At 46.2% G+C, this 49,502-nt stretch carries 50 protein-coding genes and 1 other annotated feature (1 of these 51 only partly in view); of the genes, 12 read left to right on the forward strand and 38 right to left on the reverse strand.

What is annotated here, in order from left to right; genetic code table 11:
- The 3 genes from INF29_RS00945 to INF29_RS00955 all read right to left on the reverse strand — a co-directional run.
- A protein-coding gene (locus tag INF29_RS00945; RefSeq protein ID WP_193484094.1) for an S-layer homology domain-containing protein crosses the window boundary here: on the reverse strand, positions 1–554 show its 5' end (the start). 1,096 nt of this gene lie to the left of the window's left edge; 554 of the gene's 1,650 nt are visible here — the first part of the coding sequence; the start codon lies at positions 552–554; the stop codon falls past the left edge of the window.
- 153 nt (positions 555–707) lie between these two features.
- Positions 708–3,899 carry a GLUG motif-containing protein gene (locus INF29_RS00950; RefSeq protein ID WP_193484095.1) on the reverse strand — a complete coding sequence of 1,064 codons (3,192 nt, stop codon included), beginning with the start codon at positions 3,897–3,899 and terminating at the stop codon, positions 708–710.
- Positions 3,886–6,372, reverse strand: a complete 2,487-nt coding sequence (locus tag INF29_RS00955) for an efflux RND transporter permease subunit (RefSeq protein WP_193484096.1) — start codon at positions 6,370–6,372, stop codon at positions 3,886–3,888. The genes INF29_RS00950 and INF29_RS00955 overlap by 14 nt, the downstream gene beginning before the upstream one ends.
- Before the next feature lie 269 nt (positions 6,373–6,641).
- On the opposite strand from INF29_RS00955, the gene INF29_RS00960 reads away from it, so the two are divergent.
- The 3 genes from INF29_RS00960 (at position 6,642) to INF29_RS00970 (ending at position 7,818) form a co-directional block, all read left to right on the forward strand.
- The gene (locus INF29_RS00960) at positions 6,642–6,959 is read left to right on the forward strand and encodes a DUF6442 family protein (protein WP_072851293.1); all 318 of its coding nucleotides are present in this window, start codon (positions 6,642–6,644) and stop codon (positions 6,957–6,959) included.
- Positions 6,956–7,267 (forward strand): DUF6442 family protein, encoded by a 312-nt coding sequence (locus tag INF29_RS00965; protein ID WP_193484097.1) that lies wholly within the window; start codon positions 6,956–6,958, stop codon positions 7,265–7,267. The genes INF29_RS00960 and INF29_RS00965 overlap by 4 nt, the downstream gene beginning before the upstream one ends.
- Before the next feature lie 323 nt (positions 7,268–7,590).
- The gene (locus tag INF29_RS00970; RefSeq protein ID WP_054330420.1) at positions 7,591–7,818 is read left to right on the forward strand and encodes a helix-turn-helix transcriptional regulator; all 228 of its coding nucleotides are present in this window, start codon (positions 7,591–7,593) and stop codon (positions 7,816–7,818) included.
- 108 nt (positions 7,819–7,926) lie between these two features.
- On the opposite strand, the gene INF29_RS00975 is transcribed toward INF29_RS00970, so the two are convergent.
- From INF29_RS00975 to INF29_RS01035, 13 genes are all read right to left on the reverse strand, one after another.
- Entirely contained in the window at positions 7,927–9,003 is a 1,077-nt protein-coding gene (locus tag INF29_RS00975) for a helix-turn-helix domain-containing protein (protein WP_193484098.1), read from the reverse strand.
- Positions 9,000–9,179 carry a hypothetical protein gene (locus INF29_RS00980; RefSeq protein ID WP_193484099.1) on the reverse strand — a complete coding sequence of 60 codons (180 nt, stop codon included), beginning with the start codon at positions 9,177–9,179 and terminating at the stop codon, positions 9,000–9,002. The genes INF29_RS00975 and INF29_RS00980 overlap by 4 nt, the downstream gene beginning before the upstream one ends.
- 178 nt (positions 9,180–9,357) lie before the next feature.
- Entirely contained in the window at positions 9,358–9,723 is a 366-nt protein-coding gene (gene rplL, locus INF29_RS00985; RefSeq protein WP_175055107.1) for a 50S ribosomal protein L7/L12, read from the reverse strand.
- A gap of 92 nt (positions 9,724–9,815) precedes the next feature.
- Positions 9,816–10,313 (reverse strand): 50S ribosomal protein L10, encoded by a 498-nt coding sequence (gene rplJ, locus INF29_RS00990; RefSeq protein ID WP_022254768.1) that lies wholly within the window; start codon positions 10,311–10,313, stop codon positions 9,816–9,818.
- A 22-nt stretch (positions 10,314–10,335) separates the two neighbouring features.
- Positions 10,336–10,464: a sequence feature (ribosomal protein L10 leader region), on the reverse strand.
- Positions 10,465–10,522: 58 nt separating this feature from the next.
- Positions 10,523–11,218 carry a 50S ribosomal protein L1 gene (gene rplA / locus INF29_RS00995; protein WP_072853381.1) on the reverse strand — a complete coding sequence of 232 codons (696 nt, stop codon included), beginning with the start codon at positions 11,216–11,218 and terminating at the stop codon, positions 10,523–10,525.
- A 74-nt stretch (positions 11,219–11,292) separates the two neighbouring features.
- On the reverse strand, positions 11,293–11,718 hold the full coding sequence (gene rplK / locus INF29_RS01000; RefSeq protein ID WP_072853383.1) for a 50S ribosomal protein L11: 426 nt from the start codon (positions 11,716–11,718) through the stop codon (positions 11,293–11,295).
- Between the two features lie 82 nt (positions 11,719–11,800).
- A complete protein-coding gene (nusG, locus tag INF29_RS01005) occupies positions 11,801–12,361 on the reverse strand; it encodes a transcription termination/antitermination protein NusG (RefSeq protein WP_082381268.1) in 561 nt (186 codons plus the stop codon).
- A 27-nt stretch (positions 12,362–12,388) separates the two neighbouring features.
- On the reverse strand, positions 12,389–12,643 hold the full coding sequence (gene secE / locus INF29_RS01010) for a preprotein translocase subunit SecE (protein ID WP_072853405.1): 255 nt from the start codon (positions 12,641–12,643) through the stop codon (positions 12,389–12,391).
- Between the two features lie 47 nt (positions 12,644–12,690).
- Positions 12,691–12,855 (reverse strand): 50S ribosomal protein L33, encoded by a 165-nt coding sequence (gene rpmG, locus INF29_RS01015; RefSeq protein ID WP_272872617.1) that lies wholly within the window; start codon positions 12,853–12,855, stop codon positions 12,691–12,693.
- Positions 12,856–12,997: 142 nt separating this feature from the next.
- The gene (locus tag INF29_RS01020; RefSeq protein WP_072853385.1) at positions 12,998–13,249 is read right to left on the reverse strand and encodes a TIGR03905 family TSCPD domain-containing protein; all 252 of its coding nucleotides are present in this window, start codon (positions 13,247–13,249) and stop codon (positions 12,998–13,000) included.
- 87 nt (positions 13,250–13,336) lie between these two features.
- On the reverse strand, positions 13,337–14,173 hold the full coding sequence (locus INF29_RS01025) for a metal ABC transporter permease (protein ID WP_193484100.1): 837 nt from the start codon (positions 14,171–14,173) through the stop codon (positions 13,337–13,339).
- On the reverse strand, positions 14,170–14,922 hold the full coding sequence (locus INF29_RS01030; protein WP_087989120.1) for a metal ABC transporter ATP-binding protein: 753 nt from the start codon (positions 14,920–14,922) through the stop codon (positions 14,170–14,172). Before INF29_RS01030 ends, INF29_RS01025 begins: the two co-directional genes overlap by 4 nt.
- Positions 14,923–14,943: 21 nt before the next feature.
- Positions 14,944–15,870: a metal ABC transporter substrate-binding protein gene (locus INF29_RS01035; RefSeq protein WP_193484101.1), complete on the reverse strand. Its 927-nt coding sequence runs from the start codon at positions 15,868–15,870 to the stop codon at positions 14,944–14,946.
- 128 nt (positions 15,871–15,998) lie between these two features.
- On the opposite strand from INF29_RS01035, the gene INF29_RS01040 reads away from it, so the two are divergent.
- Both INF29_RS01040 and INF29_RS01045 read left to right on the forward strand, forming a co-directional pair.
- Positions 15,999–16,538 carry a gamma carbonic anhydrase family protein gene (locus INF29_RS01040; protein ID WP_193484102.1) on the forward strand — a complete coding sequence of 180 codons (540 nt, stop codon included), beginning with the start codon at positions 15,999–16,001 and terminating at the stop codon, positions 16,536–16,538.
- Between the two features lie 195 nt (positions 16,539–16,733).
- Positions 16,734–16,904, forward strand: coding sequence for a DUF362 domain-containing protein (locus tag INF29_RS01045; protein ID WP_054330413.1), 171 nt, complete (start codon positions 16,734–16,736; stop codon positions 16,902–16,904).
- Between the two features lie 151 nt (positions 16,905–17,055).
- On the opposite strand, the gene INF29_RS01050 is transcribed toward INF29_RS01045, so the two are convergent.
- The 18 genes from INF29_RS01050 to INF29_RS01135 all read right to left on the reverse strand — a co-directional run bounded on the left by INF29_RS01050 (position 17,056) and on the right by INF29_RS01135 (position 39,804).
- On the reverse strand, positions 17,056–17,964 hold the full coding sequence (locus INF29_RS01050) for a hypothetical protein (protein ID WP_087989122.1): 909 nt from the start codon (positions 17,962–17,964) through the stop codon (positions 17,056–17,058).
- A gap of 225 nt (positions 17,965–18,189) precedes the next feature.
- Positions 18,190–18,903 (reverse strand): RsiV family protein, encoded by a 714-nt coding sequence (locus INF29_RS01055; RefSeq protein ID WP_193484103.1) that lies wholly within the window; start codon positions 18,901–18,903, stop codon positions 18,190–18,192.
- 73 nt (positions 18,904–18,976) lie between these two features.
- Positions 18,977–19,903, reverse strand: coding sequence for a DUF3298 domain-containing protein (locus INF29_RS01060; protein WP_193484104.1), 927 nt, complete (start codon positions 19,901–19,903; stop codon positions 18,977–18,979).
- Complete coding sequence (locus INF29_RS01065; RefSeq protein WP_193484105.1) at positions 19,900–20,397, reverse strand: RNA polymerase sigma factor; 498 nt, start codon at positions 20,395–20,397, stop codon at positions 19,900–19,902. Before INF29_RS01065 ends, INF29_RS01060 begins: the two co-directional genes overlap by 4 nt.
- A gap of 181 nt (positions 20,398–20,578) precedes the next feature.
- Complete coding sequence (gene gdhA, locus INF29_RS01070) at positions 20,579–21,928, reverse strand: NADP-specific glutamate dehydrogenase (protein ID WP_087989126.1); 1,350 nt, start codon at positions 21,926–21,928, stop codon at positions 20,579–20,581.
- Between the two features lie 438 nt (positions 21,929–22,366).
- Entirely contained in the window at positions 22,367–23,425 is a 1,059-nt protein-coding gene (gene mreB, locus INF29_RS01075) for a rod shape-determining protein MreB (protein WP_242949224.1), read from the reverse strand.
- Positions 23,426–23,529: 104 nt separating this feature from the next.
- The gene (locus tag INF29_RS01080; RefSeq protein ID WP_193484106.1) at positions 23,530–24,708 is read right to left on the reverse strand and encodes a S41 family peptidase; all 1,179 of its coding nucleotides are present in this window, start codon (positions 24,706–24,708) and stop codon (positions 23,530–23,532) included.
- A 133-nt stretch (positions 24,709–24,841) separates the two neighbouring features.
- Positions 24,842–25,744 carry a permease-like cell division protein FtsX gene (gene ftsX / locus INF29_RS01085; RefSeq protein ID WP_072850881.1) on the reverse strand — a complete coding sequence of 301 codons (903 nt, stop codon included), beginning with the start codon at positions 25,742–25,744 and terminating at the stop codon, positions 24,842–24,844.
- Positions 25,734–26,420, reverse strand: a complete 687-nt coding sequence (gene ftsE, locus INF29_RS01090; protein ID WP_072850879.1) for a cell division ATP-binding protein FtsE — start codon at positions 26,418–26,420, stop codon at positions 25,734–25,736. The genes ftsX and ftsE overlap by 11 nt, the downstream gene beginning before the upstream one ends.
- A gap of 375 nt (positions 26,421–26,795) precedes the next feature.
- Positions 26,796–27,887: a PucR family transcriptional regulator gene (locus tag INF29_RS01095; protein ID WP_022254748.1), complete on the reverse strand. Its 1,092-nt coding sequence runs from the start codon at positions 27,885–27,887 to the stop codon at positions 26,796–26,798.
- 295 nt (positions 27,888–28,182) lie between these two features.
- Positions 28,183–29,040, reverse strand: a complete 858-nt coding sequence (locus tag INF29_RS01100) for a YitT family protein (protein WP_193484107.1) — start codon at positions 29,038–29,040, stop codon at positions 28,183–28,185.
- A gap of 27 nt (positions 29,041–29,067) precedes the next feature.
- Positions 29,068–29,799: a WecB/TagA/CpsF family glycosyltransferase gene (locus INF29_RS01105; protein ID WP_087989130.1), complete on the reverse strand. Its 732-nt coding sequence runs from the start codon at positions 29,797–29,799 to the stop codon at positions 29,068–29,070.
- 17 nt (positions 29,800–29,816) lie between these two features.
- A complete protein-coding gene (gene csaB / locus INF29_RS01110; protein WP_193484108.1) occupies positions 29,817–32,048 on the reverse strand; it encodes a polysaccharide pyruvyl transferase CsaB in 2,232 nt (743 codons plus the stop codon).
- A gap of 14 nt (positions 32,049–32,062) precedes the next feature.
- Positions 32,063–32,539 carry a DUF4330 family protein gene (locus tag INF29_RS01115; RefSeq protein ID WP_022254744.1) on the reverse strand — a complete coding sequence of 159 codons (477 nt, stop codon included), beginning with the start codon at positions 32,537–32,539 and terminating at the stop codon, positions 32,063–32,065.
- A 1-nt stretch (position 32,540) separates the two neighbouring features.
- Positions 32,541–33,038 carry a DUF4330 domain-containing protein gene (locus tag INF29_RS01120; protein ID WP_193484109.1) on the reverse strand — a complete coding sequence of 166 codons (498 nt, stop codon included), beginning with the start codon at positions 33,036–33,038 and terminating at the stop codon, positions 32,541–32,543.
- Positions 33,038–34,150: a glycosyltransferase family 4 protein gene (locus INF29_RS01125; RefSeq protein ID WP_193484110.1), complete on the reverse strand. Its 1,113-nt coding sequence runs from the start codon at positions 34,148–34,150 to the stop codon at positions 33,038–33,040. The genes INF29_RS01120 and INF29_RS01125 overlap by 1 nt, the downstream gene beginning before the upstream one ends.
- Complete coding sequence (gene murJ / locus INF29_RS01130; RefSeq protein ID WP_193484111.1) at positions 34,132–37,281, reverse strand: murein biosynthesis integral membrane protein MurJ; 3,150 nt, start codon at positions 37,279–37,281, stop codon at positions 34,132–34,134. Before murJ ends, INF29_RS01125 begins: the two co-directional genes overlap by 19 nt.
- 171 nt (positions 37,282–37,452) lie before the next feature.
- Positions 37,453–39,804: a phosphodiester glycosidase family protein gene (locus tag INF29_RS01135; protein WP_193484112.1), complete on the reverse strand. Its 2,352-nt coding sequence runs from the start codon at positions 39,802–39,804 to the stop codon at positions 37,453–37,455.
- Between the two features lie 252 nt (positions 39,805–40,056).
- Here INF29_RS01135 and INF29_RS01140 point away from each other — a divergent pair, with 252 nt between their 5' ends.
- Both INF29_RS01140 and INF29_RS01145 read left to right on the forward strand, forming a co-directional pair.
- Positions 40,057–40,674 carry a LolA family protein gene (locus INF29_RS01140; protein WP_193484113.1) on the forward strand — a complete coding sequence of 206 codons (618 nt, stop codon included), beginning with the start codon at positions 40,057–40,059 and terminating at the stop codon, positions 40,672–40,674.
- A 104-nt stretch (positions 40,675–40,778) separates the two neighbouring features.
- Positions 40,779–41,156, forward strand: coding sequence for a type II toxin-antitoxin system PemK/MazF family toxin (locus INF29_RS01145; RefSeq protein WP_072850861.1), 378 nt, complete (start codon positions 40,779–40,781; stop codon positions 41,154–41,156).
- 51 nt (positions 41,157–41,207) lie between these two features.
- Here the strand turns inward: INF29_RS01145 and INF29_RS01150 are convergent, their stop codons facing one another.
- The 4 genes from INF29_RS01150 to INF29_RS01165 are packed head-to-tail and all read right to left on the reverse strand — an operon-like array spanning position 41,208 to position 44,645.
- Positions 41,208–41,381, reverse strand: coding sequence for a hypothetical protein (locus INF29_RS01150; protein ID WP_159432877.1), 174 nt, complete (start codon positions 41,379–41,381; stop codon positions 41,208–41,210).
- Positions 41,382–41,392: 11 nt separating this feature from the next.
- The gene (gene udk / locus INF29_RS01155; RefSeq protein WP_087989137.1) at positions 41,393–42,028 is read right to left on the reverse strand and encodes a uridine kinase; all 636 of its coding nucleotides are present in this window, start codon (positions 42,026–42,028) and stop codon (positions 41,393–41,395) included.
- Positions 42,029–42,048: 20 nt separating this feature from the next.
- A complete protein-coding gene (locus INF29_RS01160) occupies positions 42,049–43,398 on the reverse strand; it encodes an LCP family protein (RefSeq protein WP_193484114.1) in 1,350 nt (449 codons plus the stop codon).
- A gap of 8 nt (positions 43,399–43,406) precedes the next feature.
- Positions 43,407–44,645: an LCP family protein gene (locus INF29_RS01165; protein WP_193484115.1), complete on the reverse strand. Its 1,239-nt coding sequence runs from the start codon at positions 44,643–44,645 to the stop codon at positions 43,407–43,409.
- Between the two features lie 387 nt (positions 44,646–45,032).
- On the opposite strand from INF29_RS01165, the gene INF29_RS14995 reads away from it, so the two are divergent.
- The 5 genes from INF29_RS14995 (at position 45,033) to INF29_RS01190 (ending at position 49,341) form a co-directional block, all read left to right on the forward strand.
- Positions 45,033–46,916, forward strand: coding sequence for an LTA synthase family protein (locus tag INF29_RS14995; protein ID WP_193484116.1), 1,884 nt, complete (start codon positions 45,033–45,035; stop codon positions 46,914–46,916).
- 106 nt (positions 46,917–47,022) lie between these two features.
- Positions 47,023–48,273 carry a glycerate kinase type-2 family protein gene (locus INF29_RS01175; RefSeq protein ID WP_191343587.1) on the forward strand — a complete coding sequence of 417 codons (1,251 nt, stop codon included), beginning with the start codon at positions 47,023–47,025 and terminating at the stop codon, positions 48,271–48,273.
- A gap of 118 nt (positions 48,274–48,391) precedes the next feature.
- Positions 48,392–48,643 carry a spore coat associated protein CotJA gene (locus INF29_RS01180; protein WP_087989142.1) on the forward strand — a complete coding sequence of 84 codons (252 nt, stop codon included), beginning with the start codon at positions 48,392–48,394 and terminating at the stop codon, positions 48,641–48,643.
- Positions 48,628–48,912, forward strand: coding sequence for a spore coat protein CotJB (locus tag INF29_RS01185; protein ID WP_054330141.1), 285 nt, complete (start codon positions 48,628–48,630; stop codon positions 48,910–48,912). Before INF29_RS01180 ends, INF29_RS01185 begins: the two co-directional genes overlap by 16 nt.
- Positions 48,913–49,341: a manganese catalase family protein gene (locus INF29_RS01190; RefSeq protein WP_087989143.1), complete on the forward strand. Its 429-nt coding sequence runs from the start codon at positions 48,913–48,915 to the stop codon at positions 49,339–49,341.
- Positions 49,342–49,502: the final 161 nt, after the last annotated feature.

The following is a 49,502-nucleotide window of genomic DNA, read 5'->3' on the forward strand; positions in this document are numbered from 1 at the left end:
GTGGCTGTTCCGCTTGGCACAAACTGCCCATCGCCTTTGCCGCTGACAATGCCGAAATCGTAAGCCAGATTGATATATCCCTTGTTGCTTGTCACATCTGTGAATGGAGAAGCTGCCTCTGCCGCCGTTTCCACCAGATTGTCATAGCCCAATCCTTTTACCAGCATCACAGCCATTTCCTCTCTGGTAATATTGTCATTGGGGCGGAAATTCTGGGCGCTGTCATCCAAAGCTCCATGCTGTGCTGCCGTTTCCACACTCTTGAAATACCATTGGTTCACATCCTGATTATCCGCAAAAGAACCGCTCTGGGCATCCACCAGTTTCCAGCCAAACATCCGGCACATCATGGACACAAACTGCCCTCTTGTCACCGTTTGTCCCAGACCAAAAGTACCATCATCCATACCGCTGATGAAACCAATCTCGCTGGCTTTCACCACTTCGTTATACGCCCAATGGTCTGTGGGCACATCGGGAAACTGCGCACCAAAAGCCGTTGCCGACCAGAGGGTTCCCATTGCCGCCGCCAAAAAAATGACCTTTCCTTTCATACCCGTTCCTCCTTTGCATTCCAAAATCCTTTTGTGCAAAAAAAGCTGCATGGAACTGGCATTTTTCTGCCGTCCATACAGCTTTTTCTTTCTGTCTGTGTTGCCGCAAAACAGAGAAGTCCTTTGCTGCATTGCGTTCCTTACAGCTTTATTTTACTCCTCTTTTTTCCGTTTGTCTTTTACAAAATTCTTAATCCGTTCTCTTTTCCAGAAAATGACAACTCCAAGCACAAGAACTACACATCCGGCAATGGGTGGGACCACATGCCACAAAGGTGTCCGTTCCGCATAGAACGTAAACTGGGTACCATCTGCGTTAAAGCACAGATACTGTCCATCTTTCTGGGTATCCAAAGGCACAGCGCCGCCATCTTTCACCAGATACAGCTTCAGCAGTCCGCCGCCTTCCGGTATGCAGTACCGCATCAAATGCGTAATGCTGCCGTCTTCTGGCAATGTTACCTTCCAGCCTTCTACGAATTTACTGCTGTCCATACTGCCCACGTCTTCCGCAGTCACAGGTTCCATGGCAATTTCGTCGCCATCTTCAAAACTGCCTTGTGCCAGCAGAATGGAAAGCATTGCTTCGCCTCTGGTCTGTGGTGATGCGATGGAAGAACTGCGCTGGGTGTAAACGGCTTCGATAACTCTGTCAAATGTAACAGTTTCCGGCAATTCTTCCCAATTTCCGGAAGAACCTTCCAGTTTTGGCACTTCTGGAATAGGCTTGCTGTCTGTTTTTTCACCGTAGGTGTATGCTACATCATCCACCACGGCACCGTTTGCCATATAAGTCAGATAGAAAGAACGGAATCGTTCCGGCAGCCCTTCTATGGCAATGAAATCTTCGTACGCCATAGGTTCTGCTTCTCCGGCAAAACTGATGTCGTCCACACCGCCCCAGTCGCCGTCTACAAAGTAATTGCCTTTTACATTGCCTTCTGCTTTTCCGGCAATGGCACCGGCTGCTTCTTCCGCATCCGTCAGTTCCACCATGGCACGGCAGTCAAAGATGTCTGTACCATATCCGGCAATACCGCCGGTATAGCTGCCGCCGCTCAATGAAACTTTGGCATCACTGTTTCGTACCACAGAGTCAGAGCTGCCCACAATGCCGCCGATATAATCGCCGTCACTGCTGGTCACTTTGCCATAAGCCTCACATTTGTAAATGCTGCCCAGCTTCATATAACCAGCAATGCCGCCTACATAATCTTTTTTCCCGGTCACTGTTCCGTAGTTTACAGAACCCCGCAGGACAGCTTTTGTCTGGAAATGCTGATTCAGGGAAGTATCCCCCTGTCTTGTCAGGTCGTCTTCCGGGTCAAAGTCGTATTCCACCGCAATGGCGCCGCAGATCCCCCCGGTATCCACATCGCCTTCCACTTTGCCGTAGTTGCGGCAGTTTTCTGTGACCCCTTCTGTGGAAGAAGTCACTTCTTCTGATATATCTTCATAAATCTCTTCTTCTTCGCCATCATCCAGCAGTTTTTCATAAATATCCCGCATGATATCCATGATGCTCCGCATCTGGTCATTCATTGCCCGCAGATCAGAAATCAAGATGTCGCCATTGTCCCCCATTTCGTCTGTCATCTGTTCCACTTCGTCGAAAATGGAACCTGTCTGATCCAGCAGATTGTCCACCTGCTCTTTGTATTCCGCATCGGGCACAGAAAACTGGGGTGCGCCGCCTTCCCGGAAATCCCGGATTGCCCAGCGCATGTCTGTTACCATATCGGATAATCCATCCTGAATGTCCTGCATTTTTTCCACAGAACGTTCCAGTCTGGATAAAGCACTGTTCAGGTCAGAAGCCATATCACTGCCGCTGTCCAAGGCATCCCCCATCTCGTTTTTCGTGTTGTTGATGGCACGAATGACACCGTCACCGGCAGACTTCAGATAAGTCACATTCCCCTGCAAATCTGCCAGCGCTTCTTCCATGGCTTCCCAGTTGCCCACAGAACCAATGACATTTTGGACACTCTGGTTTACATCTTTCCATGCGTCTTTGTAATTCTGTACCGCACGATCCAGCTTTGTCAAACCGCTGTTGGCACTGTCGATGGCATCTTGTCCAGCCTGCGCTGCATCCTCCAAACGTTCTACAGATTTATGGAGCTGATTCAATGCGTCTGTAATATCGTCTGCCACATCTTCTCCAGTTCCCAGAATATCTTCCAAGTCACCCAGGAAACGGTCTGCCCGTGCACTCAGGTCATTGATAGTCATAATGGTATCATCCACATAATCTTCTGTCCGGTGTACCAGATAGTCCGTGCTTTCTCTGGCTTCATCGGACATGGCGGAAATATTGTCCAGACGGAAAGAAACGTCATCCATAGTGGTTTCCGTGTGGTCCAGCATGCCGTCCATAATGTCCTGCAAACCCGAAAAAGCATCGGAAAGCCGTTCCAGATCGTCTTTGCCGAATTTCAAAATCAGGTAAGGCTCCATCTGCCCTACAACACCGCCTACGTCTTTTCTGCCGTAAACAGCACCGCGGTTTTCGCAGTCGTGGAGATAGCCAGACTGTCTGCCGGCAATACCGCCCACATTATACCCCACATGTGGGTATCCGATTTCCCCTACGTTTTTGCATCCCTGCAACAGCCCGGAGGAAAATCCCGTAATACCGCCAGTATCTGTATATACAGAAAGGTTTTCCGTATTGTTGATATGGGTCACATCAATATCATCCAATGTAGGGGCAATTTCTGCACCATCTGTATTGACACTGCTTTCGTTGATACAGCGGATGATGCTGCCAAGGTTTTGCCCTGCAACACCGCCAGTGTAGTGTTCCCCACGGATTTCGCCTCGAACGGTACAGCCCGTGATGACCCCGGTGTTTTCATTGATGCCGGCAATACCACCAATGTTGTTCTTGCCGTCTACCACACCGTTGAACATACAATTTTCAATAGTGCCGCTATTGTGTCCCACAATACCGCCAATGGCGCTTTTCCCGCCAGATGGCTCCCATGTGCCTGTAACCGTCAGGTTTTTCACCACTGCACCTTCGCTCACATAACGGAATACCCCTGTGTCAGAAGCCGCTGACGTATAAGAACCCATATGGATGCTGTGTCCATTGCCGTCAAAGGTGCCGCTGAATACAGGCACCGGCGTAAAACTGCCGCCCAAATCCAAATCTGTATCCAATACAACAGTCTTGCCTACAGACCAGGTATCCAGCTTACAATTTTTCACAAATGATTTCCAATCCTCTGCCGTAGCGATGCGGATTTCTCCCCCATCGGATGCAAAGGCGCTCAAAGGCAGACCAAAAACCAGCATCGCTGCCATGAGTAATGATATGATTCTTTTACTGATTTTCATGGGTCTGCCCCTCCTCTCTTTCGGTTTCTTCCGTTTGTTCCTCAGGCAGTTCCTCTTTTGGCTTTTCTTTCTTGCCTTCTGTATCTACAATGGCATGGACTTCCCCATGAATAACCCCCTGTACTTTCGCATCAATGGTACCGGAAACATAACCCCGGATATGACCATTGACACGGACAGAACCTTCCATTTCGTGGCTGAGTTCCGGCGGCTTGATGGCAAACATGGTCCGTTCGATAACCTTGTCCCCCAGCAGCAAAATTTCCGGCAATACAAACATAACCAGGAAAATGGATAAGATGGTACCACGTCCCAGACAAATGCCGATGGATGCAACGGTAGGGTCAGAGGACATGAACCCAATCAAAAGCCCTGCCGCAGCCAGCATAGAACCGGATGTAATGATGGTCGGAAATGACTGATTCAATGCCAGAATGATGGCTTTGTGAGGGGGCATCTGTTTTTTCAGTTCCATATACCGGTTGGAAATAACGATGGCATAGTCAATGTTTGCCCCCATCTGTATGGAGCTGACCACCAGATAACTGAGGAAGAACAAATTGCTGTGCATCAAATACGGGAAGGAGAAGTTGATCCATACACTTCCCTGAATCACCAATATCAGCAAAATGGGCAGCCCAACGGACTGGAATGTAAAGAGCAGTACCAGAATGACAAATACAATGGAAAGGACACTGATCATCACATTATCCCGGCTAAAGGAGCTGGAAAGGTCAAAGTCACTGGTGCTGTTGCCTACCAGCAGAAAATCATCGTAATATCTTCCCACGTCTTCCCGGAGCACATCCAGGAATGCGAAGGTTTCCTCCCCTTCTTCCGGCAGATTTAAATCCAGTACCAAACGGGAGTAATTTTCTCCTTGCAGCTGTTTTCTGGCATCGTCGATTTTTTCATATGCGTCATCCAAATCCCGCTGCATTTCATCGTCCAGTTCCACATACCCTTTGTCCGCTTCCTCATGGACAAACAAAAACATATCAATGAGGGGCACTTCGTAATTATCCAGATTGCCAATGACATGACCATATTCCTCATTCTTGATGCCGTAAGCACCATACAGGAGTTTTGCCACTTCCACATCCAGGTCCATCATTTCCGCGAATTTTCTGGGTGTCAAAGCGTCTGCCAGCATGTAATCGTCTTCTGCTTCCGCGTTGGCAATACCCAAAGCCGAATTGACTTCGGGATGCTTCTGGATATCTGCCAGCAGTGCCCGCTCGCTGTCATAATCCCCTTTTGGAATGACAATTGCCAATGTATTTTGTCCCCCAAAGGTTTCTTTGATTTTATCATCGGCAATGGTATTCTCACTTTTCTGGAAAGAAGTAATCTGTGTGTACCCATAAGCATAGGGGCACATAGAAGAAAACTTAAATACCACAATCAGCAAAATCAGGAAAATAGGTGGGACAATGTACTGCATTTTGATAACAATACGTCCCAAGCCGTCAATACTTGGTACAAAGTTTTTATGATGTGTCTTATCAATGCCCTTACTGAACAACATCAGCAAACCGGGCATCAATGTAAATACGGACAGCAGACTGCAAAAGATGGCTTTGATGAGGACTCTCCCCATATCAAACCCAATGCCGAACTGCATGAACATCAGCGCGCCCAAACCGGAAATGGTAGTCAAGCTGCTGGCTGAAATTTCTGGAATGGCTTTGCTCAGTGCCGTAATGGTCGCCTCTCGTGGTTCCATATGCACTCGTTCCTCGCTGTAACGATGACAAAGGATAATGGCATAGTCAATGGCAAGAGCCAATTGGAGCACCACCGTTACAGAGTTGGAAATAAAGGAAATCTCTCCAAAGAAGAAGTTGGTTCCCATATTCAGTACTGCTGCCGCAATGAATGTCAGCAGCAATACAGGAATTTCCATATAGGTCTTAGATGTGAGCAACAGTACACTGACAATGATCACCGCTGCCACAACCATAATCATTTTCATTTCTTCTGCCAACAAGTCGGAACGGTTGTTGCCCACTTCCGTGGAAACGTACAAGTCATAGGGCGCAAGTTCTTCCTTCAGTTCATTCAGTGCTGTTAAGGAAATATCGTCATCCACTTCCCCGTCAAAAGTCACATCAAACAGCGCCGCTGCCCCTCTGTAGTGGTCTTCCGTTTCATCAAATTCCACTTCTGAAATGCCTTCTATTTTCTCCAAATCCTCCGATAGGGTCAGCGCTTGGTCATATGTAATGTTGTTGACCATGACACGGGCTGTGGCAAATGTGGTGAATTCCTCATCCATCAAGTCCAGCCCACGCCTTGTTTCCGTTTCTTCCGGCAGATAGGACGTCAGGTCGTCATTGACCGATACCCATCCGCTGGCAAATATGGAAAAGAGCATTGCCGCCCCGTATAATAGAAAGAATAAATTTCGTTTGTCTACAATCAGCGTCGCCAATTTTTCCCAAAAGGAACGCTCGTTTTTTTCTTTTTTCATGGTTCCACCCGTTTCTATCTGCTGCTTCATTTTTCTTCATAGCAGCGCATACTTTCTTGATTTTATCTATAAAAAAATATAATGGCTTTGCTGGAAAAATGCCATAGACAATTTGATGTATTTTGTATAAAAAACACACTGCAAAGAAAACTTGGCAAAAGTATTGACAAGTAAACTTGGCAATGCTATGCTGAAAATACCAAGTAAACTTGGCAAGGAAAACATTTTTAAAATCGGGGGAAATGTTATCATAAAGGAGGGGCACTTTTATGGATAAAAACGAAATCTTACGGCGCAGTCAAGAAGAAAACCAATATGGTGATGAACGTGAAAAACAGATTGAAGCAAAAAGTGAATCCTTTGGGCAAAACATAATTGTTTTTGGTTTGATTATTCTGACGGTTTTTAATTGGATAAAAGGACTTCCGGTAAAACATTTTATAGCAATTTTCTGGGCAAGCGTAGCCGCAAAGTATTATTATCTTTTCTGGAAAAATCGCAAAAAACGAGATCTCTTCTGGGGTTTGCTTACCACTGCCACTTGTCTGGGTAATCTCTTTTTGCTATATTGGGAGGTATTTCAATGAATAAAGAAGAAATTTTAAAACGCAGTCAAACAGAAAATATGTTGGGAGATGAACGGGATCAGCAAATCCGCACAGAAAGTGATTCTTTCAGCCTGATTTTCACACTGGCTGTCACACTGCTTCTGGTAGCTGTCAATTCCATAAAAGGTCTGCCCAGCGATGGCTTCCTGGCAATTTTCTGGGCAAGCATCTCCGGCAGAGATTGTCTCCTTTTTTACCGTCATCGCAAAGTCTATCACGGCGTCATTGCTTTGGCTGCCGCTGTACTTTGTATCGCAAACATCATTGAGTATTTAGGGGGAATCTAAATGGATATCGCTTGCAGGCAAAAAGAGAATATTCTGCGGGATGCGTTTGCCGCTTTCGTAAAGCAGAAAGCTCAAGCAAACACCTATATTGTCATTCTGATATATAGTGCTTTGGCATGTTTGATCTTTTTCCTGCAAACCTGTTTCACAGGCAGGGCTTATGGCGATTACATAGCATATCTCTTTTGTTTTTGACGGTCGTTCTTTCCAGCATTTCCGCAGCCACAGAAAAGCGAAAGACATCCTCTTTGTGCTGATTGCCCTTTGTATTGCCATCATCACATTTGTCAATATCTTAAATCATGGAATGGAGATCCTCTGATATGCCAAAAGAAAAAGAACCAAAAAACGAACTTATTCTCCGCAACCGCTTAAAAGAAGCCCGTGCGGAGCAAAACTTATCGCAAAGCCAGTTAGCGGAGATGGTAGGTGTTTCCCGAAACACCATCAGTTCCATTGAAACAGGGCAGTTTAACCCCACAGCAAAACTGGCTTTGATCCTCTGCATTGCATTAGATAAAAAATTTGAAGACTTGTTTTATTTCGACTAAAAAACTGCCAGTTTCCGTCGTCTGGAATCTGACAGTTTTTCTATGTTTATCTATTGATACTTATCCACACCATGTTTTTTATTTCATACATTTTATCCACAGATTTTTTTATTTTTCCTCTGCTTTTCCACTTGTTCCACAGTTTTCAGCCTGATTTCTACACAATGCCTGCCATCGCGGCTCCTCTTTCAAAAAACCATAGATTTCCTCCTCCGCAAAAGACTGTAAAAGTTGTTTTTTCATATTTACTAATAGCTCTGGCTGCATTTCCTGAAATATCATGTGCTCATACAGCCATGCCTGCCGAAAACCGCCTATTCCTGCCACACTGTCAAGCACCTTTTCCATGGTATCCAGAGCCAGTTCTCGGTTTTGTTCCAACACCGCCAAATCCAATTGGGGTACAACCTCATAAAATTTTCCCATTTCAAAGCATCGAGCCAATTCCCCTTGTTTTTCAGCCAGCTTTCCTGCTCGTTCCCTGTCATTTTCTTTCCGTGCCAGCTGATACATCCCATGGAGGATGGCACTCATCCGCTGATAATCCCCAAAGAGCAATTCTTCATAAGCTTTGTATGCCTCTTTGATACGTCCCGTTTCTCCGTAAATCTGTGCCTGCATTCGCTTCCGTTCTGGATTCTGTATGGAAAAATACTGCAAATACGTTTCTGCTTCTTCATATTCTCCTTTTCGTCTGTAATATCCCACCAATCCACTGGCAGCCCGCATACGCACACTTTCCTCTGAACTCTCCAGCAGATACTGATATAAGGAACAGATTTCTTTTTCCTTCTTTTCTGCCTCTGGCACCTCATGGGTGATGGCGTATGCCTCAAAACATGCCGCCATATTCAAGACTAAATCTTCGCAGTTGGGATACTGTTCCATTTGTTTTTTCGCCCATTCAAAAGCTTCTCCGTAACTGGTTTCTTTCAGCATTTTCTGCGTCTTTTCCATCAGTTCTTTGATTTCTTTGGGCGTCAGATTCTCCCGATAAGACAAAAGGGTATCTGTAGAAATCTCCAGCAATCTGGCAATGGGTGCCAACAGGGCAATATCAGGACAAGTGACCTCCCTTTCCCATTTATTCACTGCAGAAGCCGTCACGCCCAGTCGTTCTGCCATTTCTTCCTGTGTGAAATTCCGCTCTTTTCTGTATTTCCGAATGACTTTTCCCAGCATCATCCTGTCATCTCCTTTTTCGCAATTGCAAAGATCTCTGCTGCAATCAGCATACCAGAAAACCGCCCCCTCACAACGGAGCCTTTTTCAACGATTCCGCAAAAAAATAGCGCACCATTCACATTTTCAGACACAAAAAAAGGACATCCTCTTTCAGGGGCATCTTCATAAGAAAACAAAGAAAGCCAAAATCCTTTGTAATCATAAGGATTTTGGCTTTCTCATTTTGTTTAGATTGTTATGTTTTCTTATGAAGACAGCCGTCGCAATTCACCTTAAGAAATCAAAGAAAAGGAAATCAATGTTTTCTTAAGGTGAAGTTGCTTTGAGAATGTCCTTTGGAAATTCGGTTTTAAATTACTTCAGAGTAACTTTAGCGCCTACTTCTTCCAGTTTAGCTTTGATGCCGTCAGCTTCTTCTTTGGAAGCCTGTTCTTTCAGCATCTTAGGAGCGCCGTCAACCAGTTCTTTCGCTTCTTTCAGGCCCAGACCTGTTACTTCACGAACAACTTTGATAACTTTGATTTTTTCGGAACCAACTTCTGTCAGTTCTACGTCGAATTCTGTTTTTTCTTCAGCTGCGCCACCTGCTGCGGGACCAGCTACTACTGCAACACCAGCTGCTGCGGATACACCAAATTCTTCTTCTGCTGCTTTAACCAGATCGTTCAGTTCGATTACTGTCAGTTCTTTTACAGCTGCAATGATTTCTTCGATTGTCAATTTTGCCATTTTAAAGCACCTCCGATTATTTTCGTATAATTTTCGTAATTTATTTCTTGATTTATGCTGCCTTTAAGCAGCCGCCCACAGAATTATTCTGCTGCGCTTTCGCCTTTTTTCGCGATCTGATCGATAACGCGAGCGAAGGAAGACATAGGGGATTTGAAGCTGCCCAGCAGTTTGGAAAGCAGTACATCTCTGGAAGGGATGTCAGCGATTACTTTCATGCCGGCTGCGTCATACAGAACGCCTTCAACAACACCTGCTTTGAATTCCAGTTCTTTTACATCTTTCGCAACTTTGTTGATGATGCTTGCACCAGCAGCTGCATCTTCATAAGAGAATGCGAATGTGCTGGGGCCGGACAGATATGCGTCCAGACCTTCGAACTGTGTACCCTGGATTGCGAAGTGAACCATTGTGTTTTTGTATACTTTGTAATCCACGCCAGCTTCTCTCAGCTGTTTTCTCAGAGCAGTATCCTGTTCTACTGTCAGGCCTCTTGCGTCAACCATAACAACGGAAGTAGCCTTTTCCAGTTTTTCTTTGATTTCATTAACAATAACTTGTTTCTGTTCAATCTTTGCCATGTTTACACCTCCTCGAAGTAATCAATATGATGAAAAAGCCTCTTTGCACATAGACAAAGAGGCTTATATTTACGCTCTAAAAACAAGCAAATTCCTCGGCAGGATTTACGCACGAGGCACCTGCTGTCTACGGGCAATATGAGATTTTTCTCGTTTCAACTTGTTTAGTATACACCAAAGTCAAGCTGTTGTCAATAACCTCTTAGAGATTATTCGGAAATTTTTGCAGCGTTTACTTTCACGCCGGGACCCATTGTTGTTGTCAGTACAACGCTCTTCAGGTACTGACCTTTCGCAGCAGCGGGTTTTGCTTTTATAATTGCACTCATCAGAGTCTGGAAGTTTTCTGTCAACTTCTCGGAACCGAAAGATACCTTACCTACAGGAACATGGATGATGTTTGTTTTATCCAGACGGTATTCGATTTTACCAGCTTTGATGTCGTTGATTGCTTTTGTTACGTCCATTGTAACTGTACCAGCTTTGGGGTTAGGCATCAAGCCTTTGGGACCCAGTACACGACCCAGACGACCAACAACGCCCATCATATCGGGTGTTGCTACTGCAACGTCAAAACCGAACCAGTTTTCATTCTGGATTTTGGGGATCAGATCCTCTGCTCCTACGAAATCCGCACCAGCTGCCAGAGCTTCTTCAGCTTTGTCGCCTTTTGCGAATACCAATACACGAACTGTTTTACCTGTGCCGTGGGGAAGAACGACTGCACCACGAACCTGCTGATCAGCATGTCTGCTGTCAACGCCCAAACGAATATGTGCTTCTACAGTTGCATCAAACTTTGTTGTGGAAGTTTTCTGCACCAGATCGATAGCTTCTGCTGTATCATAGAGAGCTGCTCTGTCTACCAGTTTCGCAGCTTCAACATATTTTTTTCCTCTTTTCACTTTCGTGACCTCCTTATGTGGTAATATCGGGAGAATTCCCTCCCACTGTACCGGCTAATGCCGTCTGTCTTGTCTTATTCTTCTACAACGATACCCATGCTTCTTGCTGTACCGCAGATCATGCTGTATGCTGCTTCAACGCTAGCTGCATTCAGGTCAGGCATTTTCAGTTCAGCAATTTTCATTACTTCTGCCTTGGGAACTTTTGCAACTTTTGTTTTGTTAGGCACACCGGAACCGGATTCGATACCAGCTGCTTTTTTCAGCAGAACTGCTGCGGGGGGTGTCTTTGTGATAAATGTATAGCTTCTGTCCTGGTAAACTGTGATAACAACAGGAATGATCAGACCTGCCTGAGAAGCTGTTTTTTCATTGAATTCTTTACAGAAACCCATGATGTTCACACCATGCTGACCCAGAGCGGGACCAACAGGAGGAGCGGGAGTTGCTTTCGCTGCGGGAATCTGCAATTTGATATAACCTGTTACTTTTTTTGCCATGAGTGGCACCTCCTATAAATGTGGTAATTAGCGGGGATTTTCCCTCCCACCGGCGACATAAGCCGCCTTCTTCTGTCAACTGTTAAATCTTGTCAATCTGAGCGAAATCAAGTTCTACCGGTGTTTCTCTGCCAAAGATGGAAAGACTTACGACCACCGTCCGTTTGTTTGTGTTGATTTCCTGAATCACACCAACGGAATTTGCGAAAGGACCGCTGGCAACGCGAACGGAATCCCCCAGTTCTACATTCAGGTTTTCCACTTCGCCGCCAATGCCCATAGCATATACTTCCGCATCTGTCAGTGGTACGGGTTTGGAGCCGGGACCTACAAAGCTTGTTACCCCTCTGGTATTTCTGACGATGTACCATGTTTCATCTGTCATGATCATCTTCAGAAGTACATAGCCAGGGAATACTTTGCGCTGTACAGTCTTTTTCTGACCGTCTTTGATTTCCACAACATCCTGCAAAGGCACGCTCACCTCATGGATGAGATGCTGCATACCTCTGTTTTCCACGGTTTTCTCGATATTCGCCTTTACCTTGTTTTCATAACCGGAATAGGTATGCACAACATACCACTTGGATTCGGCAGATGTGTTTGTGTTCATTTCTTCCGGCTTGTTGATTTCTTCAGACATACAACCATCCTTTTTCTCGTCGTTTCCTTAACCTAAAAGATTGATCAGCGTGTCATACCCTGCGGAAAATACCGTATCCATGCAAGTAATGATGACACCCACAATCAAGGATGTTACGATGACCGTTGCCGTGCTTTTGACGATATCCACGCGACCGGGCCAAACGATCTTTTTGAACTCAGCCTTGTAATCTGCAAAGCCGTCACGTTCTTTGCCTTCGCTGTGCTTGGACTGCTTCGGCGTTACTTTTTTAACTTCCTTCGTTTCATTTGGGCTTGTCATGTTCTTTTCTTCCATACGCTTCACTTCCTTTTTGGGAGTAGCCTCAATTACTTCGTTTCCTTGTGTAATGTATGGGCTTTGCAGAACTTACAATACTTTTTGATTTCCATTCTGTCAGGCATAACTCTCTTGTCTTTGGTTGTGCTGTAGTTTCTCTGTTTGCACTCAGTACAAGCTAAGGTAATCCGTGTTCTCAAGACTTCCACCTCCATTTGATGATTTTCACTTTTTTGCATAAAAAAAAGACTTGCGTCCTTTTCCCTAACAGAATATCACAAGTCCTTTTTGCTGTCAACCATAAATTTCGAAAAAACATTGATTTTCTGCCGTTTTCTCAAAATTTGGCACATTTTTTTACTGATTTTTCAAAAAATCTTCCAGAGCGATGGCAAGCTGATCAGGACAGCTGGTATCTCTGGGGCCGCAAGTGATGCCGCGCAGTCTTTTTGCAGCTTCCTCCGGTGTCATGCCTTCTGCCAGTGCAGCCAGACCTTTGTGGTTGCCGTCACAGCCGCCCAGGAAAGAAATGTTTTTCACAACGCCGTCTTCAATGTCAAATTCCACTTTTCTGGCACAGATGCCCTTGGGTTCATATGTGATATGCATGTTTTCTCCTTCTTTCTACAAAATTCTCTCTAAAGCGCTAAAAAACAGCATATCACATTTTGTCTGAAATTGCAATAAATGAGCCTTTTAGTTCCTGTATTTTCCAAGGGGATATGTAATCAAAAACAGTACCGCAGCTGCCAGTACCATAGTCGCTCCTGCGGAAGTATCTCCGTAATAGGAAATGGTCAAACCTGCCAAAGCAGATACCAGACCAAATACCGTTGTCAGCCAGTGATACCCCCTTGCGCTGCGTGTGACGTTTCTTGCGGCAGCCGCAGGCAGAATCAGCAGAGAGTTAATCATCAGAATACCGATGGCGCGGATAGATACCATAACCGCCACAGCCACCATGATAACGAAGATGTTTTCCATCAAAACTACCCTTACGCCACGGCTGGCAGCCAATGAACGGTTGATGCTCAGCAGAAGCAGCTGATTGTAAAACACTGCCCAAAGGATATACACCCCAATGAGTACCAGCAGCAGCACCAGCAGATCCGTCTGGCTTACAGTCAGGATGTCCCCAATAAGATAAGAGGAATACTTACTAAAACCGCCGCTTCCAGACAGAATCACGATACCCAGTGCCATAGCTGAGGAAGAAAACACGCTGATGATGGTATCAGAAGAAGCCATATTTGCCGCTTTTACCTTTGTAATGACCAAACTCAGGAAAATCCCGAATGCCAGCATAGCAAGGATGGGATTATCCAATCCCAAAAGCACTCCCAGCCCAATGCCTGTAAAAGCACTGTGTCCAAGGGCATCGGAGAAAAATGCCATTTTGTTGTTTACCGCCATGGTACCCAACAGGGCAAAAAGCGGCGCGATAAGCACTGCCGCCAGAAAGGCATTTTTCATAAAATCATATTGAAACATGGAAAGAGGAAGGCTTTCCAGAAATCCGTAAATGACGCTCATGCTTCCCCCTCCTCTTTTTCCAGATAGCCAAACACACTGCGGAATGCCTCTGTTGCGTATACCTCATCGGCATCCCCCTGTGCAATGACTGTTTTGTCCAGCAATACCACTTTATCCGCATATCGACGAATCAGGCTCAAATCGTGAGAAACCAGAAGGATTGCCATGTGGTATTTGTCCCGCAATTCTGTTACCCGATGGTAAAACAAATCCAGCCCTGCCATATCCACACCGGAAACAGGCTCGTCCAGAATGAGCAGGTCTGGCACCGGATTGGTTGCCAGCGCCAGCAGAACTCTTTGCAGTTCCCCGCCGCTGAGGGCACCCAGTCGTCTGTCTGCCAGATAGGCGCAGTTCATATCTTCCAGCATTTCCTGAATCTGTTTCTTTTCACTCTTTCCGATTTTCCACCATACAGGACTTTTGCCTCTTGCCGCTGCCATAAAGTCCGAAACACTCACAGGCGTAGAACGGTCAAAATCCATCTGCTGAGGCACATAGCCAATTTTCGGCTGTACAATCTTTGCTCCATGGTGGTCCTGATAAGAAATTTCTCCTTTATAAGGACGTTCTCCCAAAATGGCTTTTAATAATGTTGTTTTGCCTGCGCCATTTTTCCCGATGAGGGCTGTCAGCTCCCCGCAATGAAACTGCAAATTGATGTTATCCAGCAGGGTATCCTGTCCGCTGACCACCTGTATGTCTTTTAAGGTAATGCTGCATAGCCCACAGCTGTTGTGTGTCTGCATGTTCGTTCCTTCTTTCGTTTCTTATGACAATGCATCTGCCAAAATCTGCAAATTCCGTTCCATTCCCAGACGATATACGTCTTTGTTCAGCTCACCGGAAGTGATGGGGTTCAGTTCTACCACTGTTGCCCCTGTTTCCGCTGCCAGTGTTTCTGCATATTTCATGCCTGCATCGTCTGCTGCCAACAGTAGTTTGATACCGTCCTCTTTGATTTCTTCAGCCGCTTCTGCCATTTCTTTTGCAGAAGGTTCTTCATTCTCGTCAGCATAAATGCCAACGCCCACTTCCAGACCGCACAGCTCTGTCAGATAAGGGAATCCTTCATGGAATACTGCCACTTCTGTGCCCGGTGCCGCTTGGATGGCTTCTGCCTGTGCAATGACGCTTTCCATGCTTTCTGCAAAAGTAGCTGTGTTTGCCGCATACTTATCTGCATTTGTAGGGTCTGCCTGAGAAAGGGCGTCACAAATCACTTCTGCCTGCTTCACCCCATTGGAAGGATTCAGCCAGATATGTGCGTTTACTTCTTCTTCGCCCTCTTCTTCCCCTTCATGGGCATGACCATGGTCGTCGCCTTCCAGTGTCACAGAACCAGTGGATGTATCTACAATAAACAGGTCAGGATACTGTCCCATAACCTTATCCAGAAAGCTTTCCATGCCCAAACCGTTGATGAACAGCACATCTGCGCCTTCCAGTGTTTTCATATCTTCTGTTGTCAGTTCATAGTCGTGGAGGCAGCCTGTCTGGGGCTGTGTCATATTTTTCAGTGTCACGCCTTCCACGCCGTCTGTCACATTTGCTGCCAGCAGATAAACAGGATAAAAACTTGTCACAACGGTCAAGCCGTCTGCCTGTGCTGTTTCTTCTGTTGTATTTTCACTACCATTGCCGCAGCCGCCCAAAACCATTGCCGCAGCCAAACAAAAAGCCAATATCTTCTTCATATGGCATCTCCTCTCCATTCTAAATGCAATTCAGTTGCAAAATGATTGTATGCCCTTTGTTCCCACTTGTCAAGCCGTTTTTTTCTGGTATGATAAAAGTATGCATCACAAATGACCGGAGGATTTTTATGATACGTAAGTTTCAAAACCATACACCACAAATACCAGATTCCTGTTATATCTTTCCCACTGCCACCATCATCGGCGATGTGGTATTAGGCGAAAATGTCATTGCCTATCCTGGCGTTGTCATCCGCGGCGAACGCCATAAGGTAGTCATTGGCGATAACACCAATCTGCAGGAAAACAGCACCATTCATATGGAATGGGACAGAGACTGCATCATCGGCAGCGGCGTCACCATCGGACATAACGCCATTATCCACGCCTGCACCATCTGCGATAACGTATTGGTAGGCATGGGTGCCATCGTACAGGACGGCGCTGTCATTGGCGAAAACAGCTTCATTGGTGCAGGTGCGCTCATTCCCCGCAAAATGATTGTTCCGCCCGGCAGCATGGTCTACGGCTTTCCTGCTCGGATTGTACGCCCCATTACGCAAGCAGAATATGAAGAAATCCGGGAATCTGCCGCAGAGTATCAGCTCTACAAACAAGATCTGGAAGCACAGGATGCAGCCTTAGCAAAAGAAGGGTTTCTGGACTGACTTTTGTACCTATAAAGTCAGTTCCCAAAAAATTGTATCAGATGGTTTTATGCTGCAAATGCCCATTTTCCGGTACATCCTGCCCCTTTGTTTCCTTATGCATCTATTTTTATACCAAATTTCGTAAATATTCCTTGCACAATACGAACTTTTGATATAAAATAGGCTTGTAGAATGATAAAGGAGGTGTATCCAATGGCTCACAAAATCGGACCCGAATGCATCGGTTGCGGCGCTTGCGCTGGCGAATGTCCTACAGGTTGCATCCACGAAGCTGGTGGCGTTTACGAAATCAACGCTGCTGAATGTATCGACTGCGGTACATGTGCTGGTGCTTGTCCTACAGGCGCAATCAAAGCTGAATAATTTCAACTATAAAAAAAGTGAGTGCAAACTCACTTTTTTTGTTTCCCAAAAAATAAGCACGAAATCAAATTCCATTGATTCCGTGCTCTTTTTTTATTTAAAGTCCAATTTTATAAAATGTTCTATACACTTGCTTTCTCATTCATTCCCATCAAGCGCTTTTTTCCACTTTGATGGTTTTCAGCACATCCGCCAATGCATTGTGATACTGCAATACCAAATCCGCTTCTTCTGTGCCCGGTTCAAATACGGAATCCTGCATACCTGCGTAAGCCAGTACAAAACCCTTTTCTTCATCCCGCAGCACTTCTGTTTCCAGAGGTACTTCCTGGGTCTTCAGATCATCATATTCGCTGGTAGTATACAGTACAATACTGCCAATGTTACCTACCTTGTCGCCTTTTTTGAACTGAATGGTCGCAGCATTATCATATTCGGAATAAGGTTCAAAACTCAGATATTCCACCAGATTATCCGGCACACTGAAGGAGATGGCGTAACGCTGTTCCCCCAGCTGTAATACCGTATCCATATTGGGTTCTGCCGGCAGACCACTGATTTTTTCCAGTTTCAGACTGCCCAGAATGTCCTGTGCCGCATTCTGATACTGCTGCACCAGATTTGCTTCTTCTGTACCCGGTTCAAATACGGAATCCTGCGGCCCATTATAGGCAAGGACAACACCATTTTCCTCATCCCGCAGCATTTCAGTTTCCAGTGGCAGATTTTCATTTTTCAGCGCATCATATTCTGCCGCGTCATAAATCACCAATCTTCCAATATTCCCATCCTGATCACCTTTGGTAAAGAGAATATTGGCTGCCGCAGTATCCTCCGGGAATGTGGTCAAACTCAAATATTCTGCCAAGTCAGAGGGAACGCGGAAAGAAACTTCATACCGGGAAGCTCCCAGCTGCAATACTGTCCGCATGTTTGGTTCTTCTGTCTGAGCTGTATTTGTCTGTTCTGTTTCTGGAGCCTGCTGTGTGGTGCAGCCTGCCATGGTTGCCGCCATTACCAGCGCCATTGCTGCTGCAAAAATGTTTCTCATCTTCTTCATAGTAACATCCTCCTTTTACTTCGTTACTGAAACGCTCATCTAATCTCTCAGACTGATGCCCCGATCATAAATTCCTTTTTTTCATTATAGCAAAGAAAATACATTTGTACACAAACACACTTCTTTTGTAAGATTTTCTTGTAAATCCTTAAGATATTTTTTTTGTTTTGCAAAAGCGCAGAGAAACAATGGTTCTGCTTCTCTGCGCGTTGCAACACAAATCCGTTATTTTACGATTTCAAACTCCGGCATACCTGCTGCACCTGCAGCGATTTCATATTTCTGGAAAACAATGACGGGGTTGCCTGCTTCGTTGATATAAAATTTTGTTTCCGGTGTAATGGTGGTAAAACCGCCCATTTCTTCATCGAAATACAGCCCGCTGTCGTCTGCTGCAATCTGTTCTTTGATGCTTTCGTTGGCAATGTCAATATAATCAGGTCCCAGCAGTTCTTCCAGTGTGATTTCGCTGTTATCTTTCAGATCCACATTGTAGCATTCATAAATATAATCAGCGCTGACCATATTATTATATGCTGTCAGGACAAAGGATACCTGGTCTTTTGTTTCAGACTTTACATCATAGTCCACATACACCTGAATGTCCTTATCGTCAAATTCTTTTTCCGTACCGCCTGTTGCCAAAAAGGCTTCTTTGTACTGAGCAACTTCCCAATCCGCTCTTGCTTCGTAATCTGTTGTCAGGTTCAGAATTTCATCATTGATTTCTGCCGCATAACCATCTTTTCCTGCTACCTGTGGTACATTGATGCGAAGTTTCATGTCTCCCTCATCACCTTCATAGGTGCGTACTGTTTCCACAGCAGAAGCCTTGTCATCCTGTTTTTCTTCTGCCAATGCAGTGCCTGTTGTACCGCAAATTACCGCACATGCCATCATCAAACCAGTTGTTTTTTTCCAATTCCAATATTTTTTCATCTCAATCACCTTTCCTCTGATCTTTCTATTTCTAAACTCTTCATTACTGCCCTATTCTTTTCATTCTGTAAATTTATTTTGTGATTTCAAATTCTGGCATCCCTGCAGCCCCCGCTGCAATTTCGTATTTCTGGAAAACGATGACAGGATTGCCTGCTTCGTTGATATAGAAGTTTGTTTCCGGTGTAATGGTGGTAAAACCGCCCATTTCTTCATCGAAATACAGTCCGCTGCTGTCTGCATTGATTTGTGCCTTGATGCTTTCATTGGCAATGTTGATATAATCAGGTCCCAGCAGATCTTCCAGTGTGATTTCGCTGTTGTCTTTCAGATTGATGTTGTAATATTCTGTTACCACTGTGGATGCGTTCCAGTCCTCATATCCAGTCAGTACCAAAGAGAGAGTATCTTCTGTTTCGCATTTCACTTCATAATCCACATTGACTTTGATATTTTTTGCCTCAAATTCTTCTTCTGTGCCGCCTGTTGCCAGAAAAGCTTCTTTGTAGGCTTCGATGTCTTCCGCAGCCTTCGCTTCGTAATCCGCTACGATCTTCTGAATTTGTTCATTGACATCTTTGGAATATCCTTCTTCCGCGCCATCCACCTGTGGAATTTCTGTGGAAATGGTCTTGTCCCCATCGGATATTTCATAACTGCGGAATGTGAGTACACGGGAGATGCCGCCCAAAACGGGATTTGCCTGCATATCTGTAGCAAATGTAGGGCTGATGTTCAATCCCGCTGTAAAGCAAAATACTGCACATGCTGCTACCAAACCAGTTGTTTTTTTCCAACTCCATCTTCTCTTCATATGACTCACCCTTTTCTCATCTCGTCTTGTCTGAATCACTTCTGATTTTTCGTCTTTCTGTTCTGTTTCTTTGCTCATCTCACCTAATGCCAGCCGCATTCTCTCATTTAATTCTGCTGGAATCTCAATCTGCTCGTAAATCTTTTTGGTATCCAGCAGCCGTTCCTCCAAATCTTTTGCCTTCATGTTGCCACCTCCCCATAACATTGCTGCCGCAGTTTTTCCAGTCCCGTGTATAGCCGATATTTCACTTGGCTCAGGCTGATGCCTGTTACCTCAGCGATCTCTGCCAATGTCATGTCCTCATAAAACCGCAGCACAACCACCATTTTCATCTCTTCCGGCAGCCCCATGACCGCTTGGTACATTTCACTCTCTTCCTGCCATTCCTCCTTTGATCCATCGGGAATTTCCCGCATCTGTTCTGGTTCCAAGGGTACTTCCCGTCCATATTTTTTCATATAAGAAAGACTTTCGTTCACTAAAATCCGGTAAAACCAAGTCTTGATATATGCCATTTCCCGAATGCTTTCTGCATGTTCCAGTCCCTTCACCACGGCGTTCTGCACAATATCCAACGCTGCTTCCTGACTGCGTACATATGAAAAAGCAAGGCGGTAAAATTTTTCCTGGTTGGCTACCAGGTACGCAGCCAACGCCTCTTTTTGATTTTGGCTCATACTTCATACCTCCATCGCCTGCGCTTGTTTTTCCTTTCTGTTATATAGACGATTCACCCCTTGAAAAAGTCTGAAAAAAAGCAAAAAAAATAAAAAATTTTTTGCATAAAAAAACCCCGAAGGGATAAACCCTTCGGGGAATTGGTTTTCAAACCATTGTGTTTGATATATTCTATTCGAATTATACCAGACCCTGAGCCATCATAGCAGCTGCAACTTTCTTGAAGCCTGCGATGTTAGCACCAGCTACCAGGTTGTAACCCAGACCAGCTGCTTCTGCTGCTTCAACGGACATTGCATGGATGTTTTTCATGATGCCAACCAGTTTAGCGTCAACTTCAGCGCCGTCCCAGCTGTATCTCATGGAGTTCTGAGCCATTTCCAGAGCGGAAACTGCTACACCACCAGCGTTAACAGCTTTAGAAGGAGCAACGATCATGCCGGGTTCAGCCATAGCTCTTGCCAGACCTGCGTTTGTTGTAGGCATGTTAGCAACTTCGATGTAGTATTTTGTGCCGTTAGCGATGATCTGTTCGATTTCGGGAACATCCAGTTCGTTCTGGTATGCAGCGGGCATGCAGATATCAACTTTCTGACCCCAAGGTTTCTGTTTAGGGAAGAATTCAACGCCGAATTTATCAGCATAGTCCTGAGCACGGTTTCTGCCGGAGTTTCTCATTTCCAGCATGTAGTTGAATTTTTCTTCTGTTGTGATACCATCGGGATCGTAGCAGTAGCCGTCAGGACCGGACAGTGTAACAACTTTACCACCCAGCTGAGCAACTTTCATTGCGATACCCCAAGCAACGTTACCGAAACCGGACATAGCAACTGTTTTGCCTTCGAATGTGTCGCCTTCATGTTTCAGAACTTCGTTTACATAGTATGTAGCGCCGTAGCCTGTAGCTTCGGGTCTGAACAGGGAACCGCCGTATTCCAGACCTTTACCTGTCAGAACGCCGTTTTCCCAGCAGCCTTTGATTCTCTTATACTGACCATACAGGAAGCCGATTTCTCTGCCGCCAACACCGATGTCACCAGCGGGAACGTCAACGTCGGGACCAATGTGTCTGTACAGTTCTGTCATGAATGCCTGGCAGAATCTCATGATTTCCATATCGGATTTGCCTGTGGGATCGAAGTCGGAACCACCTTTGCCGCCGCCGATAGGCAGACCAGTCAGGGAGTTTTTGAAGATCTGTTCAAAGCCCAGGAATTTAACTACGCCAGAGTATACTGTGGGATGGAATCTCAGACCACCTTTGTAAGGACCAATAGCGGAGTTGAACTGTACTCTGAAACCACGGTTAACCTGTACTTTACCAGCATCGTCAACCCATGTTACTCTGAAAGAGATCTGTCTTTCAGGTTCAACCAGTCTTTCCAGCAGACCCATTTTTTCATATTCGGGATGCTGTTCTACTTCTTTTTCGATAGAAGAGAATACTTCTTCTACTGTCTGGATGAATTCAGGTTCATGTGCGTCACGTTTTTTAACCTGTTCAATTACGCGTTCGATATAAGCGTTCATAACTCAATGACCTCCTACATTTTGTCTTTTCTTTAACTGAGTTTTTGCGGAAAACCCGCTTTTTTGTTTCTCAATGAGAAACAGTGAAGATGAAAAAGTCGCTTCCTTCCAGCGTTTTGAATAAACCTGAGAAGGTTTCCGACCCTTTTTCCTCTCTTATTATAGCACACTTTTTATGGATGTGTAGCATTTTTTTGAAGTTTTGTCTTTATTTTTCCACAAAATTTCCATTAAAAAATTATGCAAAAAAACGTTTTCTCTTCTTTTTTCGTCATCTTTAAAAATTCCGTAAATTTTGGCATAGTTTTAACAATGATTTTTTGGATAAAATCGAACAATTTGCACAAAGCCTATTTTGCCAATGGGAAAAGAAATCCGAACTATCCCTTTGCAAAAAGAAAACAGACATATTCCATAAGGAATATGTCTGTTGAAATGTCATCTTTTCTTGATTTTATCAAGAAAACCGGAGATGATGCCAGGGCGTTCTTCGTCAGGACCATTGTCTGACATGAATTCAATATATCTGCCAGTACCGATGGCAACACAGCTGACAGCATCTTCTGCCACCATGGCATGGATGCCGGTTCTGCTCTGGATCAGCTTATCCAGACCATAGAGCAGACTGCCGCCGCCAGTCATAACGATACCTCTTTCATAGATATCCGCTGCCAGTTCAGGAGGTGTTTTCTCCAATACACTGTGAACCGCTTCCGCAATGGCTTCTACGGATTCTTCCAGTGCTTCCAGCATTTCATCGCTGGTTACGGTGATATTCTTAGGCAGACCAGTAATCAAGTTTCTGCCGCGGACATCCAGTGTCACTGGCATAGTTCTTTCAAAAGCGGTGCCGATCTTGATTTTCAGTTCTTCTGCTGTCCGTTCCCCAATGAGTACGTTATGTTTTTTGCGCATATAACGAATGATGGCATCATCAAAGTTATCCCCGGCAATCTTCAGGGAATAGCTTACAACAGTACCACCCAGGGAAATAACCGCGATGTCTGTAGTACCGCCGCCGATATCTACCACCATGCTGCCGCATGCTCTGGAAATATCAATACCGGAACCAATGGCTGCCGCAATGGGTTCTTCAATGATGTGCACACGTCTTGCGCCTGCCTGTCTGGTGGCGTCCTCAACGGCACGTTTTTCTACTTCTGTTACACTGCTTGGTACACAAACTGCAATGGTGGGCTTCACGAAAGAACGTTTACCCAATGCTTTTTCAATGAAATACTGCAGCATTTTTTCTGTTACATCATAATTGGAAATAACACCTTCACGCAAAGGACGAATGGCAACGATATTGCCTGGCGTTCTGCCCAGCATACGTCTTGCCTCTTCGCCCACTGCAAGAATGGAATTGCTGTCTTTGTCAATGGCTACCACGGAAGGTTCCCGAATGACGATGCCCTGTCCCTTGATATAAACCAAAACCGTTGCCGTCCCCAGGTCGATTCCGATATTCTCGCCAAAACTCATAAAGTCTAACATATCGTTTCTCCTTCGTCTATCTGCTCATACTCTTCTTATCAGTATACCGAAAACAAAGCCTGTTGAAAAGCCGTTTTTCCGAAAAAATCTGTTTTTTTACAATATTATATGTTTTTTTCCGACAAAACTTCCACGGCTTTCTGCAGCTGTGTATCTGCCTCAGCGGGAATGTTTGTCTGCTGTGCATATTCTTCCGGCAGTTCCACCTCATAATCTGGTGTGATGCCTACCCCATGGATAGAAGTACCGTTGGGTGTATAGTATTTCTGAATGGTCACATTCAAACCGGAACCATCGGGCAATGTAAAGAGCCGCTGTACCAGACCTTTGCCAAAAGTAGTTGTACCAATGAGTTCGCCTCTGCCTGTATCCTGGATAGCGCCTGCCAAAATTTCTGCTGCACTGGCACTATTTCCATTGACCAGCACCACCATAGGCACATCGTTATAAACATCATCGCAGAGAGTATCTTCTCTGTTTCCTTCCTTATCCATGGTGTAAACCATGATGCCTTCCGGCAGCAGTTCTTCCCCAATTTCATGGGCGGATTTTACCAGACCGCCGGTATTGTTCCGCAGATCCAGCACCAGTTTTTCCATGCCTTCTGCTTCCAGCGTATCCAGAGCCTCTTTGAACTGATTGTATGTATTTTCCCGGAAGTTCATAATGGAAATATACCCAATATTGTCATCCATCATACGCCAGGAAACGGTCTGCACCTGAATATCCTGTCTGGTCACTGTTTTTTCCAGCACTTCTCCTGTGCTTTCTCGGAAAATGGTCAACGTCACATCTGTTCCTTCTTCCCCTTTTACCAAAGCAGAAACATCTGCTGCCGTCTTGCCGGTGATGCTTTCGCCATCCACTTCTGTGATTTTATCTTCTGCCAGAATGCCAGCCGCTTCCGCAGGGCCGCCCGGTGTCACGCTGCTGACAACAATGTAGCCATCATCGCCGGCATAAATTTCTACGCCAATGCCTACAAAATGCCCGCTGTTCTTTTCCACCTGTTCTGCCAAACTGTCTGCGGAAAGATAGTATGTATAAGGGTCCCCTACACCGGCAACCAGTCCCGTATACATCAATTCTTCCGCCAGTTCTTTGTCATAATCCTCTACATAATACGTATCCAGCATTTCTTCGATCTGACATATCTTTGCCGTATTGCTCATGCCAAAAGGCAGGGCAATATTCATCTGTGCCAAAAACTGTCCCCCAAAATAAATCACTGCCAGTAATACAAAGGCAGCCCCGAAGCCTTTCCAAAAATCTTTTTTCTGCAAATGTCATCGCCTCGCTGTTTTATCTTCTTTTATCCTTATGTCATGTTTTTGGGAAATATCCTCTTAGAAAATACAAAACCCTGTGGACGAATGATGCATACACATTTTCGACCACAGGGATTTTTTGTTTTGGTTATACCTGCAAATGCTTACGGATGGAAGTCACACTGCCTACCACACCCAGCAAAATGCCAAAAATCAACGCCGCAGGCAGGACGAATGAAAATACATCGCCAACCACACGGAAACGAACGAAGTTTTCTACAAACGGAATATGGTTGTAGAACAGGCTTACGGTTTTGCCATACATGGGCATCCCCACCAGCATAGGCAAAATCGCGCCGATCAGACCAATGATAATCCCTTCGATGATGAACGGCCAACGAATGAACCAGTCTGTCGCACCAACATATTTCATAATGTTGATTTCCACACGACGGTTCATAACGGAGATACGAATGGTGTTGATGATGATCATAACGGAGATCACACCCAGCACCAGCATAACCAGAATACCAGCTACCTGGAATACGTTGCTGACGCTCATGAGCATTTCAGACAAAGACTGTCCGTATTCTACCTTATCAACGCCTTCGATTTTCTGCAGTTCAGCCAATACGGCATCCTGAGATTCGATCTGATCCAGTTCCACCTGGAAAGAGTGGGACAGAGGGTTATTGGTATCATCCAGACCGATGAAAATATCTTCATCCGCCCCCCACTGTTCTTTCAGCTGATCCAGCGCATCTGCTGGAGAAATATACGTTACATTCGTCACATGATCCAGTCCGGAAATGGTCGTTTTCATATTTTCGATGTCCTCACTGGTCAGGTCACCCTTCAGAAATACGGAGATCCCAATGGAATCTTCCATCTGATCCAGCATATACTGCAGATTGCTTACCACGCAGTAGGAAAAGGACATGATGGAAATACAGGCCGCTACCGCAATGATAGAAGCCACGGTCATCAGCAGATTCTTTTTCAGCCCGCTGAAACCTTCTTTCAAAAAATATCGGATTGTACTAGGCCTCATCGTCATACCCACCTTTTTCTATGTCTCTGATAATATGTCCGCGTTTCAAAGTAACCACGCGTTTCTGCATGGCATCTACAATATCCTTCGCATGTGTTGCCATAACGATGGTAGTGCCGCGTTTGTTGATGTCATCCAGCAGCTGCATAATGCCCCATGCTGTATCCGGGTCCAGGTTACCTGTAGGTTCGTCACAGATCAGGATAGGCGGATTGTTTACAATGGCTCTTGCCAGTGCAGTTCTTTGCTGTTCCCCACCGGAAAGCTGGTTGGGATAGCTTCTGCCCTTCTGTCCCAGACCTACCAGTGCCAGTACCGCAGGCACATTTCTGCGGATGATGCGGCTGGGTGCCTCAATAACACGCATGGCAAATGCTACATTTTCATAAACAGTCTTGTTGGGCAGCAGACGGAAATCCTGGAATACTACCCCCAGATTACGGCGCAGATAAGGAATCTGCCGTCTGGAAAGCTCATTGGTTTTTACCCGGTTGATGATGATTTCCCCGGAAGTGGGGTCCAGCTCCTTCAAAAGCAGTTTAATCAAAGTAGATTTACCGGAACCACTGGAGCCTACGATAAATACAAAATCGCCTTTTTTGATATGTAAATTCAGTCCCTCAACGCCTTTTGAGCCGTTGGGGTATACTTTTGTTACATCGTTAAGTCGAATCAAAACGTATCTCCCTTTCTTTACAAAATTTGACGGAAAAACAGCCAAATCTCTCTTTTTCCGTCCCAAACACCATAAAATTATAGCATAAAACAGGTACCCTCACAAGGGCAAAACCTTTGGCAAATATGAATTTTCCGTTAATTTCAGCGGTTTTTACCAAAAAAACGCAAAAAGACCGCCTTCCGTTTTCCCCGAAAGACGGTCGCCCATTCGCCCCTGTTTGCAGTTGTAAAAGCCACATTTCGTGCTCTTTCGATTATAGCACAGAAAAAGAGGGGGAACAACCCAATTCCCCCGTTCAGATTCTTAAGAATCCATGAATGTTTTTCCATAAAAAATCTCCCGCCATTAATCGGCAGGAGATTTCCATATTTCTTAATAAGCCATTTTGTCCATGTACATCATGTACTTGCTTACCATCAGTGTGATTTTGAAGATAATGGCATCATCAAAGTTTCTCAGATCCAGACCTGTCATTTTCTGCAGTTTATCCAGACGATATACCAATGTATTTCTGTGGATATACAGCTGACGGCTGGTTTCGGATACGTTCAGGTTGTTTTCAAAGAATTTGTTTACAGTTGCCAGTGTTTCATCATCGAAATCATCCATGGTCAGACCATGCAGCACTTCTTTGATAAACATTCTGCAAAGAGGCAGAGGCAGCTGATAAATCAGACGACCGATGCCCAGTTTTTCATAGTTAACGATATATTTGTCTGTTTCAAAGATTTTGCCAACTTCCAGAGCCATTTTGGCTTCTTTGTAAGAACGGGATACGTCTTTCAGGTCACCTACAACAGTACCGCTGGAAATGTAAACTTTGCTGTTTGTTTCTGTATTCAGTGTTTCTTCGATAACTTTCGCAATGCGGTCGATTTCGTCTGTTGCTTCTTTGTCACGGAGTTCTTTTACCAGAATGATGCTGTGTTCATCCACTGCTGTTACGAAGTCTTTTGTTTTTGCAGGGAAAATGCCTCTGACGATTTCCACAACATTCATTTCTTTGTCAATGTTTGTTTCAATCAGGTATACGATTCTGCTTACATTATTTTCAATATGCAGTTTTTTCGCACGGCTGTAGATATCTACCAACAGCAGGTTATCCAGCAGCAGGTTTTTGATAAAGTTGTCTTTGTCGTATCTTTCTTTATAAGCCACCAGCAGACTCTGAATCTGGAACGCAGCAATCTTACCGATACGGTAGCCTTCTTCGTCTTCGCCTTTAACCTGTACCACATATTCGGGTACGCCGTTATCATAAATCTTGAAATACTGATAACCCAGAATCAACTGACTTTCAGCCTGAGAGCCCACAAAATTTTCCACCGCGTCAATCTGGCGTCCAATCATGTTTTCTTCCGTGGTAGCAATGACCTTGCCTTCCTTTTCCACGACGCTCAATTCTTTTCTCGTAATGTTTTTCAGTCCATCAATGGTACTCTGTAAAATCTGATTGGAAATCATGCGCTATCACCTCAAATGAATTATTTTTTCTCCTATGTGTCGCCTGCCTTTGAACAGACAGGATTCCTGTCAAAAGTGCCGAAAAACAGTATCGCCCTGTGTTATTCAAATAGCCTAAATACATTTTATAACAAAATGCTGAAAAAAGAAAGAGAATTTGCAAAAAAAACATACAAATTCTCTTTCGACCTTATTTTTTCATAAAAAACACAGCCTTTTTTTATCTAAACTGTCTTGATTTTTGTCCACGGAATGCCCAAAAGCCTTTTTTCCAGCTTTTTTGGCTTCGTCTTTTTTACTTATGAAATTCCGTATCCCCCAAAACATCCCGCATATCTGACAAGAGAAAGTATGCCTTTCTGTCAATATTCATGATAAGACTTTTGACCAAAGAAAGGTCTTTTTGCGAAAAAACACAATACAGCACATTTTGCCCTTTTTCTGGACAATTTTCCATATCCAAAAGTGACATAACCCCTCTGCCCCTGAGAGCAGAAAGCCCTTCCGCCATGGCTTTGCCTTCTTCCGTCACAATAACTGCTGCCCGTACAGCACTGCCGCCTTCTGCCACACGATCCATAACCTTCTCCATAATGCCCACAGCAAGAATGGCGTAGAGGGTATGGGTAGGACCAAAAGTCACCAATCCCAGCAATATGATGGAGCCATCCAAAAAAAGCACCAGCCTTGCCACAGAAACATGATGGAAAAATCCATCATGGAGCAGTGCCGCCGCCAAATCCACGCCGCCTGTGGTCGCGCCGCCCCGCAGTACCAATCCCAGACCAGCCCCCATAAGCACACCGCCATAAGCCGCTGCTGTCAGCAAATCCCCGTGATACATAGGAAATCTTGCTGCAATGTAAAGCATCACAGAAAACAAAAGGGAAGTCAGTATGGTTTTCCTCAAAAACTGTCTTCCCTGTGCGTACCACGCCAAAAGAAACAGCGGCACATTCAGGGCTGTATTCACCAGCCACAGGGGAACAGCCGGACCGCCCAGTCTGCGGGACACATCATCCAGAATCATCCCCAGACCGGAAATCCCCCCTGCCACCAATTCCATAGGTTCCAGAAAATTCTGAACGCCTACAGCCAGCAGTGCCGTTCCTGCCAAAAGCATACCATATGCCGCATATTTCTTTTTCTCCATATTCTGTTCGCCGCCTTTTTCCCGAGATTATCTCTTTTTCTGTTTTCTCAGGACTGTCAGCGCAAATTTCGGCAGACGCATCATACGCCGCCATCTGGTGGGCTGTGTGATGAGGCGGTAGAACCATTCCAGACCTAATTTTCGGAACAGCTTCGGTGCCCGTTTCACATTACCTGCCATAACGTCAAAACTGCCGCCAACGCCAATGGCAACCTTAGCACCCACTTCTTCCAGATGTTCGTAAATCCATTTTTCCTGTTTGGGTGCGCCCAGTCCTACCAATAGTATGGACGGAGAAAGACGTTTTATGTCTGCAATGATTTTCTTTTCTTCTTCGGCGTCAAAATAACCATTGTGACCACCAACGATTTTCAGACCGGGATATACTTTTTTCATCTGTCTTGCGGCAGTGGAAGCCACGCCCGGTGCGCCGCCGAAAAAGTATACACTTTCATTCTTTCCTGCAATGCGGCTAAAGATATTCTGTGTCAGGTCATAGCCTGCCACTCTTTCTGTCAGCAGAATTTCACTGTAGCGGCTTGCCCATACAACGCCGATGCCGTCGGGCACTACTAAGTCCGCTTCCCGCAGAATCTTCATCAACTCTTTGTCATGCTGCGCCTCCATAACGATTTCCGGGTTGGGTGTGCAGATGTAATGCTGTTTATCATCTGCCAAAAATCCCATGACCTTTTCCACAGCCTCTGCCATGGTCAAAGCGTCAAAAGGCACATCCAAAATCTGTGTCATTTTTCTCATAACTGCCCTTGTCCCCCTTATTTCCGTTTCTCCAGCAGGCGCATGAGGTATTTCTCATTGCGGTGTGCCATCTGGTTCAGGTGTTTTGCCTTTTCTTCCAGCTTTGCCACATAAGCCTGTTTGTTTTTCACAATATCATCAATGAGTCCCAGTGTATGGTCCATATCAAAGCTCTTCAGGTCGCCGCCGCTGGGCATTTCCAGTTTTTCCAGATAGTATTCAATCTTCGGATCATATACAAAGCCCACCAGAGGCACATGCTGTCTTGCTGCAAAAATCAGTGTATGCAGACGCATGCTCAGGATAAAGTCCGCTGTAGAAATGATGCCCATAACTTCGCTGGGGGTGTAGCTGCCCCGCAGGATGTAAGCAGGCTGTTCCATTTTCTTCTGAACTTTTTCGCTGATGGTAATATCGTTTGGCATTTGCATTGCCAAAAAGACGATATTCCGGTTATATTTTTCCACAATGGTATCGCAGAGTTTTGCGAATCGAGAAATGAATTTATCCATATCCCGCCAATTTCTTACAGAAACCACTACCAAAGGTTTATCCTGCGGAATGCCTTCCTTATCCAGCAGACGGTATGCATCTTCTTTTGCAATGCCGTCCATAGTGAATACAGGGTCAGCGGTCACAAAGCATTTCTTCGGGTTCACACCCATGCTCAGCAATTCTTCGTAGGAATTTTCTTCTCTCAATGTAATGAGGTCAGCCTTGTTCACCACCTGTTTCACCAGTCTGCGGTTGCGCTTGCCGGAAACAGGACCAATGCCGTTGGCATAAAGCATGACTTTTTTCCGCATGAATTTTGCCGCCGCTGTAATGGAAAGGTAGTACATCAAAGAACGTGTGCTGGTGCTGTCCTGCAAAAGGGAACCACCGCCGCTGAGGAGAGCGTCGCTCTGGTGGATGGCACAGAGCACATCCCGCACACCAAAACGATAAACGGCTTCAATGCCGTATTTTTCTCTTGTTTCCACTGGTTTGTTGGACAATACCGTGATGTGGTAATTGTCCCCCAATTCCTGAATGTTCTTGTGCATAGAAAGCATGATAGCTTCGTCACCTGTGTTATTGAAGCCGTAATAGCCGCTCATAACCACATGATACTGTTTTTCGTGGCTTTCCTTCCAAGCTGCGTCATAAGCCTTTACACTATCCTGTGCCATTCTTGTCACAGAGTAATAACGGAAGATCACTTCTCTGCCATAAGCGCCGGCTTTTTCTCTTTCTTCCGGTGTCATGTTGCAGAAAGCGTATACGGTATCTCTGTAGAGCTTGTCCTCTTCAGACATTTCGCATCCACGGCAGCAGAAGTTGTTTTCCTGTGCCATAGCCAGTTTATCTTCGCCAAACAGACCAATATAGCCTTCATTCCCCGCAACGATAACCGTCTTGCCGGCCGCCATAGCTTCCAGTGCCGCACGGCTCACACCGACAAATACGTCTGCCACAGAAACCAGTTCGTTGATATCTGTTCTTGCGCCAGTCATGGTGATGCATTCTCTGCCCAGCTCCTTGTTAACACCTTTACTCTTTTCCAGCAGTTCGTCAAAGACATCGCCGCCGCCTACGATGATGATACGCAGACCGGGAATCTTTTCTGCCAGCTTTGGTGTAATCTCAATGAGCTGTCTTGCCACCATGGCACGGCTTTCATCCATACGGCTCACATAAACCAGTGTGGGTTCTTCCCCTGTCAGATGGAATTCCTGACGGACTTTGGTGCTGTCCGTTTCGGGAGAAAACTTATCTGTGTCAATACCGTTGATAGTTACAAAAATATTTTCGCTGCGCACATGATAGTTGTCCATCAAATACTGCTTGATGTCCTCACTAACTGCAACGACTTTCTGACCCCAATTGGTCAGATATTTCAGCCCCATCCCTGTGTAAAATACCCAGTGTGCAGAGGTGACAAATGTAAATTTCAGTTTCTTTTTCAGCATGCCGCAGATAAAGCCGGGGATTCTGGCATGAGAATGGACAATGTCCGGTTTTTCCTTGCGGATGATCTTTTTCAGAAGCATATAAGATTTCAGCATTTTCATTACATTGCGCTGATTCATGGGCACTTTGTAATGACGGATCCCCGCTTCCGCCAGTTCCTGTTCGTAAACACCGCCATTGGATGCAACGATGATGTCATAGCCCTGTTTTTTCAGTTCTTTGGAAAGTTCCACTACATGAGTTTCCGCACCGCCGATATCCAATCCCATCAGCGTCATCAATACTTTATATTTCATATTCGTCCCACCTGTCAAATATCAATTGAAGTTACTTTCATCTTGGGTTGCGCATATTTCGTATAAACTTCCATTTCGGAATTGGCTTTCAGTTCCACAGTGCCTTCTGCGAAGTAGCCGTCTTCCTTTTCAATGATATTGCCTTCCAGCGTCAGAGTAACCCCGTAATATTCGGGATATTCCACCAGAATGGTGTTGCCGCTGTTGTCAATGACGTTTTTCATCTTTGGCGCATACTGCACATCGGTAATGGTGCCGATATAAGTATTTGTTTTTGCATCGTACATGGTATCCCCCACATGCAGGGCATTGACTGTTGCCATACGCACATCGTCAATAAAGGCTGTATAAGTCACTTTGGATGCCTCTGCTGTTACGCCGGCAGATTCCTTCTGGTTGACAACGCCGAATTTGTATACCCCTACAGCAACCAGCGCCACCACAACCACCAGAATCAGCAAATCTATGATATTGGGTCGTCTTTTTGCCACATTACTCACCGTCCCTTACTTCTACAATATAACCCTTGAAGGCGTATCCTTTGCCTTTCACATTCTGTTCCTTACCGACTTTCACCACATTGCCCTCTACGGTAATGTCCTGATCGGTTTCTGTGCCGCTGCCTTCAATTTCCACATAAATATTGCAGTAGCCGGGTACCGGCAGCATTTCATACTTGTTTGTGGTACGGTTGAAATTCACTTCCCGGAAAGGTTCTGTCCAGCAGCTTTTCACTGTTCCCAGATATGCGGAGCTGGTGCTGTCAAAGACCTTGCCCCCTTCCACAGGGAAGTTTGCTGTTTCGTTCAAAACCTGTCTGCCTTCCACCACATAGGTGTATGTTTTGGTTTCTGCTGCAGCGCCGCCGCCGTTTTTTCCGCCGGCAACCCAGTACACACCGAATGCCACTGCCGCCAGCAGAACCAGAATGATCAAAATATCCAGACCGTTGAACAGACCGAATATCTTTCTGCTTTTTGTCTTTTCCATCACTTTCTTGCCTCCGCATACAGTTTTTCCATTTTTGCCGCCATCAATTCTGCTGTGAACATTTCTCTTGTCCACGCCATGGCTTTTTTGCTCATGCTTTCATACAGACTTTTGTCGGAAAGGATTTCTAGAATCCGTCTTGCCAGATCCTCGTCATCCCCTACTGCCACCAGATAGCCGTTTTCCCCGTGGCGCACCACTTCGCTGACGCCGCCGCTGTCTGTGCCCACAGCAGGCACCCCTGCGCTCATGGACTCAATGAGGGAAAGGCACAGTGCTTCTTCCTTAGATGTGATAACAGCCACATCCAGTGCCGCTTCCAGCCGTTCCACAGCGGAAACAAAGCCTGTGAACAAAATCTTTTCTGTCAGCCCCATCATTTTCACATCCGCCTTCAGCCGTTCCATCTGGCTGCCTGTGCCAACAATGAGGAATGTGATATCCTGCCGTTCTTTGCAGATGCTCTCTGCCGCCCGCAGGAAGGTATCATGGTCTTTCACTTCTTCCAGTCTGGCAACGATGCCCACAACTTTCTGACCTTCGGGCACACCGTATTCTGCCAGTACTTTCCTCTTTTCCTCCGGTGTCAGAGGGGAAAGCATTTCAATGCCATTATAAATAGTCACAATCTGTTTCGGGTCTGTGCCGCCGGCAATCATGCTCTTTCTTACGGCTTTGCTCACGGCAATGACTCTGTCACTGTAACGATGGTTCACCATCCGTTTTGCCAGTCTTTTCAGTGTGTTTCCGCTGACATTTTCCATACAGTGTTTTGTATGGAAGATACGGGGCACACCTGCTTTTTTCGCTGCCATTCTGGCTGTCAGACTGGCATGGGTATGCACCACATCGGGCTTGTCCTTGCGGAACAGCTCTGTCAGAGGTGCCATTGCCTTTTTGTCATAGGAACTGTCTGCCATGGCATCCATTTTGATGACGGGAATGTCCAGACTTTCCACCACAGGGCAAAGCTGGCTGTCCGCAGGCAGTACCACCCGTACATCGTATGTTTTCCGGTCGCAGTATTTCAGATAGTTCAAAAGCCACCGTCCCGCGCCGCCGATATTGCGGTCTGTCAATACATGATAAATTTTCAGTTTTTCTTTCTCCATGATTTTTCTCCCAATCTCACGGCTGCCATACCGATGCCCAGTACGCACCAGAACAACAGCACAATGCTGTAATCAAACCAGATATGGTCTGTCATCCCCTGTAACAAAATACCTGCAAAGCCGCCGAATACTGCCGCCAGAATGAAGCGGTATCTTCTTGCAGCTCTTGCCATGGTGCTGTAAATCTTCTGGAAGAACAGCAGCACCAACGCCAAAAATACACTGAAGCCCACAATGCCCAGTTCGATAAATTCCTGTAAGAACAGGTTGTGGACATGGTAAGCGTTTGCCGCTTCCAGAGAGAACAGCGGATAAATCTCATTGAAGGCATCTACGCCGATGCCAGTCACCCAGTAATGACGAATCATGTCAAAGCCTGCCTGATAAATGGACAGACGATACTGGGAAGACGAGTCACTCATGGTAACAGAACTGAGCAGTCGTTCCCACAAACTGGTGGGCAGTATGAAAGGCATTGCCAGCAGTGCCACAATCCCAATGGGAATGAGCCGCCGTTCTGCCAGCAGTACGAAAAGCCCTGCGGCAAACATCAGCCCCAGCATTGCCCCGCGGGAGTTGGTAGCCAGCAGCCCCAGACACAAAATGCCGAAGCAGCCTGTATAGAACAATCTGCCTGCCCAGTTGCGGCATTTCCACATCATCCCTGCCGCCAAAGAGCCAATGACAATGAGGTATTCCCCTAATACGTTAGGGTTATTGAATGTGGCATAAGCACGTGTGGTAATGTCGAAGCTTTCGGCGTCAACCCATGCTTCGTCCATTTCCACGCCCACCACATATTGGAAAATCGCGTACAGGGCAATGAGTACCCCTGTGGCAATCAAAACAAACAATACCAGATTCAGTTTTTCTTCTGTGTCGATGCAGTCCCTGCAAACAAAGAACACAGAAAGGAATACCAGAAAAATACCCATGACCATAATGGCTTTGGGGAAGTGATAGCTTGTCAATGCCCCATATACCACGCACAGGGCAAAGAGTCCAACCAGCACCCCTACCAGGGCTGTCCGCTGCATACGGATGCGTCCCATCCATACGTTGATTACATAGAGGGCAAAGGTGCCTGCCGCCAGTACCGCCTGTAGCATGGTAGGCAGTATGGGAATGGCAACTGCCAATGCACAAATGCAAATAATCAGGAAATTCTGGTTACACAGCCGCAGGATAGCGCTTTCTGCCACCATCGTCGCTGCAAAGCCTTTTTCTTCCTGCACTGCCACAGCACATCTTTTGGCAGGACCATGAAGCAGATGGGGCAGCCGTCCCCTTGCGGAACGAATCCAATAGTCCCAGTTATGACGCAGGAATGTAAAGATACCGCTTTCCCAGAAAGCCCTGCCCACAGCCTGTCCCAGTCTGCGGTAAGCCCGGTAAGTCAAACTCTGAGACCAGATGCCCCAGAACCAGATGACAAAACCATGAATCAGGCGGAAGAAGAAGCTGTCCTCGATATAAAGAGAGATTTTGTCCGTCATACCCTCCCGTCCTTTCTGTTGTTGGGTATTTTCTTCGGGTTTCTTTTCCGGTGTGCCCCCTGTGGGAGGATTGCCGCCGCCCCGGTGGAGGAATTTTCCTACCAGAGAGAATGCAAAGCGGCTTTCATCTACCCGCAGCACATAAGTCAGCACCATATATACCACGATACCGATGCAGGTAGGAACACCCACCAGAATCACCCGTGGAATGAGCCCATCGCCCATTTTCGCTGCTAAGAAATGATAAGGCAGATATACACAGAACAGCATCACCAAAGCGGATACTGCCATTTTACACAAATCTGCCGCCAGTTTTTTATCCAAAATGCCCGGATACTGTTTGACTGTCGGCACAAACAGAATCAGCGCTGCCACTGTGGAAGACACAGCGGAAGCCAGCGCCAGACCGCCCAGCCCCATAGGCTTCATGAGCAGCCAGCACAAAGCGGCATTGACACCGATGGAAATGATGCCAGCCACCAGAGGCATTTTTCCTTCCTGCTTTGCGTAGAACACACGGCTCAAAATGGTCTGTACACCATAGCCAATCATGCCCACCGCAAAGAAACACAGAGCCGTCCCTGTCATTTCTGTTCCCAGCGCGTCAAAACTGCCTCTTTCATAAATGAGTTTTACCAGTGGTTTGCTCAATACCATAAGCCCAACCATCATGGGAATCAGGAAAAACATCATAGACCGCAGGGTCACTCGTACGGTCTGTCCAAAGCCGTCCCCTTCTGCATCATCGGCCATACGGGAAAGTTTCGGGAAAATCAGATTGGCAATGGCCAGAACAAATACCCCAACGATGATAGTATATAAGTTGTTTGCATACTGTAATGTGGTTACCCCCATATCCAGATGGGAAGCAAACTGGTTATTGATAATCAGGTTGATGGGCTGAATCCATGTGCCTACCATAACAGGCAGCATGAGAATCAAAATCTTCCGTATGCCTTCATCCTGGAAACGAAAATCCGGGCGGTAGAAATACCCTTTTTTCATCATGGAAGGAATCTGGATGATGGCCTGCATAGCCCAACCAATGAGGAAGGCCACTGCCAGACCATATACACCAAAACGGTCATTCCAGAAAATATAATACAGGATGATCACGGCGTTAGAAGCCACGCTCAAAGCCGCCGGCACGTTAAATTCATCCAAAGACTGCAAAATCCCCACGAAAGAAAAGGCAATGCCTGTAAAGAAAATGGTGGGGAACATCACATGGGACAGCTGTGCCGCCAGTGCTGCCGTTTCGTTGTCATAACCTGCGGCAAAAAGCCATACAAACTGTTCCGAAAAGATTTCACACACCACTGTCATGAGCAGTGTCACCAATCCCATAAGGGTAATGAAACGATTGGAAAGAGCAAATGCCTCTTTCTTTCCTTTTTTCTTCAGATATTCATTGAATATGGGAATGAAGCTGGCGGATATTGCCGAAGCGAATACCGCATCAAAAAAGGTTCGCGGCATCAAGCTGGCTGTGGTGAATGCCTCCGCCGCCATGCCGTTGCCGTAATTGGCTGCCAAAAGCTGATCTCGCACCAACCCCAGCACTTTTCCCACCAGAGTAATAAGCATCATAAAGCTGACCGCTTTCACGGCGCTGTTTTTTTTCTGAGTCGTCATTTCGTTTCTCCTGAAGTTTCTTTGATTTCTCTTTTTCTTTCCCCGAAACACAAGGAAAGGTGGATAGAGAATATCTACCCACCTTATACTACCGTATTCTTACTGATTTTACAAGAAACATGGGGGAAATTTAAGAAACTTCTTCTATTTTCCCACTGTTTTTCATGATTTTCAAACTTTCACAGGCTGATATGTCACGCCGTCATCTGCAATGCGGAATTTCAGCATATATACATTGCTGTTTGCTGTGCCGTCTGCTCTCCACAGATCAGGCAGATTGATGTAACGCGCGCCGTCCTTTGTGGAAGCCCAGTAAGCATTGCCGCTGCAGGATACCACAAAGACTGTTTTGCCGTCTTCCACATATTTGTTCAGAATTGCGCGGAAGTAATCTGCTTCTGCTGCGGAAGGATAATCGGAAGGTGTTTTATCTGTGACAAAAATGATGGTGTCATTGCCTGCCGCTGCAATATCCTGTGTGAAACGTCCGTACTGAGAAGGATCTGTCTTACGGATACCCTGACTTGCTGCCAGCAGTACCACGGAAGCGCCATCTCTGTTCATGAAGCGGTAGCTGCCGTTCCATGTCAGGCTGTCCTGTACGGTCGGTGTGGTGATGTCACAAGGACCGCCGTAAACGGTCACATCTGCGCCGCTGTCAGCCGCAGAACGTACACGGCTTCTCTGTGCGTTGTATGTTGTCGCATCCACCTTGCCAGTGCCGGTGTATTTCAGTTCACCAGTGATATTCAGATAGAATGCGCCGTCATTCTGTTTTGTTACAGTCTGCTGCAAAGGGTCTGCTGCAGATGTGCTTGCAGGCGCTGTCACTTTGCTTGCACCACCAACGGTAATGGTCACATAAGTGTCCTGACCTGCCCAGCTGCATTTCACATAAGTGGAGCCTTTTGCCTTTGCAGTAAAGGTGTTGCCGTTCATGGTACCGATAGCAGGATTTGCTACGGTGTAAGTTACGTCATTTGTAACCGCTCTGCCGAAGCCTTCTGTATCATAAGCGGTCACATAAATGTTTGTGGTGCCGCCTACGTTTTTGATGCTTACATCAGGGTATGTCGCTTTCAGTCTGGCTGTGGGATAGCAGGTCGCATTTGCCACTGCTGTCAAACCGTCGCCATAAGTTGCCACAACGGAGTATTCCCCTGTGGTGGTAGGCTGGAACAGATATCCATCCCATGTGCCTTCCACACCAACCACTTCAAAAGTTATATCTTCCGGTGCGATGTAAATGCGGTTTTTGTATTCATCCAGACCGTAAACCGTGAATTCCGCTGTTTTGCCGGGCTGTGTATGCTGGTTCACAGTTGTGATGCCGATTTCTTTGATTTCGCCTTTGGGTGCTGTCTGGAATACACCTACGGAAGCAATAACTTTTCTCTGCGCCCCGTCAGAAGGTGTGTTCTGCAGCTGAGGTGCCGCGTCGTCAACGGTCTGCACCACCATGGTGGAAGAACCGCCGCCGTCCAGATGCAATGCTTCATAAGCGCCGTATTCTTTCATGAGGGCTGCCATTTCGGAATGAGTTGCACCAATGCTGTCCCCACGACCGTCAACAACCATCATGATGGCTTTGGTACCATCCTGAGAAACACCAAAAGCTGTTCTGGGCTGTCTGCCCGCTGCTACAATGTCTGTCGCAGGTGCTTCCTGACCGTCCAGCAGCAGCAGTCCGCCGCCGCCGAAAGCTGTGTCGATCTGGTCAAAGTCGATGGTAGAGCTTACCTGTAATGTAACAGGGTCGCCTACTTTGAATACAGAAGCTGCATTTGTGTAATAATCGCCGCTCATGACGATGAGGTAGCCATTTTCAGGCACTTCCACAGTTTTCCCTTTCTGGGAAATGTATGTAATGGTGTTGTTCTGTACCACAAATTTCACCAGATTGTCAAAACGTTTGTCCAGATCCGCAGTGCTTGTAGCAGCCTCTCTGTTAAACAGTATAGGGAATACCATGCTGGTCACTTTGTTGATGGATGCCAGATCAATGGTCTTTGCGGAATTGGAGAACTTCACGGTTGTTTTGAAGTAAGTGAAGATGGAATTACCGTTTTTGTCCTTTACATACGTACCATACTGGTTTTTGTCCTGGTTGATGCTTGTCCCTGCAGAAACCAGTTCTCCGTCGCGTACAACAGGACCAAATCCTGCGGAATATGTACCTGCCATACCGAAGAAGTCACTGTTCACACCAGCAATGGCGCCGTTGTCTGTGAGCATTTTCTGTACGGTTTCTTTCAGACCATATTCTGTTTTGCTTTCCACTTCTTTCAGTTCCAGTGTGCTTTCTGTCAGGTCGATGGTCAGCACATAAATGTCCTGAATGCCGGCTGTTGTCATGCGGCTGTTCTTTTCATAAGTCACCCCTCTGGTGATGGTTTCCTGTGTCTTGTTTTCATAGACTGTCTGGGCAGCAAATACCGTTGTCACCCCTGCCGCAGTAAATGTCAGCGTTGCTGCCACAAAAGCAGCCAGCAAGCGCTTGATGCCGTAGAATCTTTTTTTCATTTTCCCACGCACTCCCTTTCTCTCGATTCTGATGGTTGGACGCCTGCTTTTCACCTTTGTTCCATATTCTGGAGAAAAAAAGCAAAAAGTAACCGTCCAAACTGCGCATACATAAAGATTTTACCACAAAAACCAGCTTTTTTCTCGTCCCACGAAAAAACTTAATAAATTTGTAATCTTATGTAACCCAACTCTCATAGGCATTTTGTCCCCTTCATAGACTGATAGAAAAACCAAATGAGGAGGTATGTTATGAAACGCCTGATATTGTATGTACTGGCGCTGTTTTGCTTTGCCTGCGGCTGCCAGAAGGAGGAGCCCACACCCATGGCTGCCATCCAGCAAAAACTGACGGACATGGAAGGCTATTCGGCTCTGGCTACCCTTACCATCTATTCCAACAAAGGAGAAACTGTTTACGAAACCAAACAGGATTTCAAATCCACCGGGGAATACCGTATGGAAATGCTTTCTCCCGACTCCGCCAAAGGCAATTACACCGTCTTTGACGGCAAAACGGTCTGCCAGTATAATCCCCGTCTGAAAGAATCCGTTCAACGGGAAGTGCCCGAATCCCAGCGGCGCAATGAATTATTTTTGGGGCAATTCCTGAAAAACTATCTGCAATCAGAAGGGGTTTCCGTGGAAACAGCCGCCATTGACGAAAGCCGCTGTACAGTGCTGGAAGCGGTCATTCCTGAAAACGGCAGCCAGCTTGCTTCCGAAAAACTGTGGGTAGACAACGAAAGTCTGCTGCCTGTCCGCCTTTCCCTCTACGATGCTGATGGGAAGGAGTGCTTGCGTCTAGATTACACCACCTTTACATACAACCCGCATTTTGACGAAAATTTATTTCGGATTCCTGCATAAAAATTGTCCCAGCGTGCCATACTCCCTTACGTCAGCGCAATACATAACCATGGTTTTGACGCAGTTCTGCCTGACGGATTTCTAACGGCGGAGGGTGTGATTCTATGACGATCAGACGAGGAGATATTTTTTATGCGGATTTAAGTCCCGTTGTGGGCAGTGAGCAAGGCGGCGTGCGCCCTGTGCTCATCATACAGAATGACATGGGCAATAAATACAGCCCCACGGTCATTTGCGCAGCCATTACATCACGCATGAACAAGGCAAAACTGCCCACACATATTGCCCTTGCGGCAGCCAAATACGCCCTGCCCAAAGACTCCGTTGTGCTGCTGGAGCAGATCCGCACCATTGACAAACAGCGGCTGCGGGAAAAAGTTTGTCATCTGGATACGGAAATCATGGAGGCAGTGAACCAGAGCCTTTGCGTTAGTCTGGGGCTTATCTGCGGCGAAAAACGGGCAGAAGTGCCACGCGTTTGAAAACAAAAAAGCCGAAATCCTTACGATACAAAGGATTCCGGTTTTCTTTTTTTATTTACGATTTCCAGTCAATGTGAGCCAGAGGAAATACAGCACCGCAAATAACAATGCAAAAGCGATGAATTTCATGATATTCACATGCCCTCTCTCTGCAATGATCTGGACTGCCGCACTGAAGAAAATGCCCCAGATGACAGACTTCTGTAAATTACCTTTCCAATCCATACTTCTGCTCCTTATTTCACATGGGTGCCATAAACATGACCGTAAATCCGCTGAATCATCATGTCCAGCGCCACCACGTTCTGTCCGCCTTCCAGCACGATGATGTCAGCGCCCCGTTTGCTGGGTTCCACAAACTGTTCATGCATAGGCTTTACGGTCTGCAAATACTGGTCTACCACAGATTCCAGACTTCTGCCTCTTTCTTTTACATCCCGCAGGATACGACGCAGGATACGCACATCGGCATCTGTATCTACAAACACCTTGATGTCCATCAGATCACGAAGTTCCTTATTTTCAAAAATCAGAATCCCTTCGATGATGAGCACCTTTGTAGGATGGATTTCAACAGTTCTGTCAGAACGGTTATGCACCGTAAAGTCATAAACAGGACACTGAATGCTCTTTCCTGCCCGCAGGTCCCGGATATGTTCCATCATCAGGTCTGTATCAAAGGCATCTGGATGGTCATAATTGAGCAGACAACGCTCTTCATATGTCAGTTCATCATGTCTTTTGTAATAGTTGTCGTGATAAATGACTGTCACTTCATCCCCAAAGCGTTCTTTCAAGCGATTGGTCAAGGTTGTTTTCCCACTGCCTGTACCGCCTGCAATGCCAATTACCATCATTTCTTCCGTTGCCATGGAATGCTCCTTTCTCAGTCTCAGCTTTCTCCTGTCCCCAAAATAATACGAATATCTACGCCCGTAGGCAGTTCATCCGGCGCTGTTTCCACTGCCGCATTGGCAAAATAGGAAACCAGATCACTGCCTGTACCAGCTTCTTTTACCTGAATACGTGTTTTTTCCACTTGTGTTCCATCATAAGTGGTAGGTTCCGTCACCGTATATCCATCCGCTGCCAGTTCTTCTGAAAATCTTCTTGCCAGACCATTCACATTGCCGCCGTTGCAGACCTCAATGGTCAGCCCTTTGCTGCTGCTTGCTGTCTGCCCTTCCGGCGTTGTCACATGCTCCTGATAGAAGATCTGATCCACCAGCAGAGAGGTTTCATCAGGGTCATGGATGAAGTAAGACACATTGCCTACATACTGACCAGCCCCCGGCAATGTCTGCATGTTGATTTTATTCATGTCGATTTTCCCTACATAGTTGGCGTATTTCACCGCATCTGTCAGGGAAATGTCTGTCTGCACATCCTTATAAAGAATAGAGATATACTCCGGCAGATTTTTCAAAATGCTTTCAGAGCTGAGCACTTTTTCCGCCAGCGCTTTCAAGAACAGCTGCTGTACTTCAATACGTCCTTCGTCCCCTGTAGGATACTTTCTGAAACGTACCAGCTGTTCCGCCTGTTCGCCGTTGAGGGTCTGCAAGCCCGCATCCAGATGGATATACAAATCCTGTGCCGGGTCTTCGTAGTCCATATCCTGGGGCACATCCACTTCTACGCCGCCTACAGTGTCTACAATCTTGCGGAACGCATCCAAGTCAATTTTGATATAGTGGTCGATGTTTATGCCCAACAGGTCTTCAATCTGCAATACCGTATTCTGGCAGCAGTTGTCTTCGTCGCTGTAAGAATGGATGGCATTGAGTTTTGTTACCTGATTATATACCCGTCCGGTTTCTTCATAGTTTTTCGCAACTTCATCACAGACAGATACCCTCGTGTCACGAGGCAGAGAAAGCAGATCCAGACTTTCGTTGGCACTTTCATAATGGACCACGAACATAACGTCTGTACGCTTTCCTTCTTTATCCGTCCCAAAAACAGCCACATTCAGCTTGATATCCCGTCCAAGCATGGCATCCAGCAGATTCAGATTGGAACCGCTGCCCACATATCCGCCAAAGGGAGATTCGCCCGTCACTTTGTAATAAGCGAAGGCTGCGCCGCCTGATAGTATCAAAAATGCCATGACAATGGATACCACAATTTTGAAAAATGTACGTATGGGTCGAAAGGGCTTTCTTTTCTTCTGCGGCTTTTCATAAGACCCATCCCGCTTGCTGCTTCTGTGTCCGCTGCTGCGGCGTTGTTTTCCTCTCATGCTATTTATCACCCGTTCGTCTGGTTTGTCGTTTCTTCGTCTGTCAATCCATCTGTTTCTGTGCCGTCATCTGTCATGTAGGCAGGTGGTTCTTTGCCGTAAATCCGGTAGTCTACCAATTCTTTGGTGCCTTCTTCATCCATATCGAAATAAGCGCCGCCTTCACCGGGAATGGTGTCTGTTGTGATAGCAGCCGGATCGATTTCTTTGATATATCCTGCATATTTCAGGGCTGTTGCCACAGGCATGTCAGACTCTACTTTTTCCATGAAGATTTTGATGTAGCTGTCCAGATTGCTCATGATCTTATCGCTGCTGCAAACCTGTGAAATGAAGGCTTTCAAAAATTCCTGCTGCACTTCGATACGCTTCAGGTCTTTCTGGGCATATCCTTCACGGAAACGTACCAGCATTTCTGCCTTTTCCCCATCCAGCACCTGCGGGCCGGGATACAGGTCAATATACAGCCCCTGAGCAGGGTCGCTGTAATAAAGCCGTTCCTGTACATCAAATTCCACGCCGCCAACGGCATCAACAATATCCTTAAAGGCATCCAGATCCACTTTCACATAGTAGTCGATGTCGATTCCCAGAATTTCTTCCAGCATTGCTACGGAGAAGGTACTGCGATTGCCTTCACCTGCATAAGCATGTACTTCTGTCAGCTTGCACTGACCATATACACCGTTTGCCTGGGGTATTGTTCTGTCGTTTTTCTCCAGATAAGCGATCATATCATCGGTCATGACCACTCGAGTATCTCTTGGCACGGAAATCAGATGCACTTCTTTCGTGGTCAGGTTTAAGCTTGCTACTATATTCACGTCCGTTCGGAAACCGTCCCCATCGGTTCCCAGCAGCGCAATATTCAGCAGTTGGTCTTTTGCTTCCGAAGATACATCCGCAGAAGCTACAAAATCGGATTTCTCCGCTTTGCCTTCCCAAAGCTTCAAAGATGCGTACAGTTTGGCTGCCCCAAAAGCCCCCGCAAGGATCACCACCAACAGTACACAAAGAATGATTTCCCCTCTTTTACGTCTGCGGCGCATTTCCATCTGCTTTTGATAGTTGCGCTGCATTCTGGCGCCTACTCTGCGGCGCTGCTCCTGCTGCATCCGCATCTCTTCTTCCGCATAGCGCTGTTCCCGCAGCCGCTCTGTCCGGCTGCCCCTTCTCTGCTCCTGTTCATACTGGGGATGCACAGGGCGTCTGCGTCTATGCTGATAATCTGTTCTGTTTTCTCCCATCTTTCATTTCTCCTAAATCCCGCAAAATTCTCTTTCTTTTCTTCATGGCATATCATCCATAATTTATTTATTATAACAAATTTGACAGCTTCTGACAATCGAAGGGCATTTCTTTACACTTTTTTGTCAGAAATTTGTCCAAATTTTTACAAATGTCTTACACCGCAAAAGGAACCTACGTCGTTTTTTTGCTATGCTTTGGGATTTTGCCCGCAAAACCCTTTTTATTATACACAATTTCCCACAGAAAAAAATGTGTATTTTTCTTAAAATTCCATTGAAAACCCTTCGATTTCTTTACTTTTTGCCGAAAATCCCGTATAATACCCAAATTGTAAAGGAATTGTTAAGCACATATAAAAAATAAAACATAAGGAGGTTTTGCCTGTGTTTTTTAATTGTTTTCAGCAAAAGGACGCACCCTTTTCCTGGAAAAAAACCATTCTGACGCTTCTGATCAGCGCCATTGTGGCAATGTGTCTGGTGTTTCTCATCACTACCCAGCATCCGCTGCACGTTGCCTATGAACTTCTGACACACCCTACCATGATTCTGTGGAACTTTCTGCCGGCACTGCTTGCAGTGTTTCTGGTATATTTTGTGACAGGACGACTGTTGTTTTCCTCCCTGCTGTTGCAGGTGGTATGGATTTTGTTTGCCGTCAGCGACAAAATCAAAGTTTCCATGCGACAGGAACCCCTGCTGCCCACTGACCTGACACTGTTCAAGGAAGCTCTGACCATTGTCAAAACATTCCCCGTCTATATGCTGGCACTCATTGCTGTTGGCTTCATTGCTGCCATTGCCATATTGGTTTTCAGCTTCATCCGCAGCGAAAAACAGCGCCCGCCTGTTCCTGCCCGTTTGATCGGCATTGTCTGCGTTGTACTGGCAGCATTTGGTCTGAACACATTGGTCTATGCTGACAAAGACCTGTATGACGGTTATCCTGTTGTGGAAAACCCTTATTTCCAGGTCAATCAGTACAACACACGAGGTCTGGTCTATTCCTTCTTCCATCAGATCAACATCATGCGTTTGGAAGCCCCTGCGGACTATGATAAAGCATCTTGTGACGATTTCATGAGCGCCCCCATCACCACCACTGTGGAAACAGCTCCCAACATCATCATGATCATGGGCGAGGCATACTCCGATTTGAGCGAAAACGAACATATCAGCTTTGAAGGCTACACAGACCCCATGGCAAACTTCAAAGAACTCTGCGCCAAAGAAAACGCTGTCAGCGGTCATATTGCCGTTGCCAACTTCGGTGGCGGTACATCCAATACAGAATATGATGTGCTCACAGGGCTGCCTACTCGTTTCCTGGATACGGCACTGCCTTCTTATAACTTTATCCATCATGAAATCGACGCACTGCCTTATCGGCTGTCACAGATTGGTTATGAAACCACTTCCATTCATCCTGGTTACGCATGGTTCTATAACCGCCAGAACGTATACCCGGATTTAGGCTTTGAAACCTGCTATTTCCTGGAAGATTCCTTCGATCTGGCAACCCAAGGCATCGGCGGCTATGTAAACGAAGAAGCCACCATGGATAAAATTCTTTCTGTGATGGATGAGCATATCTCCTCATCCGATGCGCCTTTGTTCTCCTTTACTGTCACCATTCAGAACCACGGTCCTTACGAAAAGAAATATGGAACATTGGCACAGAATTTCTCCACAGACGTGGAATTGACAGAAACAGAAACTGATCTATTGACCCAGTATTTCTACGGCATGACCGATGCAGACGAAGAATTGGGACGACTGGTGGAATATGCGGAAAACAGCGAAGAACCCATCATTCTGGTATACTTCGGTGACCATCTGCCGGGCTTCTCCAACGGTATGGAATTCTTCGACCTGCTGGATTATCCCAAAGATGCCAACGGCACACCAGAAGAACAGACTGCCGTTTACGAAACACCTTTTGTCATCTGGGCAAACGACAGCGCCGCAGAACAGTGTGGTTTTGCGGAAAACGCAGACGCAGCCGCATTGCCGGAAAACCACCTCATCAGCTCTTTCTATCTGGGAGCGCTGACTACAGAACTGGCTGGCATGGAGGGACTTTCTCCTCTTTATGACATGCTCAATGACATGCGGAAGGAATATCCCGTCCTCTCCGACATGTACCACGTAGATGCCCAAGGCAACTATGTGCAGGAACTGCCGGAGGATGTTCAGGAACAGCTGGATACCCTCACAAAACTGCAGTATTACATTCTCTTTGACCGTGTACTGCCGGAACAGAAATAAAAGCAAAGCCGAGAATCTCTTGCCAAGAGATTTTCGGCTTTTTTGTTGTAGGAAAGCGTCCATCATGTTATACTGGCACCAAACCAAAGAAAAAGGAGGAAATACTATGGATTCTCTGCGTATTCATGCCCAGACCATCATTGATGATACATTGAAACAAGTACAGCCTCATGCCGCCGTACAGCGTGCTTTGGAAGGACGTACCTTTCCCGGAAAATGCATCGTCATTTCCATTGGCAAAGCCGCTTGGACCATGGCAAAAGCTGCTTCTGATTTATTAGGAAATACCATCGACCGTGGTGTTGTGCTGACCAAATATGACCACAGCCAAGGAGATATCCCTGGTTTTGTCATCGCTGAAGGCGGACATCCTTTGGTAGATGAAAACTCCATTGCCGGAACAGAGAAAATCCTTGCTGCTGTGGAAAACCTCACAGAAAAAGATACCGTCATCTTTTTGATTTCCGGTGGTGGCTCTGCATTATTTGAAAAGCCCGCTGGTTCTCTGACACTGGCAGATATGCAGAATGTAACAAATCAGCTTTTGGCATGCGGCGCAGAAATCACAGAGATCAATACCATCCGCAAACATCTTTCCGCGGTGAAAGGCGGACGCTTTGCAAAACTTTGCGCTCCTGCTTCCATCATCGCCATTGCCCTCAGTGATATCCTGGGGGATTATCCCGATGCCATTGCTTCCGGTCCCGCCACCGCAGATACTTCCACCTGTGCCGACGCCATGGCAGTGGTGGAAAAATACCATCTGGATTTTCCTCCTGCCGTTTTAAAACAATTACAGGAAGAAACCCCTAAGGAAATCACCAACTGCGAAATGCAGATCACAGGCAGTGTATCCCAGCTTTGTGCATTTGCCGCAAAAGCAGCGGAAAAACTGGGATATACACCACTGACCCTTTCCACCATGCTGGACTGCGAAGCCCGAGAAGCTGGTCGTTTCTTGGGCTCCATGGCAAAAACTCTAGAAAAAGGCGAAGGTCTTGTGAAAGGTCCCTGTGCCATCCTTTGCGGCGGCGAAACAGTGGTGCATCTGACTGGCAAAGGCAAAGGCGGCAGAAATCAGGAACTGGCACTTGCTGCTGCTCCCTATCTGGAAGGTATGAAAAACGCCCTTGTGGCTGCTGTAGGTTCTGATGGCACCGATGGTCCTACAGACGCAGCAGGCGGTATGGTTGATGGCAGCACCATGGCAGCTTTGCGGCAAGCAGGGCTTTCCGTTGATGCTGTTCTGGCAGAAAATGATGCTTATCATGCTTTGAAAGCCGTAGACAGCCTGATTTTCACTGGTCCCACAGGCACCAATGTAAATGACCTGTATTTCCTTCTGTTCCGTCCATAAGACTTAGTAAAGATAGCCGAAATCCTTTTTTCAGAATTTCGGCTATTCTGTTTTTTTCTTGCACCGACAGCTTTTCCCCTCCATAGGATACAAGAGAATAACATAAGGAGGCATCTCCATGAAAGAGATCGCATCGAATTTCCTGCCGGACATGTGCGAAACAGAAACCACTATGGACTGCAACGCATGTGTCATCAAAAAAGTCGGTCTGGCACAAGCTTTTGTTCCTAGTCAGCCCTACCAGACACCATCTTCTGCCGAACAAAGTTTGATTTGCGGCACCGCTTTTTCTGATCTTTCCATGCCCTATGTCCAGGGCAGCCATATCAAACGCAATGCAAAGGAGGTCACCTCATGGAACGCGAAATGATGCTCCAAAAACTCATGGAATTGGATTTTCTGGCTGTGGATTTAGGTTTGTATCTGAACACCCATCCCACAGAAACAGAAGCCATCAACGCCTATAACCAGACCATCGAAGCCGCAGACACCCTGCGGATGAAATTTGAAGCGGCTTATGGTCCTCTGTGCTCCTTCCGCAGCTATGCCGCTGATACAGAAAACTGGCAGTGGAAAAACGATCCATGGCCTTGGCAGACAACAGCAAACCCCTCTATGGCTGGAAAGGAGTGCATGTAAATGTGGATTTATGAAAAGAAACTACAGTTTCCTGTAAAAATCACCCGCCCCGATGCCCGCATGGCAAAAATCATGATTGAGCAGTATGGCGGTTGCGATGGGGAATGGGGCGCTGCCCATCGGTATTTGAGCCAGCGCTATTCCATGGTAACACCGGAAGCCAAAGCCACACTCAATGACATTGCCACAGAAGAATTGGGGCATGCAGAAATCATGGGCACCATCGTCCGCCAGCTTATGCAGGGTCTGACCAAAGACCAGATCATCGAAGGCGGTCTGGAGGCATACTATGTGAACCACGGCTTTGGGGTATATCCCTGCTCTGCCGCTGGTGTGCCCTTCTCTGCAGCTGCATTCCAGTCCAAAGGCGATCCCATCACAGATTTGTATGAGGATATGGCAGCAGATGCTGCCCCTTTGGAAGTGTAACCTTTCCAAAAAACAAAAAATGCCGAAAAACGGTATTTGAACTGCACCCCATTTGTTAGACAGTATGATATACTGAATAACAAGTGGGGTGATTTTTATGCCAAAAGGAGTACCAAATAAACGATATACACCAGAATTCAAGCAACTGGTGGTAGAAACGA

This window comes from Anaerotignum lactatifermentans (assembly GCF_014982935.1).
Classification (GTDB): Bacteria; Bacillota; Clostridia; order Lachnospirales; family Anaerotignaceae; genus Anaerotignum; species Anaerotignum lactatifermentans.

Bases quoted from the DNA above. Each gene is read 5' to 3' on its own strand.
- INF29_RS01100 (WP_193484107.1), bottom strand. From the start codon at position 29,040: ATGGAGAAAAAGAAATATGCGGCATATGGTATGCTTTTGGCAGGAACG.
- INF29_RS01020 (WP_072853385.1), bottom strand. From the start codon at position 13,249: ATGCATATCACATATGAACCCAAGGGCATCTGTGCCAGAAAAGTGGAA.
- ftsX (WP_072850881.1), bottom strand. From the start codon at position 25,744: ATGAGGCCTAGTACAATCCGATATTTTTTGAAAGAAGGTTTCAGCGGG.
- INF29_RS01150 (WP_159432877.1), bottom strand. From the start codon at position 41,381: ATGGATTGGAAAGGTAATTTACAGAAGTCTGTCATCTGGGGCATTTTC.
- INF29_RS01145 (WP_072850861.1), top strand. From the start codon at position 40,779: ATGACGATCAGACGAGGAGATATTTTTTATGCGGATTTAAGTCCCGTT.
- murJ (WP_193484111.1), bottom strand. From the start codon at position 37,281: ATGACGACTCAGAAAAAAAACAGCGCCGTGAAAGCGGTCAGCTTTATG.
- INF29_RS01120 (WP_193484109.1), bottom strand. From the start codon at position 33,038: ATGGAAAAGACAAAAAGCAGAAAGATATTCGGTCTGTTCAACGGTCTG.
- rplK (WP_072853383.1), bottom strand. From the start codon at position 11,718: ATGGCAAAAAAAGTAACAGGTTATATCAAATTGCAGATTCCCGCAGCG.
- rpmG (WP_272872617.1), bottom strand. From the start codon at position 12,855: ATGGAGGTGGAAGTCTTGAGAACACGGATTACCTTAGCTTGTACTGAG.
- INF29_RS01060 (WP_193484104.1), bottom strand. From the start codon at position 19,903: ATGAAGGCAAAAGATTTGGAGGAACGGCTGCTGGATACCAAAAAGATT.
- INF29_RS01105 (WP_087989130.1), bottom strand. From the start codon at position 29,799: ATGAGAAAAATGACACAGATTTTGGATGTGCCTTTTGACGCTTTGACC.
- INF29_RS01035 (WP_193484101.1), bottom strand. From the start codon at position 15,870: ATGAAGAAGATATTGGCTTTTTGTTTGGCTGCGGCAATGGTTTTGGGC.
- INF29_RS01040 (WP_193484102.1), top strand. From the start codon at position 15,999: ATGATACGTAAGTTTCAAAACCATACACCACAAATACCAGATTCCTGT.
- INF29_RS01165 (WP_193484115.1), bottom strand. From the start codon at position 44,645: ATGGGAGAAAACAGAACAGATTATCAGCATAGACGCAGACGCCCTGTG.
- INF29_RS01095 (WP_022254748.1), bottom strand. From the start codon at position 27,887: ATGATTTCCAATCAGATTTTACAGAGTACCATTGATGGACTGAAAAAC.
- INF29_RS01160 (WP_193484114.1), bottom strand. From the start codon at position 43,398: ATGAGAGGAAAACAACGCCGCAGCAGCGGACACAGAAGCAGCAAGCGG.
- udk (WP_087989137.1), bottom strand. From the start codon at position 42,028: ATGGCAACGGAAGAAATGATGGTAATTGGCATTGCAGGCGGTACAGGC.
- INF29_RS00960 (WP_072851293.1), top strand. From the start codon at position 6,642: ATGGATAAAAACGAAATCTTACGGCGCAGTCAAGAAGAAAACCAATAT.
- INF29_RS01135 (WP_193484112.1), bottom strand. From the start codon at position 39,804: ATGAAAAAAAGATTCTACGGCATCAAGCGCTTGCTGGCTGCTTTTGTG.
- INF29_RS00950 (WP_193484095.1), bottom strand. From the start codon at position 3,899: ATGAAAATCAGTAAAAGAATCATATCATTACTCATGGCAGCGATGCTG.
- INF29_RS01185 (WP_054330141.1), top strand. From the start codon at position 48,628: ATGGAACGCGAAATGATGCTCCAAAAACTCATGGAATTGGATTTTCTG.
- INF29_RS01180 (WP_087989142.1), top strand. From the start codon at position 48,392: ATGAAAGAGATCGCATCGAATTTCCTGCCGGACATGTGCGAAACAGAA.
- nusG (WP_082381268.1), bottom strand. From the start codon at position 12,361: ATGTCTGAAGAAATCAACAAGCCGGAAGAAATGAACACAAACACATCT.
- secE (WP_072853405.1), bottom strand. From the start codon at position 12,643: ATGACAAGCCCAAATGAAACGAAGGAAGTTAAAAAAGTAACGCCGAAG.
- rplJ (WP_022254768.1), bottom strand. From the start codon at position 10,313: ATGGCAAAGATTGAACAGAAACAAGTTATTGTTAATGAAATCAAAGAA.
- mreB (WP_242949224.1), bottom strand. From the start codon at position 23,425: ATGTTAGACTTTATGAGTTTTGGCGAGAATATCGGAATCGACCTGGGG.
- INF29_RS01050 (WP_087989122.1), bottom strand. From the start codon at position 17,964: ATGAAGAAGATGAGAAACATTTTTGCAGCAGCAATGGCGCTGGTAATG.
- INF29_RS00965 (WP_193484097.1), top strand. From the start codon at position 6,956: ATGAATAAAGAAGAAATTTTAAAACGCAGTCAAACAGAAAATATGTTG.
- INF29_RS00955 (WP_193484096.1), bottom strand. From the start codon at position 6,372: ATGAAAAAAGAAAAAAACGAGCGTTCCTTTTGGGAAAAATTGGCGACG.
- INF29_RS01125 (WP_193484110.1), bottom strand. From the start codon at position 34,150: ATGGAGAAAGAAAAACTGAAAATTTATCATGTATTGACAGACCGCAAT.
- INF29_RS01175 (WP_191343587.1), top strand. From the start codon at position 47,023: ATGGATTCTCTGCGTATTCATGCCCAGACCATCATTGATGATACATTG.
- gdhA (WP_087989126.1), bottom strand. From the start codon at position 21,928: ATGAACGCTTATATCGAACGCGTAATTGAACAGGTTAAAAAACGTGAC.
- INF29_RS00970 (WP_054330420.1), top strand. From the start codon at position 7,591: ATGCCAAAAGAAAAAGAACCAAAAAACGAACTTATTCTCCGCAACCGC.
- INF29_RS01065 (WP_193484105.1), bottom strand. From the start codon at position 20,397: ATGAGCCAAAATCAAAAAGAGGCGTTGGCTGCGTACCTGGTAGCCAAC.
- INF29_RS01140 (WP_193484113.1), top strand. From the start codon at position 40,057: ATGAAACGCCTGATATTGTATGTACTGGCGCTGTTTTGCTTTGCCTGC.
- INF29_RS01030 (WP_087989120.1), bottom strand. From the start codon at position 14,922: ATGCAGACACACAACAGCTGTGGGCTATGCAGCATTACCTTAAAAGAC.
- INF29_RS00975 (WP_193484098.1), bottom strand. From the start codon at position 9,003: ATGATGCTGGGAAAAGTCATTCGGAAATACAGAAAAGAGCGGAATTTC.
- INF29_RS01055 (WP_193484103.1), bottom strand. From the start codon at position 18,903: ATGAAAAAATATTGGAATTGGAAAAAAACAACTGGTTTGATGATGGCA.
- INF29_RS01045 (WP_054330413.1), top strand. From the start codon at position 16,734: ATGGCTCACAAAATCGGACCCGAATGCATCGGTTGCGGCGCTTGCGCT.
- INF29_RS01190 (WP_087989143.1), top strand. From the start codon at position 48,913: ATGTGGATTTATGAAAAGAAACTACAGTTTCCTGTAAAAATCACCCGC.
- csaB (WP_193484108.1), bottom strand. From the start codon at position 32,048: ATGAAATATAAAGTATTGATGACGCTGATGGGATTGGATATCGGCGGT.
- INF29_RS01025 (WP_193484100.1), bottom strand. From the start codon at position 14,173: ATGAGCGTCATTTACGGATTTCTGGAAAGCCTTCCTCTTTCCATGTTT.